This window comes from Comamonas sp. A7-5 (assembly GCF_039581385.1).
GTDB lineage: Bacteria > Pseudomonadota > Gammaproteobacteria > Burkholderiales > Burkholderiaceae_C > Comamonas > Comamonas thiooxydans.
The window spans coordinates 281,654-337,238 of record NZ_JBCPWO010000005.1 but is presented as its reverse complement, the minus strand read 5'-3'; the positions used below and the strand labels follow the sequence as shown (position 1 = coordinate 337,238).

53 protein-coding genes (2 of these 53 cut by a window edge) are annotated in these 55,585 nt (G+C 63.4%); 34 read left to right on the top strand and 19 right to left on the bottom strand.

Going from position 1 to position 55,585, the window contains the following annotated elements:
* The 7 genes in view from AAIL67_RS11860 to AAIL67_RS11830 are tightly spaced (at most 26 nt apart) and all read right to left on the bottom strand, a layout consistent with a single transcriptional unit that may run on beyond the window.
* A protein-coding gene (locus AAIL67_RS11860) for an alkylhydroperoxidase domain protein (protein ID WP_034404540.1) crosses the window boundary here: on the bottom strand, positions 1-576 show its 5' portion. Its footprint begins 15 nt before the window's first position; only the first 576 of its 591 coding nucleotides appear in the window; it begins with the start codon at positions 574-576; the stop codon falls past the left edge of the window.
* Positions 573-1,268 (bottom strand): CMD domain protein, encoded by a 696-nt coding sequence (locus tag AAIL67_RS11855; protein WP_343484105.1) that lies wholly within the window; start codon positions 1,266-1,268, stop codon positions 573-575. The genes AAIL67_RS11860 and AAIL67_RS11855 overlap by 4 nt, the downstream gene beginning before the upstream one ends.
* Positions 1,265-2,383, bottom strand: a complete 1,119-nt coding sequence (locus AAIL67_RS11850) for a putative FMN-dependent luciferase-like monooxygenase (protein WP_034355012.1) — start codon at positions 2,381-2,383, stop codon at positions 1,265-1,267. The genes AAIL67_RS11855 and AAIL67_RS11850 overlap by 4 nt, the downstream gene beginning before the upstream one ends.
* Positions 2,364-4,049, bottom strand: a complete 1,686-nt coding sequence (locus tag AAIL67_RS11845) for an ABC transporter ATP-binding protein (RefSeq protein WP_343484104.1) — start codon at positions 4,047-4,049, stop codon at positions 2,364-2,366. Before AAIL67_RS11845 ends, AAIL67_RS11850 begins: the two co-directional genes overlap by 20 nt.
* Positions 4,046-4,978 (bottom strand): ABC transporter permease, encoded by a 933-nt coding sequence (locus AAIL67_RS11840; protein WP_343484103.1) that lies wholly within the window; start codon positions 4,976-4,978, stop codon positions 4,046-4,048. The genes AAIL67_RS11845 and AAIL67_RS11840 overlap by 4 nt, the downstream gene beginning before the upstream one ends.
* Positions 4,975-5,922 carry an ABC transporter permease gene (locus AAIL67_RS11835; protein WP_343484102.1) on the bottom strand — a complete coding sequence of 316 codons (948 nt, stop codon included), beginning with the start codon at positions 5,920-5,922 and terminating at the stop codon, positions 4,975-4,977. The genes AAIL67_RS11840 and AAIL67_RS11835 overlap by 4 nt, the downstream gene beginning before the upstream one ends.
* Before the next feature lie 26 nt (positions 5,923-5,948).
* Positions 5,949-7,661: a TIGR04028 family ABC transporter substrate-binding protein gene (locus AAIL67_RS11830; RefSeq protein WP_343484101.1), complete on the bottom strand. Its 1,713-nt coding sequence runs from the start codon at positions 7,659-7,661 to the stop codon at positions 5,949-5,951.
* A 221-nt stretch (positions 7,662-7,882) separates the two neighbouring features.
* Between AAIL67_RS11830 and AAIL67_RS11825 the strand changes: the two genes are divergently transcribed.
* From AAIL67_RS11825 to AAIL67_RS11815, 3 genes are all read left to right on the top strand, one after another.
* Complete coding sequence (locus AAIL67_RS11825; protein WP_198528600.1) at positions 7,883-8,467, top strand: OsmC family protein; 585 nt, start codon at positions 7,883-7,885, stop codon at positions 8,465-8,467.
* Between the two features lie 23 nt (positions 8,468-8,490).
* Entirely contained in the window at positions 8,491-9,312 is an 822-nt protein-coding gene (locus AAIL67_RS11820; protein WP_343484100.1) for a VOC family protein, read from the top strand.
* Between the two features lie 118 nt (positions 9,313-9,430).
* Entirely contained in the window at positions 9,431-10,681 is a 1,251-nt protein-coding gene (locus tag AAIL67_RS11815) for an Hsp70 family protein (protein ID WP_224649107.1), read from the top strand.
* A gap of 84 nt (positions 10,682-10,765) precedes the next feature.
* On the opposite strand, the gene rsmI is transcribed toward AAIL67_RS11815, so the two are convergent.
* Entirely contained in the window at positions 10,766-11,689 is a 924-nt protein-coding gene (gene rsmI, locus AAIL67_RS11810) for a 16S rRNA (cytidine(1402)-2'-O)-methyltransferase (RefSeq protein WP_034395826.1), read from the bottom strand.
* A 189-nt stretch (positions 11,690-11,878) separates the two neighbouring features.
* Here rsmI and AAIL67_RS11805 point away from each other — a divergent pair, with 189 nt between their 5' ends.
* The 15 genes from AAIL67_RS11805 to AAIL67_RS11735 all read left to right on the top strand — a co-directional run bounded on the left by AAIL67_RS11805 (position 11,879) and on the right by AAIL67_RS11735 (position 24,364).
* Complete coding sequence (locus AAIL67_RS11805) at positions 11,879-13,099, top strand: integrase arm-type DNA-binding domain-containing protein (RefSeq protein WP_343484099.1); 1,221 nt, start codon at positions 11,879-11,881, stop codon at positions 13,097-13,099.
* Between the two features lie 380 nt (positions 13,100-13,479).
* Positions 13,480-14,535 (top strand): hypothetical protein, encoded by a 1,056-nt coding sequence (locus AAIL67_RS11800; RefSeq protein WP_343484098.1) that lies wholly within the window; start codon positions 13,480-13,482, stop codon positions 14,533-14,535.
* Positions 14,536-14,651: 116 nt separating this feature from the next.
* Positions 14,652-14,846: an AlpA family phage regulatory protein gene (locus AAIL67_RS11795; RefSeq protein ID WP_343484097.1), complete on the top strand. Its 195-nt coding sequence runs from the start codon at positions 14,652-14,654 to the stop codon at positions 14,844-14,846.
* 3 nt (positions 14,847-14,849) lie between these two features.
* Positions 14,850-15,320, top strand: a complete 471-nt coding sequence (locus AAIL67_RS11790; RefSeq protein WP_343484096.1) for a hypothetical protein — start codon at positions 14,850-14,852, stop codon at positions 15,318-15,320.
* A 302-nt stretch (positions 15,321-15,622) separates the two neighbouring features.
* Positions 15,623-15,832: a hypothetical protein gene (locus AAIL67_RS11785; RefSeq protein ID WP_343484095.1), complete on the top strand. Its 210-nt coding sequence runs from the start codon at positions 15,623-15,625 to the stop codon at positions 15,830-15,832.
* 5 nt (positions 15,833-15,837) lie between these two features.
* Positions 15,838-16,095, top strand: a complete 258-nt coding sequence (locus AAIL67_RS11780) for a hypothetical protein (protein ID WP_343484094.1) — start codon at positions 15,838-15,840, stop codon at positions 16,093-16,095.
* 3 nt (positions 16,096-16,098) lie between these two features.
* On the top strand, positions 16,099-16,359 hold the full coding sequence (locus AAIL67_RS11775; RefSeq protein ID WP_343484093.1) for a hypothetical protein: 261 nt from the start codon (positions 16,099-16,101) through the stop codon (positions 16,357-16,359).
* Positions 16,356-17,273 carry a toprim domain-containing protein gene (locus AAIL67_RS11770; RefSeq protein ID WP_343484092.1) on the top strand — a complete coding sequence of 306 codons (918 nt, stop codon included), beginning with the start codon at positions 16,356-16,358 and terminating at the stop codon, positions 17,271-17,273. Before AAIL67_RS11775 ends, AAIL67_RS11770 begins: the two co-directional genes overlap by 4 nt.
* On the top strand, positions 17,260-17,538 hold the full coding sequence (locus tag AAIL67_RS11765) for a hypothetical protein (protein ID WP_343484091.1): 279 nt from the start codon (positions 17,260-17,262) through the stop codon (positions 17,536-17,538). Before AAIL67_RS11770 ends, AAIL67_RS11765 begins: the two co-directional genes overlap by 14 nt.
* Entirely contained in the window at positions 17,528-19,375 is a 1,848-nt protein-coding gene (locus AAIL67_RS11760) for a DUF927 domain-containing protein (protein WP_343484090.1), read from the top strand. Before AAIL67_RS11765 ends, AAIL67_RS11760 begins: the two co-directional genes overlap by 11 nt.
* Complete coding sequence (locus AAIL67_RS11755; RefSeq protein ID WP_343484089.1) at positions 19,372-19,722, top strand: single-stranded DNA-binding protein; 351 nt, start codon at positions 19,372-19,374, stop codon at positions 19,720-19,722. The genes AAIL67_RS11760 and AAIL67_RS11755 overlap by 4 nt, the downstream gene beginning before the upstream one ends.
* Positions 19,706-19,978: a hypothetical protein gene (locus AAIL67_RS11750; RefSeq protein ID WP_343484088.1), complete on the top strand. Its 273-nt coding sequence runs from the start codon at positions 19,706-19,708 to the stop codon at positions 19,976-19,978. Before AAIL67_RS11755 ends, AAIL67_RS11750 begins: the two co-directional genes overlap by 17 nt.
* Before the next feature lie 375 nt (positions 19,979-20,353).
* Positions 20,354-20,689: a hypothetical protein gene (locus tag AAIL67_RS11745; RefSeq protein ID WP_343484087.1), complete on the top strand. Its 336-nt coding sequence runs from the start codon at positions 20,354-20,356 to the stop codon at positions 20,687-20,689.
* Between the two features lie 10 nt (positions 20,690-20,699).
* The gene (locus AAIL67_RS11740; protein ID WP_343484086.1) at positions 20,700-22,013 is read left to right on the top strand and encodes a hypothetical protein; all 1,314 of its coding nucleotides are present in this window, start codon (positions 20,700-20,702) and stop codon (positions 22,011-22,013) included.
* 71 nt (positions 22,014-22,084) lie between these two features.
* Positions 22,085-24,364 (top strand): glycoside hydrolase family 104 protein, encoded by a 2,280-nt coding sequence (locus AAIL67_RS11735; RefSeq protein WP_343484085.1) that lies wholly within the window; start codon positions 22,085-22,087, stop codon positions 24,362-24,364.
* On the opposite strand, the gene AAIL67_RS11730 is transcribed toward AAIL67_RS11735, so the two are convergent.
* Entirely contained in the window at positions 24,344-24,595 is a 252-nt protein-coding gene (locus AAIL67_RS11730; protein ID WP_343484084.1) for a hypothetical protein, read from the bottom strand. The two genes, AAIL67_RS11735 and AAIL67_RS11730, sit on opposite strands and share 21 nt — an antisense overlap.
* 100 nt (positions 24,596-24,695) lie before the next feature.
* Here AAIL67_RS11730 and AAIL67_RS11725 point away from each other — a divergent pair, with 100 nt between their 5' ends.
* From AAIL67_RS11725 to AAIL67_RS11695, 7 genes are all read left to right on the top strand, one after another.
* A complete protein-coding gene (locus AAIL67_RS11725) occupies positions 24,696-24,980 on the top strand; it encodes a hypothetical protein (RefSeq protein ID WP_343484083.1) in 285 nt (94 codons plus the stop codon).
* Positions 24,980-25,318, top strand: coding sequence for a hypothetical protein (locus AAIL67_RS11720; RefSeq protein ID WP_343484082.1), 339 nt, complete (start codon positions 24,980-24,982; stop codon positions 25,316-25,318). The genes AAIL67_RS11725 and AAIL67_RS11720 overlap by 1 nt, the downstream gene beginning before the upstream one ends.
* 263 nt (positions 25,319-25,581) lie before the next feature.
* On the top strand, positions 25,582-26,568 hold the full coding sequence (locus tag AAIL67_RS11715; RefSeq protein WP_343484081.1) for a hypothetical protein: 987 nt from the start codon (positions 25,582-25,584) through the stop codon (positions 26,566-26,568).
* Between the two features lie 473 nt (positions 26,569-27,041).
* A complete protein-coding gene (locus tag AAIL67_RS11710; protein WP_343484080.1) occupies positions 27,042-27,188 on the top strand; it encodes a hypothetical protein in 147 nt (48 codons plus the stop codon).
* A gap of 426 nt (positions 27,189-27,614) precedes the next feature.
* The gene (locus AAIL67_RS11705; protein ID WP_343484079.1) at positions 27,615-28,016 is read left to right on the top strand and encodes a YraN family protein; all 402 of its coding nucleotides are present in this window, start codon (positions 27,615-27,617) and stop codon (positions 28,014-28,016) included.
* Between the two features lie 89 nt (positions 28,017-28,105).
* Positions 28,106-28,714: an SIS domain-containing protein gene (locus AAIL67_RS11700; protein WP_003068456.1), complete on the top strand. Its 609-nt coding sequence runs from the start codon at positions 28,106-28,108 to the stop codon at positions 28,712-28,714.
* The gene (locus AAIL67_RS11695; RefSeq protein WP_003068458.1) at positions 28,711-29,364 is read left to right on the top strand and encodes a BON domain-containing protein; all 654 of its coding nucleotides are present in this window, start codon (positions 28,711-28,713) and stop codon (positions 29,362-29,364) included. The genes AAIL67_RS11700 and AAIL67_RS11695 overlap by 4 nt, the downstream gene beginning before the upstream one ends.
* Positions 29,365-29,424: 60 nt before the next feature.
* Here the strand turns inward: AAIL67_RS11695 and AAIL67_RS11690 are convergent, their stop codons facing one another.
* The 3 genes from AAIL67_RS11690 to AAIL67_RS11680 all read right to left on the bottom strand — a co-directional run bounded on the left by AAIL67_RS11690 (position 29,425) and on the right by AAIL67_RS11680 (position 32,785).
* Positions 29,425-30,336: an NAD(P)-dependent oxidoreductase gene (locus AAIL67_RS11690; protein WP_034354990.1), complete on the bottom strand. Its 912-nt coding sequence runs from the start codon at positions 30,334-30,336 to the stop codon at positions 29,425-29,427.
* A gap of 144 nt (positions 30,337-30,480) precedes the next feature.
* Complete coding sequence (locus tag AAIL67_RS11685; protein ID WP_003068462.1) at positions 30,481-31,617, bottom strand: PilT/PilU family type 4a pilus ATPase; 1,137 nt, start codon at positions 31,615-31,617, stop codon at positions 30,481-30,483.
* 124 nt (positions 31,618-31,741) lie between these two features.
* Entirely contained in the window at positions 31,742-32,785 is a 1,044-nt protein-coding gene (locus AAIL67_RS11680) for a type IV pilus twitching motility protein PilT (RefSeq protein ID WP_003068464.1), read from the bottom strand.
* A gap of 37 nt (positions 32,786-32,822) precedes the next feature.
* Here AAIL67_RS11680 and AAIL67_RS11675 point away from each other — a divergent pair, with 37 nt between their 5' ends.
* Positions 32,823-33,545 (top strand): YggS family pyridoxal phosphate-dependent enzyme, encoded by a 723-nt coding sequence (locus AAIL67_RS11675; RefSeq protein WP_343484078.1) that lies wholly within the window; start codon positions 32,823-32,825, stop codon positions 33,543-33,545.
* Positions 33,546-33,689: 144 nt separating this feature from the next.
* Here AAIL67_RS11675 and AAIL67_RS11670 read toward each other — a convergent pair whose 3' ends face one another.
* Together AAIL67_RS11670 and AAIL67_RS11665 are read right to left on the bottom strand one after the other, a co-directional pair.
* Positions 33,690-34,937, bottom strand: a complete 1,248-nt coding sequence (locus AAIL67_RS11670; protein ID WP_343484077.1) for a branched-chain amino acid ABC transporter substrate-binding protein — start codon at positions 34,935-34,937, stop codon at positions 33,690-33,692.
* Positions 34,938-34,983: 46 nt separating this feature from the next.
* Positions 34,984-35,754 (bottom strand): TetR/AcrR family transcriptional regulator, encoded by a 771-nt coding sequence (locus AAIL67_RS11665; RefSeq protein WP_052057603.1) that lies wholly within the window; start codon positions 35,752-35,754, stop codon positions 34,984-34,986.
* A gap of 164 nt (positions 35,755-35,918) precedes the next feature.
* Here AAIL67_RS11665 and AAIL67_RS11660 point away from each other — a divergent pair, with 164 nt between their 5' ends.
* Complete coding sequence (locus AAIL67_RS11660) at positions 35,919-37,517, top strand: AMP-binding protein (RefSeq protein WP_343484076.1); 1,599 nt, start codon at positions 35,919-35,921, stop codon at positions 37,515-37,517.
* Between the two features lie 68 nt (positions 37,518-37,585).
* Positions 37,586-40,882 (top strand): carboxyl transferase domain-containing protein, encoded by a 3,297-nt coding sequence (locus AAIL67_RS11655; protein ID WP_343484075.1) that lies wholly within the window; start codon positions 37,586-37,588, stop codon positions 40,880-40,882.
* Between the two features lie 9 nt (positions 40,883-40,891).
* On the opposite strand, the gene AAIL67_RS11650 is transcribed toward AAIL67_RS11655, so the two are convergent.
* From AAIL67_RS11650 to AAIL67_RS11640, 3 genes are all read right to left on the bottom strand, one after another.
* Entirely contained in the window at positions 40,892-41,668 is a 777-nt protein-coding gene (locus AAIL67_RS11650) for a class II aldolase/adducin family protein (RefSeq protein WP_034395812.1), read from the bottom strand.
* Positions 41,669-41,729: 61 nt separating this feature from the next.
* Positions 41,730-43,088, bottom strand: coding sequence for an MFS transporter (locus AAIL67_RS11645; protein ID WP_063663941.1), 1,359 nt, complete (start codon positions 43,086-43,088; stop codon positions 41,730-41,732).
* A 219-nt stretch (positions 43,089-43,307) separates the two neighbouring features.
* Positions 43,308-45,857 carry a LuxR C-terminal-related transcriptional regulator gene (locus tag AAIL67_RS11640; RefSeq protein WP_197483951.1) on the bottom strand — a complete coding sequence of 850 codons (2,550 nt, stop codon included), beginning with the start codon at positions 45,855-45,857 and terminating at the stop codon, positions 43,308-43,310.
* Between the two features lie 264 nt (positions 45,858-46,121).
* On the opposite strand from AAIL67_RS11640, the gene AAIL67_RS11635 reads away from it, so the two are divergent.
* Together AAIL67_RS11635 and AAIL67_RS11630 are read left to right on the top strand one after the other, a co-directional pair.
* The gene (locus AAIL67_RS11635; protein WP_034354975.1) at positions 46,122-47,264 is read left to right on the top strand and encodes an aminotransferase class V-fold PLP-dependent enzyme; all 1,143 of its coding nucleotides are present in this window, start codon (positions 46,122-46,124) and stop codon (positions 47,262-47,264) included.
* Between the two features lie 89 nt (positions 47,265-47,353).
* Positions 47,354-47,764, top strand: a complete 411-nt coding sequence (locus AAIL67_RS11630; protein ID WP_063663613.1) for an FKBP-type peptidyl-prolyl cis-trans isomerase — start codon at positions 47,354-47,356, stop codon at positions 47,762-47,764.
* On the opposite strand, the gene norR is transcribed toward AAIL67_RS11630, so the two are convergent.
* Complete coding sequence (gene norR / locus AAIL67_RS11625) at positions 47,765-49,351, bottom strand: nitric oxide reductase transcriptional regulator NorR (protein WP_063663618.1); 1,587 nt, start codon at positions 49,349-49,351, stop codon at positions 47,765-47,767.
* Positions 49,352-49,510: 159 nt separating this feature from the next.
* Here norR and hmpA point away from each other — a divergent pair, with 159 nt between their 5' ends.
* A complete protein-coding gene (gene hmpA / locus AAIL67_RS11620) occupies positions 49,511-50,689 on the top strand; it encodes an NO-inducible flavohemoprotein (RefSeq protein WP_343484074.1) in 1,179 nt (392 codons plus the stop codon).
* A gap of 211 nt (positions 50,690-50,900) precedes the next feature.
* Here hmpA and AAIL67_RS11615 read toward each other — a convergent pair whose 3' ends face one another.
* Positions 50,901-51,146, bottom strand: coding sequence for a DUF3297 family protein (locus tag AAIL67_RS11615; RefSeq protein WP_063663621.1), 246 nt, complete (start codon positions 51,144-51,146; stop codon positions 50,901-50,903).
* Positions 51,147-51,298: 152 nt separating this feature from the next.
* On the opposite strand from AAIL67_RS11615, the gene AAIL67_RS11610 reads away from it, so the two are divergent.
* From AAIL67_RS11610 to AAIL67_RS11600, 3 genes are all read left to right on the top strand, one after another.
* Positions 51,299-52,624, top strand: coding sequence for a DUF445 domain-containing protein (locus tag AAIL67_RS11610; RefSeq protein ID WP_063663623.1), 1,326 nt, complete (start codon positions 51,299-51,301; stop codon positions 52,622-52,624).
* Positions 52,625-52,975: 351 nt separating this feature from the next.
* Positions 52,976-54,997 carry a ligand-gated channel protein gene (locus tag AAIL67_RS11605; protein ID WP_343484073.1) on the top strand — a complete coding sequence of 674 codons (2,022 nt, stop codon included), beginning with the start codon at positions 52,976-52,978 and terminating at the stop codon, positions 54,995-54,997.
* Positions 54,998-55,077: 80 nt separating this feature from the next.
* On the top strand, positions 55,078-55,585 hold the 5' portion of the coding sequence (locus AAIL67_RS11600; RefSeq protein WP_343484072.1) for a siderophore ABC transporter substrate-binding protein. 461 nt of this gene lie beyond the right edge of the window; only the first 508 of its 969 coding nucleotides appear in the window; the start codon lies at positions 55,078-55,080; its stop codon lies off the right edge, out of view.

The window sequence follows — 55,585 nt, the reverse complement described above, 5'->3', positions numbered from 1 at the left end:
CAGGGGCTCGCCCAGCGACAGCATGAGCCGGTTGGCCCAGTTGAAGAAGGCCGTGCCGTGAAGCGCATCGGAGATGGCTGCATCGTCGAGACCGGCGGCGCGCAGCGCATCGATATGACTGGACTCCAGTGCGGGCGGCGTCTGCGTCAAGGCCACGGCGGCGGCAACGATGGCATTCCAGCGCGGGCCCAGGTCGGTGCCCGGACCTTCATCGAGCAGGCGCTGCACATCGGCGGCGCGGTGCGAGAAATGCGTGGCAAAGCGCGCATGTACCGAAGCGCAGTAGATGCAGCCGTTGGTGCGTGAGGTTGCAGCTGCTGCCAGTTCGCGCTCGGCGCGCGGCAGGCCGGCGTCGGGGTTGTAGAAGATGTCCTTGTCGGTGCGCGTGCGTGCTCCCAGCGTGTCGGGGTCGCGCGCCAGCAGCCGGAAATAGGGTGAACGCGCGCGCGCCGCGTCCACCAGCCCCGCATGGTGGCGCTCGCTCAGCTCGCTCTCCTGCAGCGGAGCTATCCATGGTTGCCAGTCGAGCTGTTCCTGGGTGAAGACCTGGGGGGAGGTGTTGTGCGTGGTGGTCATGGCTGGGCTTGCAGGGCGAGGGTGGACGATGCCGTGGTGACTGCTGCTCGTGCGCCAAGCACGCGCAGCCCCGCCACGAGGCGGATCTGGAAGGACAGAAAAGAGGCGAGCTGGGACAGGATGACGATATCGGTCTCGCTCCAGCCGGCCTGCTGCAGCACCAGCAAGGCCTGGGCACTCGCATCGCGTGGGTGGTAGGCCAGCAGATGGGCATGGGCCAGCGCGGCGCTCATGCGCGGGCCCAGCAAAGCCGCATGGGCCGGGTCCACGGCGTAGCTGGGGCCGCTCTGGTCCTCGCGGCTCAAGGGGCCGGCCGGATAGATCCCGTAGGGGCCGTGCGGACCGCTGCCGGGCTGCAGGCTGGCAGCGCGCCCGCGCACCACTTCCGAGCTCACGGCACCGGCCAGATCGGCATCTTCGACCGCCAGGGCGCGTGTGTAGAAGGCCGTGCTGCGGGGCTCGCCATGCAGGCCTGCCGTGAAGGCGGCCAGCGTCAGGCGCTCGCGCAGCGAGACGGTTCCTGAGATGAGCTCTGCGGGGGTGAATAGGGCGGCAAAACTCTGCTGGGCCTGGGTGCGCGCCTCGCTGCGATGGCGGCGCACCTGATCCAGCGTGCTGCCGGCAGCGATATCGGCGAGATGGTCGATTACATCTTCGGGAAAGCGGGTCTGTGCGGTGTTGCTCATGGTCATGCAGCTTGAAGCAGTTCGGTCCGGACTAGGGGGTGGGAAGCGCCGGTGGGGGCCTCGTTGCGGCGCCAGCCCAGAGCTGGTGCCACGACGGCTGCCGTCAGCTCGATGGAGCGCAGAATGGCCTGGTGCGGCGGGTCGATGGAGTGAACCTGGAACACGATGTCGGTGGCTTGCGTCAGCGCCGTGTCGGCGCGCAGCGAGGCGATCACCTCCTCGGGTGTTCCCACATGCACGTCGTAGGCTTCAATGAGCTGCTGCAGCGGCGCCTGCGGATCGACGCGCGTTGCCCATTGCGTGGACGCGGATGAAGCCAGGGCCGCATGACGCTGGGCCGCGCGGCGCAGACCAGCCTCGGCCCATTGCAGTGCCTGGGCGCGCTGGTCGGAAACCAGCAGGGTGCGCGAAGCCAGGATGCGCGGTGCGCGTCCTGCGGGCAGGGCCGCGAGATAGGCTTCGATGATGGGGTTCTGTATCTCGGACAGCGTGGCGCGGGGGCGGCCTTCGGGTCGGGGCTGTGTGCGCGAGAGCATCAAGCCGTCCCCGTTGGCCCCGGCGCGTGCCCCGCCTTCGACCGAGAACGTGGCCTGCCAGACGCGCTCCAGCAACTGCGGGGCTGCGGGGTACAGGCGCACGCCGCCTGCCAGCTCGCGCCCGGCCCAGGCATCCCTCAGCACGGCGAAATTGCGCGCAAAGACCGCGCCGCGCTCGCTGCCTGTGACGCCGAAGGCCTCGAAGGACTCCGCCGTGCCGCCGGTGCCCAGGCCCACCTCGAGGCGGCCGTTCGAGAGCAGGTCCAGCACGGCCGCATCCTCGGCCACGCGTAGCGCGTTTTCCAGCGGCAGCGTGACCACGCCCGTGCCCAGGCGGATGCGCCGCGTGCGGGCCGCCACATGCGCAAGAAAGACAAAGGGCGAGGGCAGGCCGCCCTCGCTTTCGTGGAAATGATGCTGGGCGATCCAGGCCGAGTCGAAGCCCTGGGCTTCGGCATGGGCGATCTGCTCGGTGACTAGGCGGTAGCGTTCGCCGGCCGGTACCTCATCGAGCAGGCGGCTGAAGAAGCCCAGGCGCGGGGTCGGGCGCGCGCGAGCAAGAGTGTCAGGCGGGGTGGGGGACAAAATCAATGCTCCTTTTGCCGGGAATGGCGTCCATGAGTTCGCGCGTGTAGTCGCTGGTGGGGCGCAGGAACACGTCCTCGACGCTGCCCGCGTCCACCACCTTGCCTGCGCGCAGCACCGACACCGTGTCGGCGATCTGGCGCACCACGGCAAGGTCGTGCGAGATGAAGAGATAGCTCAGACCCAGGTCCTGCTGCAGCTGCGCGAGCAGGGCTAGGATCTGGGCCTGCACGGTCACGTCCAGGGCCGAGACGGCCTCGTCCAGCACCACCACCTCGGGTTGCAGCACCAGGGCGCGTGCAATCGCCACGCGCTGGCGCTGGCCGCCCGAGAGCGCATGCGGGCGCCGTTCGAGCACGGCGGCCGGCAGGCCCACGCGCTCGAGCATGTCAAGCACGCGCTGGCGGCGCTCCTGGGGCGGCAGCGGCTCGAAGTTGAGCAGCGGCTCCTCGATGATGTCGAAGACACGCTGGCGCGGGTCCAGTGAGCTGAACGGGTTCTGGTAGACCAGCTGGACCTTGCGCCGCAGCTGGCGCAGGGCCTCGCCGCGCAGGCCCGTGAGTTCGGTGCCGGCGATGCGGATGCGACCCGATGTAGGGCGTGCCAGGCCCACGATGTCGCGTATGGTCGTGGTCTTGCCCGAGCCTGACTCGCCGACGATGGCATGCGTGGAACCCCGGCGCAGGCGCAGCGACACACCGTCCACGGCGCGGAAAACGCCGCGCCCCTGGCCGGGGGCATGGAAGTCGTGGACCAGGTTCTCGACCTCGATGGCCCAGTCTTGGGCAGGGGCCGCCGCCGATGGCGCGGTGCGACGGGGGACGGGCGTAAGCGACGGAGCATCAGACAGCAAGCGGCGCGTATAGGCGCTTTGCGGATTGCGCAGAAGCTCCAGTGTCGGGCCTTGTTCCTGGATACGACCGCCCTGCATGACGATGAGGCGATGTGCGCGGTCGGCCGCCACGCCCAGGTCGTGGGTTACTAGCAGCACGGCGGTGCTGGTTTCGCGGCGCAGTTCGTCGATCAGATCCAGGATGCGCCGCTGCACCGTGACATCCAGCGCGCTGGTGGGCTCGTCGGCGATGATCAGCGCAGGCCGCAGCGCGATGGCGATGGCGATCAGCACGCGCTGGCGCATGCCGCCCGACAGCTCGTGCGGATACTGGCGCGCGCGCAGGGCGGGCTGGGACAGGCCCACGCGGGTCAGCAGGTCGATCACGCGCGCCTCGATGGCAGAGCGGTCGCGCAGGCCGTGAATGCGCAGGATTTCGCCGACCTGGTCGCCCACGGTGCGCACGGGGTTGAGCGAGGTGGTCGGATCCTGGGGCACCAGGCTGATCACGCGGCCGCGAATGTTGTTCCAGCGCGCAGCACTCCAGTCCGAGACCTCGGTGCCCTGCAGCCGGATGCTGCCTTGCTCGCGGCGCCCGTTGTCGGCGAGCAGCCCGATCACGGCCTGGGCCGTGGTGGTCTTGCCAGAGCCCGATTCACCGACCACGGCCACGACCTCGCCGGGGGCCACGGAAAACGACAGGCCGTGGACCACGCGCTGTTCCCGGCCGCTGTGGTCGCGGTAGGCGATGACCAGGTCCTGGACTTCGAGCAGCGGGGCGGCGGCTGCGGCAGGGATTGCAGTGGCGGGGCGGTCTTGCAGCAGGGTGCTCATGCCGGCCTCCGCGCGAAGGAGGCGCCGATGCGGTTGGCGGCCAGAACCACGGCCACCACGACCAGGCCCGGCGCCGTGGTCAGCCACCAGGCGGTGGCGATGTAGTTGCGCCCTTCGGCGATCAGCAGACCCCATTCGGGCGTCGGCGGCGGTGCGCCGTAGCCCAGAAAGCCCAGTGTGGAAATCGACAGGATGGCCGAGCCGAACTGCAGCGCGGCCAGGGCCACCACCGAGGTCAGCGAATTGGGCAGCACATGGCGCCACAGCACGGCCGCAAAGCGTCCGCCGCTGCCGAAGGCAGCCTCCACATAGTCCGAGCGGCGCACGCGTACCACCTCGGCGCGCACCAGGCGCGCGAAGCCGGCCACGGATGCCACCCCCACGGCGATGGCTGCATTGATGGTGCCAAAGCCCAGCAAGATGATGATGGTCAGCGACAGAAGCAGCGAGGGCACGGCCAGAAGCACGTCGACGAGGCGCATCAGCGCGTCATCGACGCGGCCGCCCGCTGCACCGGCCAGCAGGCCGATCAGCGTGCCCGCCACCAGGCCCACGGCCACGGCCAGGAAAGCGCCCGACAAGGAGTGCACGGAGCCATGCACTACGCGGGCCCAGAGATCACGCCCCAGCGCATCCGTGCCCAGCCAGTGCGCGAGGCCGGGCTCCAGCAGTTGCTGGCCGGCCTGGCCGACGACGGGGTTCTGATGGGCAAACCAGCCCGGAACCAGGGCCCACAGCGCGGCCGTGGCAATCACCAGCCAGGCCAGGGCCAGCGTGGGCGGCAGGCGCCTGAACCTTTGCAGATCGATCAGGACGGGGCGCAGGCTTTTTGCGGCCGGTGCCGGCGGGGGCGCCAGCCTGGGCGCTGCGGTGGAGGCGACGCCGGATGCCTGGGGCTTGGGAATGGCGGTCGAGACGGCGGTATTCATGCCCGGTTCTCCACAGAATGACGCAAACGAGGATCGAGCAGCGGGTAGAGCAGGTCCACGGCGAGGTTGATGAGCACGAAGGCGGCTGCCGAGACTACGACCACGGCCTGGAGCACGGCCGTGTCCTGGTTGCCCACGGCCTGCTGGGTCAGCGTTCCCAGGCCGTTGAGGCCGAACACGGCCTCGGTGACCACGGCGCCGGCCAGCAGCTCGCCGAACAGCACGCCGGCAATCGTCAAGGTCGGCAGCAAGGCATTGCGCGCCACATGGTGCAGCAGTACCCAGGCGCGAGAAGCGCCCTTGGCGCGCGCCACGGCCACGAAGGGCTGGGCCAGCGCGGTGTCGATATTGCGCAGCAGGATCTGGGCCAGTGGCGCCGAAATGGGGACGGCCAGCGTGAGAGTGGGAAGGACCAGGCCTTTCCAGGGGCCGGGATTGATGACGGGAATCCATCCCAGACGGAAGGACAGGACCTGGATCAGCATGATGCCCAGCCAGAAAACGGGCACGGAGACGAAGACCGAGGGCAGGGCTTGCAGGGCATTGCGCAGCCAGGCTAGCGGCGCGAGGCTGGCCGCGGCCGCCAGAGCGATGGCCAGCAGCGCCGCCGTGGAAAAGCCCAGGGCCGCCAGGCGCAGCGTGGGCGGCAGACTGGTGGCCAGGCCCTGGCTCACGGGCACGCCGGCCTGCAGCGAGTAGCCGAAATGGCCCGTGAGGAACTGAGCCAGCGTGTGCAGGTATTGCTGCCAGACGGGCTGGTCGGCGCCATAGGCGGCGCGGATGTCGGCGATTTCCTGCGGGCCCAGGCCCAGCTCGGGGTTCAGGAACTTGATCAGCACGGCATCGCCCGGCAGCAGCTGCAGCAGGATGAAAGAGGCCGTGAAAGCCGCCCACAGCACCAGGGCGGCCTGTGCGATGCGGCCAAGCAGATAGCGGCGTGGCATGGGTGCGCCTCCTTGGTCGCTCGCGCTCAGCGCTTGGCCAGCCAGGTGCTGTAGAAGCTGGGACGGCCCACGGCCTCGAAGCCCACCTCACGCACCCAGGTCGCACCCGCGAAGGCCTGGGGCTCCTCGAAGATCGGGATCACATAGGCCTGATCGATCAGATAGTTCTGCACCTCGCCGGTCAGCGCGAGACGCCGGTTGGCATCGGTCTCGGCCGCGATGGCATCGAACAGGCGGTTGAGCTTGCCGTCCTCGAAGGACTTGACCTTCTGGCTCACACCGCCTTTTTGCAGCAGCACATTGCGGTTGCTCGGGTAGTAATTGCTCTTGATCACGTCGGGATCGGCGCGGCCCACCATGCCCGGCAGCACGCCGGTCTTGTCGGGGTCCAGTGTGTCCACCGTGCGGCTGCCCGAGTCTCCGGCCAGCACATTGAGCTTGATGCCCAGCCTGGCCCATTGCTGGGCCACGAGCTGCAGTGTTTCCTTGTTCTGTGGCTGAGGCAGAGATTCGTAGGTCGAGAGCACGAAGTCCTGACCGTTCTTCTGGCGCAGGCCGTTGGCGCCCAGGCTCCAGCCGGCCTCGTCGAGCAATTGACTGGCCCTGGCCTCGTCAAAGACCAGCTTGGCCGACAGGTCCACATAGCCGGCTGCCGTGGAGGCGATCACCGAACGTGCCTGCGGGTAGCGCGGCGAGAACAGGGTTTCGACGATCTCCTTGGTATTGGTGCCATGCAACAGGGCCTGGCGCACCTTGAGGTCGGCCACCAGGGCGTTGTCGGGACGGATGGCGATGCTGTTGTTCACGCCGCGCGTGGACGGCGCGTAGATGCTGAACTTCTGTTGCTCCACGCGCTTTTCGTCATAGGCCTGGACCTGGCGGATGAAGCCGGCCTGGCCGGCCAGCAGTGCGCCTATGCGCACGCTGTCCTCGGGTGTGACGATGAACTTGACTTCATCCAGGCGTGCGCGGCCCTGGTGGGCCAGCCTGGCGGGGCCCCAGGCGTAGTCCTGGCGTGCCTTGAGCACCAGCTCCTTGCCCAGGGTCTCGCTGGCCACCACGAAGGGGCCCGAACCTATGATGCGCGTGGCATCGCCAAGCTCCTCGAACGGACGATCCAGCGTGGCCGGCGAGACCAGGCCCGAGCCGATCACCGAAGTGCCCTGGAGAAAGCCCGGCGAGGGCTTTTTGAAGAAGAACTTCACGGTCAGCGGATCGACGACTTCGCTGCGCTCGTAATTGTTGATGACCTCGGAAACCGGTTGCTTGAGAGCCTTGTTGCCCAGGCCGTAGGTGTCGAAGTTGCGCGCCACGGCGGCCGCGTCCAGCGGCGATCCGTCCGAGAAGCTCACGCCGGAGCGCAGCTTGAAGCTGTACTCGGTGGCATCGGCGTTCACGGTCCAGGACTCGGCGATCCAGGGCTGGATTTCCAGCGTCTCGGGGTCCTGGTAGGTCAGCTTGTCCGTGATCTGGTTGAGCAAGCCGCCGTTGGGATAGAAGCCTCCGGCAGGCGGATAGAGATTGGTGTGTGCCTGCTGTTCGAGGTAGACCAGGGTGCCGCCCTGGACCGGTTCCGCCGAGGCACCGGCCTGGGCCGTGCCGGATTGTCTGGAGCAGCCGGCCAGCAGCATGCTGCCCGTCAGTACCGCCACTGCGGCCCATAGGGCGCGGCGTCGGGCCGGCTTGTTCACCGGCTGTTTTGTCGATGGATCCGTCTGCGAAGGGAAAAACACGTTCATACCTCGTCGCCGCATGGCGTTGAAAACTCAGGTTCCGGACGCATCGCCGCAGCGACCGACCGGATTCATGGTTCTCATGCTATCGACGCCAAATATTCGTGTTCATATATTGAGTAGCATCGTTATGCGAAAAGCAACTAAGCGGTGAGGGGCCGCATATTTGCAAAGCGCATAAGCGCAGACGAATTCCTTTGTTGGCCCGGCGCGCCGCTCTCACAACAATGGCCTGGCATTCCTCTATCGAAAGCCCGCTCATGAGCCATCTCAACGAATATCTTTCCGAAAAACGCGCGGCCGTGCTGGCGCGCAGCGCCGCCATCGAGGCGGGCACGGCCCAGGCCGCCAGGCTCAAGGCCAGCGTGCGTGCCGAGGGGCGCAGCGGCGTGCGTCGTCTGCGCATCCGCGAACACCAGGTCATCAGCGACAGCCCGCCCGACTTCGCGGGCTACAACCTCGGCCCGAGCTCGCCCGAGCTGCAACTGGGCGTGCTGGGCACCTGCGTGACCCATATCTTTCTGATCCAGGCGGCCGAGCGCCAGGTGCCGCTGGAGAGCCTCGAAGTCGAGGTCACGGGCGTCATCGACCCGCGCGGCGGCAAGCCCGGCCATGAGGCGACGCCGATCTGGCCGCACGATATCGGCTATACCGTGCATATCGATTCGCCAGCCAGCCGCGCCGAGATCGATGCGCTGTTCGAGGCCGTGGAGAGAACCTGCCCCATCCTCAACCTGCTGCGCCACCCCCAGTCCATCCGCGCCGAGGTGCGCCATACCGACTCCAGCGCGCCCGAGCGCCTGGCGGCCTGAGAACCTTTTGGAAAGACTTTTGCATGAGCCTGCCACTCGACCATATCGTCATCGCGGTCCAGGATCTGGAACGCACGATTGCCGACTACCAGTCCCTGGGTTTCAACGTGCTGCGCGGCGGCGAGCACCCGGGCCGCTCCACGCACAATGCCTTGGTGGTCTTTGCCGACGGCGCCTATTTCGAACTCATTGCCTGGCGTGCGCCCGCGCCCGAGGAACGCTGGTGGCAGCAGTTGCAGCAGCACGACGAGGGCCTGGTCGACTTCGCGCTGCTGCCCTCCGAGACCGGCGCCGTGGTGGCGGCGGCCCAGGCGCGCGGCCTGGACTATGAAGCGCCTTATGAGGGCGGACGTCTGCGTCCCGATGGAGAGCAACTGCGCTGGCGCAATGCACGCGCCCACAGCCAGGATCTGCCGTTTCTGTGCGGCGACCTGACGCCGCGTGCCTTGCGCGTGCCCGAAGGCCAGGCCCGGGTGCATCCCAATGGCGTGACCGGCGTGGCGCGCCTGGAGGTAGCGGTGAAGGACCTGCAGGCCAGCCTGGCGCGCTGGCGGGCATTGCTCGGCGAAGGCGTGGATGTCAGCGCGCTGCGGGTCTCGGCCGACGGCAGCACGCAGCAGGTATCGCTGGGTCTGGGCACCACCGAGCTGGTGTTGGCGGCACCCGTACAGGCTGCAGGCCTCCTGGCCCAAAGACTGGCCACTCGCGGCGAAGGACCTTATGCGGTCGTGCTGTCGGTGCCGCAGCAGGCGGTAGCAGGGGAACTGGACGAAGTTGCCACCCACGGGGTGCGCATTGAACTGGCACTGCATTCCGGCAGCGAGCTGGAAACCGCCGCCGCCTAGGCCCAATAACAGGGGCGCTAGAATAGCGCCCCCGCTGACACCCATGCCCACTTCGGTGGGCGTTTTCGTTGCGACCGCGGCAGCCTTTGCGGGCCGACGCGGTGCAGCGCCGCCTTTCATGACCACAGCTCTCACGCCTGCCACTCTGGGCATCGATTTCGGAACCTCCAACTCTGCTGCTGCCTATCGCCTGCCTGGCAAGACCGCAACTTTGCTGCCTCTGGAAGGGGCTGCCACCGGCATGCCCACGGCGCTGTTCTTCAATACCGAAGAGCACAGCACGCATTTCGGCCGCGATGCCATGCAGCAGTATCTGGCAGGCGAGGAAGGGCGCCTGATGCGCTCGCTCAAAAGCCTGCTGGGCAGCAGCCTGTTGCTGGAAAAGACCGCGGTGCACGAGCAGCTCGTCAGCTACCAGGACATCATCGCGATCTTTCTCAAGCGCGTGGCCGATCAGGCACGCCAGGCGCTGGACGGTCGTCTGCCCGAGCGTGTGGTGCTGGGGCGTCCCGTGCATTTTGTCGACGAGCACCCGCAGCGAGACCGTCAGGCTCAGGATGCCCTGGCCGCTGCGGCGCGCGCCGCTGGCCTGGGCGAAGTCAGCTTTCAGCTGGAGCCGATTGCGGCGGCGCTGGATTACGAGCAGCGCCTGAGCGAGGAGCAACTGGTGCTGGTGGTCGATATCGGCGGTGGCACCTCGGACTTCACGGTGGTGCGTCTGGGCCCGCAACAGGCCGGGCATGCCGACCGCACCCAGGACATTCTGGCCACCACCGGCGTGCATATCGGAGGCACGGATTTCGACCATCGCCTCAATGTGGCCCAGGTCATGCCGTTGCTGGGCTACAAGCACATCGGCCCCAGCGGGCGCGAGGTGCCCAGCAGCGTGTTCTTCGATCTCTCCACCTGGCATCTGATCCAGTGGCTATACACGGCCAAGGCCCTGGCTGCGGCGCGCGGCCTCAAGAGCGATTACAGCGATCCGCAGCTGCACCAGCGCCTGATGAAGGTGCTGGATTGGCGCGAAGGCCATAGGCTGGCCGATGCGGTGGAGCAGGCCAAGATTGCAGCTTCGCAAAGCCATGCGGCCTCGGCCATAGCGCTGGACTGGCTGGAGCAAGACCTGCCGGCGGCCATCTCCCCGGAGGTTCTGCAGGAGCAGTTGCAGGCCTTGCTGCTGCAGGTCGTCGAATGTGCGCAGGACTGTGTGCGCCAGGCCGGCGTGGCAGCGCCAGACGCCATCTATCTCACCGGCGGCTCGTCGGCCCTGCGTACCCTGCGCGATGCGCTGCGCGTCGCTTTCCCCGATGTGCCGCAGGTCGAAGGCGACCTGTTTGGTGGCGTGGCAACCGGTCTGGCCTACGCTTGAGTCGCAACCAGGCTTCCCCAAACGGGGGCTGCGGGGCAGCCCTTGCCAGGCGTCTCTGGTTTGTACCGAGCCCGGTTGACCTACCTATTCCTCTTCGGCGGCCCGCTTGAGTTCCAGCGCCCGGTCGTAGAGCGTGTTGCGGCTGGCCCCAGTGATTTCTGCGGCCAGTTTCACGGCCGTCTTGGTCGGCAACTCGGCCAGCAGCAGCTTGAGCACGCGCTCGGCCTCGCCCGATTCCTGCTGCACTGCCACGGGGTGCAGCACGATGGCGAACTCGCCCTTGATGCGCTGCGGCGAGGCCTGCAGCCAGGCTGCCAGCTCGTGGGCCGGCATGCTGGCGATGTCTTCAAACTGCTTGGTGATCTCGCGCGCCAGCGTGACGCGACGCTCGCCCAGCAGGGCCAGAGCCTGGGCCAGCTCGATGATGCGGTGCGGTGCTTCCAGCAGCACGGTGCAACGCGGCTGGTCGGCCAGCTTCTGCACGGCGGCCAGTCGTTCGGCATTCTTGGTGGGCAGGAAGCCGGCAAACACAAAACCGCTTTCGCCCTGTGCCGGAGTGACGGCGCCGGCCACGCTGATGGCCGATGTCACGCTGCTGGCGCCTGGCAGCGGAATGCTGCGCAGACCCTCGGTCTGCAGCGCCGCGCACAGGCGCGCGCCCGGGTCGCTGACGCCGGGAGTGCCGGCATCGCTGACATAGGCGATGCGCTGGCCTTGCTGCAGGCGTTCGATCACCTGCTGGGCGGCTTCTGCCTCGTTGTGCTGGTGCACGGCCAGCAACTGGTTGCCGGGTCGGTCCAGCCCGTAGCTGCGCAGCAGGCCCTGGGTGTGGCGCGTGTCTTCGCAGGCGATGCAGTCCACGATCTGCAGTACATGCAGCGAGCGCAGGCTGATATCGGCCAGATTGCCAATCGGCGTCGCCACCACATACAGGGCTCCCTGCGGATAATGCTGGGAAGCGGCCGCGTCATGTGCGGCAGTCAGTGCAGAGGCGAAAGAGGTAGTCAATGGATTTCCTTGGAAAGGGATGTTGTAGTTGTCCCGGATTGTTCCGAAAAGTACTTTTTAGGTCTTCTTCTCTCTGTGAATGAGACCGGATAACGTCTTGGGTTATCTCTGATGGTCCATGGACATACCAACAATTTGTTGGTATTTTTGTTGGCATCTGGAAATTCCAGCATTTGAGATACCAACAAAATGCCCTTGACCGACACCTTTGTGCGAACGGCAAAAGCCGACCCCAGTAAGCCCACAGGCGTAAAGCACTCTGATGGCTATGGACTGTACCTGCACGTCAAAGAGGTCGGGAAGTACTGGCGTATGGCCTACAGGTTCGCTGGGAAGCAGAAGACCCTGGCCATTGGCACCTATCCCGCAGTAACTCTGGCCCAGGCCAGAAAGCGCAGAGATGAAGCACGGGCAGAGTTGGCCGAAGGGATAGACCCCAGTCAGGCCAAGCGTGAAGCCAAGGCGGCAGAGGTCGCTAAGGCGCACAGCACTTTCGAGAAGCTGGCCATGCTGTGGTTGGATAAGACAGCCAACGAGCGCAAGCCCAGGACGCAGACCAAGCTGTCGGACTGGATGCACAAAGATATTCTGCCCTTCATTGGGCATATGCCCATAGAGGCTATCAGACCACGCGATGTGCTAGCTGTGGTGCGGAAGATGGAAGCCCGTGGCGCTATCGACAGCGCCCGTAGGCTGGGGCAGATATGCGGGCAGGTGTTTCGTTTCGCCGTGGCGGCGGGCCTAGCAGAGCGCGACGTTACCGTAGACCTCAAAGGTGCCTATGCCAAGGCAGAGAGAGGGCACCACGGGGCCATCACCGAGCCGGTGAAGTTGGGCGCACTGCTACGTGACTTGGATGTGTACGTGGGGCACCCGTACTGCACAACTGCCATGCGACTGGCCCCGCATGTTTTTCTGCGCCCTGGCGAGCTGCGTGCGGGGGAGTGGGCAGAAATTGACCTTGATAAGGCAGAGTGGCGTATCTCCGCAGAGCGCATGAAGATGGCAAATGACCACATCGTTCCGTTGTCCACCCAGGCCGTCTCAATGTTGCGCGAGCTGCAGAAGATAACGGGAGGAGGCCGCTACATCTTCCCCAGCATTCGCAGCAAGAACATGCCTATGTCTGCCAACACCATCAATGCCGCATTGAGGGCCATGGGCTACGACTACGACACCCAGACTGCCCACGGTTTCCGAGCCACGGCCAGAACAATCATGGATGAGGTGTTGGGCGAGCGCGTGGACCTGATAGAGCACCAACTTGCCCATACGGTGAAAGATGCCAACGGTCGGGCCTACAACCGCACGGCCCACCTGCCAGCGCGCCGGGAGATGATGCAGCGATGGAGCGATTACCTGGACCAGCTCAAGCGCGGCGCTGAGATATTCCACTTCAAGCAGGCATGAGCTCCACTCGGCTTGTATGGAAGGCCAAGGCAAGGCATGTCGGCCATGCCGCGTGGATACTCTGCGCCCGCGTCAAGGCGTGAGAGTCTGGAGCAAACTGGGGTGCAGTTCGACAGCGCCAGCAAGCTTGGTGCATTGCGAGTGGTTGAGGTGAAAGATGAATCGCACGCGACTTCTATTTTTGAGTGCTACAGGTGTTACGCGTGCTACAGCAATGATTTATAAGGGCTAAAGGCGTAGCATTGATAGTCTTTATGGTGCTACAGATGCTACACATCTTCGTCACAAATTAGTTTCTGCACCAGCTAGGCCCGCGAACCGAAAAGCGGGACACCCTGCCCGCCTGCTGGTGCACCTCTATCCAGGGATGCATCACGGGTATGCGCCAGACCACTATCAGCCGCAAGGCCATATTTATCCCCCATTCTGTAGATGTAATGTCCTTGGATGAACTGGCCAGCAGGCTGGCAAGCGCCATCCACGCTCCAGATGGAGGAACTCAGCCGGAGGGGGTGACCTCAGACGCTGAGTGTGACGCAGTCTGGTATGTACATCAAAAGGCCGCGGACATATTCCGCAAGGGGCTGATGCAAGCATGTGAAATCGGTCAACTGGTGGCGCGTGACCCCGTCGCCCACATGCAGTGCCATCCAGGCACCAAGGGCGCAATGTTGTTGGTGGATGACGCTATGCACTACCTGGCTGAGTCTGGTGCAAGTGTGCGTATCACCCGAACCCCCGAAACAATTGCATTCGTCGGACTCCATCCTGATGCGCTGGTGCCACTAGATGACATCCCGCTTCTTGTGGCAACTGCTATGCATGACCCTGAGACGGATAGCGAGTGGCACGGTTTGCAGCGTGTAGTGACGGAGAAAAGTATTTATGACGCCACATCGCTGGGGATGCTCGCCATGTGTGATGCACGAACGCGACAGCCATTGTCTGTGCGAACTTCTAGCGCTTGCGTGACGGCCAGTGATTTATGCAAGTTCTTTGAAGGCGCTCGTAAAAAAGAAGACGCCCCTGCACCAGTCACGCGGCCTGAGCCAGTGACCTGGAACGGCTATACCTATCAGCCACCCCCACCATTGACCGAAGATGAAGTCGAAACTGCGAGGGTAGAGGTTGAAGCAATGCAGGCGGCAGAAGAACGACGACAAGCACGCGAGCAAGAGGCTGAACGAGAGCACGCACAGCGCAATTGGTGGAGTGTTTCCTCCGGCTACATCGTGTCTGTGATGCATGAACACCAGTGCACGACTGCAAAGAACCTGTTCTACAAGCTGGAAGAGTTGGCTGGAGAATCATCACCGTTCAAGCGCGGTAAGGGGGCCAATCTAGGCGCGCTGGTTGTCAAGGAGTTGGCCCAAACTGTCTCCCTCAAAACATTTCAGAACCGCTGGAAAGAAATCAAAGAAGCAGCCCTTGGCTGACTCTGAACGCGTTCCCTGAGTTCCCGCAGTTCCTACAGTTCCCGGTGAGGTCACCAGGGAACGCAGGGAATGAACAGTTCACTCCATCGCATCACGCAAGATGAAAGGAGTGAACAATGCGACACGCAGGACAAACACAATCAGCCCGCCCCAAAGATGGGGCTGCCATGTTGGGAGTAGGTGTCTCCACCTTCTGGCGTTGGGCTAAAGAGCGCCCTGGCTTTCCCAAACCTCGCAAGCTGTCCAGCCGCTGTACTGTCTTTGACGTGGCTGAGTTGATGGCCTGGCGTGATGCGCAGGTAAAGGGGTAAGGCATGCAGAAAAAAGAAAGCGCCCAGCCCCACAAAAATGCAGAACTGAGCGCCGGTTGCAAGCGCATTCTCACATACCCCAGCCAAAAAAGCAGCGCCTGCGCAGAAGTTTTGGCCCACTTGCTGGCCGGAGAGGTTCTGACGGCTGCCGATACCTTAGACGATGCCAGCACCATGCGTGCTGCTGCCCACGTGCATTACCTCAGCAACCGTTACGGCTGGCCTATTGCTGCCGAGACTCGCGCAACCGGCTGTGCTGATGGCCGCATGGCGCTGGTTGCCGCGTACCGCTTACCTGCTGATTGCATCCATGAAGCCCGCGCTGCTGGCGCTGGTGAATGGTGTGCTGAGGTTCACAAGGCTCGCAAAGCTCTTCGCGCTAAAGCCCCTGAGGCCTATCGCCTTGCAGCTGCAATTAACGGCACCCGAGGTTACGCCGAACCTAGTGTTGGGAATCAAAAGGGGGTCGCGTAATGCATACCCCCTTCCATTCGCTCTGCGCTTCATGGCAGAATCGCGCTAAGCCGAAAGGCCCGGTGCGTAGAAACACCTTCGATTCAGCGTTTGCAACCCCCAACGATAAGCGGGGTTTTGTCATGCCCAAATTCTTGGGACTGGTGCGTCTGTGTGCACCCGTCCAATGGTTACGGGGCGTGGTTGGGGCTATCCGTAAGGACGCCCGCACGGCTGAATCCGTGTTTCTAACCTCCACGCTCCACCCGCTTTGCGTAGAAACAGAGCGCGTGGTTCCTTTGACTCATTCAGGAGCCAAGACCATGTCCACTACCACGGCCATCCGCGCCGCTGCATCCACGCCCGCCATGGGCATTGCTGACCCTATCCAATTGCATGCCGACGCGCATAACGCGCTGTCCATGGCCGTGTTCTACCTGCGCCAGCCGGCAGCCAATGTCCCTGGCGCGCGCCGCAAAGCCATTCAAGCTCTGACCGCCTTGCGCGGCCTATCGCTGGCGCTGGAGGGCTGAGCCATATGACTACCACCAGCATCACCTTTCAAATTGACGCTGACAAGCTGCCAGGCATCAACGACAGTTATCTGGCGCAGCTGTGGCATATCGCCCAGGCCAACCCTGCCGAATTTGGCGACGTGACGGCCTGCGACTTTGCTGAGCGCGTAGGCCGCGAGATTGTGCGTCGCTGGCTGGCTGCCACTCCTCCTGAACTGTGGCACCACCAAGGCCGCCACGCTGCATCGCGCACCTCCTCTTCCACTCACATCGAGGGCTGAATCATGAATGCACGACACAACGCTGCTATTGAGGCAGTGCAGGCGAAGCTTTGCCCGATTGACGCGATTGACGCGATTGACAGCGCACAAGCGGCCTTACTCAAGGCGCAGGCGCTTATTGCAATGACATTTGGCGAGTCTGGAGAGGCGTTCCGGACGATGAATGATGACTACCAAGAGCGCTTCCTATGGGCCATTAACGACCTTGTGAATGAGGCCACCAGCAGAGTGACAGCGATAGCGGAGCGGGGGATATCTGGATGACTGCCGGCCACTTTGCTCAAGCCATCGAAGCCGCCGGCTTGGTGCCGCCAGATGCCATACACGCTGATGGCCAACTCCACCGCTTCAGCGCCACAGGCAAGCGCAGCGATTCAGCTGGCTGGTATGTGCTGCATGACGATGGCCTGCCCGCGGGCGTGTTTGGCTGCTGGCGCACCGGTCTGACCGAGACATGGTGCAGCAAGGCTGAAAGTACTTTGACCCAAGCAGAGCGCGACACCATGCGCCTGCGAGTGCAGGGGGCCAAGCGACAAAGGGATGTAACGTTACAGCAGCGTTACCGTGAAACGCAGGTAACAGCCGCAGCGCGGTGGGAGGCCGCCGCAGCCGCGGCCCAGCACCCATACCTGGCTGCCAAAGGCATCCAGTCTTTCGGCCTGCGAGCTGAGGGCACCATGCTGCTGGTGCCAGTGCGCGACACCAGCGGCACGGTGCACAGCTTGCGGACCATTACCGCCGCAGGTGAAAAGCGCTTCATGGCCGGAGGGCGTGTGCATGGCTGCTATCACAGCGTGGGCCGTCCTGCTGGGGCCATTGTGGTGTGCGAGGGCATGGCCACAGCGCACAGCGTCCACGCCGCCACCGGCCTGGCCGTGGCCGCTGCATTCAGCGCCAGCAACCTGACACCTGTTGCTCAGGCTCTGCGCCGCAAGTTCCCTGTCTTGTCCATCATCCTGGCGGCCGACGATGACCACGCTACCGAAGGCAATCCTGGGCTGACTTCCGCCCATGCCGCTGCATTGGCCGTCGGCGGGCTGGTTTCTATACCTAGTTTCCCGGCTGGCCGGCCTCGCAAGGCCACCGACTTTAACGACCTGAGTTCACTGGCTGGTGCTGGCGCTGTGCGCGAGTGCTTTGCCGAAGTCATAGAGGACTTGCCATATGCGCATTCGTGAGCGCGACCTGGTCGCCGTGGCCACCGCAGCCATTGCTTGGAACCGCGCCCGTCTGGTGCGCATAGCCACTGCCAAGCGTGTGCTGCCCTGGCCCCATCCACAGCACTGGCTAACAGACGACGCCCTGCGGCACAGCCGTAAGGCCGAAGCCAAAGCACTGGCTGCATTGCGCAAAGCCTGCGCCAGTGCTGACCCCGCAGCCATCACCATTGACGCCGAGCTGCGGTATGAGGGAAATCCGGAGGGCCTGCCCTATGACGTTTGAAACCCCGGGCACCATTGATGCCATGGACGTTGGCCCAGTAGTAGATGCACCCAGCGCCAGCGCATACAACCCTATCCCCGGCGAGCAGGAGCGCCCGCGCTACGTAGTGCTGGACGATGAGTACACCGCCAGCGACGGCAGCAAGTACCGCGCTGGGGTCTGGCACTTCGGTCTCAAGCCCAGCAAGGGCGACAACCCGCCCACGCTGGTGCAGCAGTGGATTTGCAGCCCTCTGCATGTAGACGCTGTGACACACGACAGTGCAGGGGCTAACTTTGGCCGCCTGCTGCGCTTTCGCAATACGCTGGGCAAGTGGAAGACCTGGGCCATGCCGATGGAGATGCTGCGCGGCGACACCAGCGACCTGCGCGGCGTGCTGCTCTCCATGGGGGTGCACCTCGACCCCAGCAACGCCGGCCGCAACACGCTGGCCACCTATCTGCAAAGCCAGGTGCCCGCCCGCAAGATGGAAGCGGTCATGCAAACCGGCTGGGCTGGCGGGCAGTTCAAAGCCTTTGCCCTGCCGGATACCGTCATTGGCCCCCAAGCTGGGAAAGTTACGTTTCAAGCACAGTCCCTGCATTCTGATGAGTACAGCCAACGCGGCACGCTGGAAGGCTGGCGCCGAAGCATTGCGGCCCCGGCCGTGGGCAATCCTGTTCTGGTGTTGGGCTTGTGCACCGCCTTTGCTGGCCCAGTGCTGGCGCTGGTGGGCGCAGAGTCGGGCGGTGTGCACTTGATTGGCGACAGCTCCACTGGCAAGACTACGGCCCTGCAGGGTGCCTGCAGCGTGATGGGAGGCGACAGCTACCGCCGCAGCTGGAGAGCCACGGCCAACGGCCTGGAGGCCAGCGCCAGCCTATTCAACGACAGCATGCTGGCCTTGGACGAAATCAGCGAGTGCGACCCGCGCGACGTGGGCGAGGTGGTCTACATGCTGGGTAACGGACGAGGCAAGCAGCGCGCAGGGCGAACAGGTGGTGCACGGGCTGTGACACGCTGGCGCACCTCTGTGCTTTCGACCGGAGAGCGCAGCATAGCCACCAGCATGGCCGATGCAGGCCAGCGGGTGAAAGCCGGCCAGGCCGTGCGCCTGCTGGACATTCCTGTGCAGCGTATCCACGGTGCGTGGGACAACCTGCACGGCCACCCCAACGGCCCAGCATTCTCCGATGCCATCAAGCGCGCCAGCCGCCAGCAGTACGGCACTGCAGGTCGGGCATTCCTGGAGAAGCTCAGTCGCGACACCACGGACATGGTGCAGAACCTAGAGGCCATTAAGGCGCAACTGCTGGCCGGCGTAGACAGCGGTGATGGGCAGCCGGCACGCGCCGCCGCGCGCCTGGCAGTACTGGCGCTCGCCGGCGAACTGGCCACCGCCTATGGCATCACTGGTTGGGATGAGGGCGAGGCCACCAGCGCTGCAGAGGTGGGCTTTGCGGCCTGGCTAGCGCAGCGCGGCGAGGTGTCCGGCAATGCAGAGCAAGACCAGGTGGTGCAGGCTGTGCTGGGCTTTGTGGAGCGCCACGGGGACAGCCGGTTTTCTGATGCTGCAGGGCCTTACGACGACCGCACCCAGTCGGTGGTTCGCGACCGTGCGGGCTGGTGGGAAGGGGCTGGGGAAGGGGTGCAGTTCCTCTTCACCAAAGATGGCATGCGTGAGGCCCTGAAAGGCTTTGACTTCTCCCGCGCGCTTAAGGTGCTCCAGCATGCGGGCGTCCTGAGCCCTGGCGCCGATGGAAAGAGCACCCGACAGAAACGCATTCACAGCCGCAATGTCAGGGTGTACGTGGTGCAGCCTGAAATGGCCTATTCCGCACAGGATGGCACCGCATGATTGATGGACTTATTTCCGGGAAACTGCACGGCCAGCCGGAGCAACGCACGAGCCGCAATGAAAAGCCGTTTGCCATCGCAAAGGTGCGCGCGGCAAGCGCCAGCGGGGATGTGCTCTTTGCCAACTGCATTGCCTTCGCACCGGATGCCGTTGCAGCACTGCTGGCGCTGGGCGATGGGGACAGCATTGCCCTTGCTGGTGAGCTCACTCCAAAGGCATGGGCCGACCGCAACGGAGAAGCTCGGGCTGGCCTTGATGTTGTGGTGCATGCGGTGGTGACCTCATACCACGTACAGCGCAAGCGCAGGGCCATGCAACAGGGGCAGAACGATGAGCCGCAAGACTGAGGCCGCACAAACGCTGCCTATGCAAATGCCTGCACCGGGCTTATCGCTGGTGCACCAGGCAGCAAGGGCAAGCACTGCCAAGCAAGCGGCACAGACCACGCTACTGCAGCAGAGCACAGCAGGGGCTGCGCGCGACGCGCTGGTGGTGGAAAAGCGGCGACTGGAGGGCATTGCCCGCGCACTAGGACTAAGCCGCAAGACCACCGCCGAGCTTGTCAGCGCCTATTTCACCAACACACCGGTGGTAAAGCCTTGATGCCTTTTTCAGCGCATTGCACAATCCTGTGAACGCATACAGTTATTGATACGAATCTTGCCTGGGCCTGAGTGACTCGGTCCAGTGGCAAACAAACTGCAAACTGCGAAATGTCCTGAGTGATTCGGACTGGTTTGGACAGTGTTTCAGCGTGCGGCCTTTAGGCCTGCGCTGCCACGTCTTAGGGGGCACGGCTACGCCTCAGACCATTCTCGAGGACTACTCATGGCAGTTACTTGCCCATCCAACACTTTCCACGTTCCTGCCGGCGCTGTCGCGCCCGCTGGTTTCTCTTGGCACGCAGACTGTCTGCTGCCTGGCACTGATGGCGCTATTGCCATACCCAATGGTGCAGAGGGCGAACGCTTAGCGCGATTGCGTACCCACTTGTTGGCGCTGCTGGCCGTGTGTGTGGCCACCGAAGCCCAAGACCCACAATCCGAGGCCGCCGAACTGGCCCGCCTGCAGATGCGCGACATTCGCTCTGCCCTGCTACTTATAGACCAGCACACCCGCTTCGACGTGCTGGCTGCACATGTGGATTGCGCCATAGAGCAAGGGGAAAGCATCATTCTGATGGCCAGTTGGAATGGCATGCAGACGGGCGATGAGGCTTCCGAGCTGATGAACACCGCCTTTGAGATTGCAGGGCTACGCCAGATTCGCGCCCACCTCGTGACCTTCTGTGCTATTGAGTTGCAGGACATTTAAGGGAGGCAACATGAACCAGCAATTTCCCGGCTCCACAACCCCAGCCGACTGGCTTTCAGTCCTCAATCAAACCAAACAGCAGCAGGAGCCGAGCGGCTTCATGGGCCTGCTGAGTTCCCCGGCTGCTCAAGGCTTGCTGGGCGCTGGCTTCGGTGCTCTGGCCAGCCGCGGCACCACCGCACAGGCAATTGGTCGCGGCGGTCTACTGGGCCTTTCTGCCTATGGCCAGGCACAAGAGCAGCAGCGAAACCGGCTTATGGAGGATGTCCAGCGCCAGCTCTCCATGCAGAAAGAGCAAGAGCGGCAGAACGCTTTTTCCAGCATCAAGCCGCGTGAGGGTGGCGGATACGACGCAGACATTCAAGCACTGCTGCGAACTGGTGCAGTCAAGCCCGTTGACTTGCCCCACATTTCAGGCTTCAACGCCCCTCAGATTCAGGAATACCAGAACGTGCGGAACCCCGATGGCAGCGTCACCCGGACAGCCTTCACCAAGGATGGCCGCACCATCAACACAGGGGCGCAGCCGTTCAGCGACTTCAAGACGCTGGACTTTGGCGGCAATCAAGCCTCTTTTGATACCGTGACCGGCCAAGTACGCGACCTTGGTCGCAAGACGCCAACATATTCCGACGTCAGCGGCGCGACCAATGCTCAGACCAATGCCGACCGCTTGCAGTGGGACATGAGCAAGCCTAGCGACTCCAGTAAGCCGCCTCAGGGCTTCCGTTGGCGCTCAGATGGCGGACTCGAGGCTATCCCAGGAGGACCCGCCGATGAAAAAGCCACCATCGCCGGCAAGAAGGAAGATATGCGTACCAAGGGCGCGATTGCTCAAGCGGACCGCATGATTTCATCCGTAGATGAGGCTGACAAGCAATTGAACAGTTGGTTCACCACTGGCCTTAGTGGCTCTGCTGCAGCCAAGATACCGGGTAGCAGCGCCAGCGACCTTCGCGCCACGCTGGGCACCATCAAAGCCAACCTCGGCTTTGCGGAACTGCAAGCTATGCGCGAAGCTTCGCCAACTGGCGGAGCACTGGGCAGCGTGGCTGTACAGGAGCTGCAGGCCCTGCAATCCACTGTGGCCAACCTCGACACCAGCCAAAGCGAAACTCAGTTGAGGGCCAATCTGCAAAAAATTAAGACTCACTACACCAACATGCGCGAAGTGCTGCAAGGAAGGATGCCCAAAGGCTACGACCCGGGCGGACAGTCTTGGGGAACTGTTGCTCGCGAGTATGAGCAGCAAGGCATGCCGCGTGAAGTGATTCGCCAAGTGTTAACCAGCCAGGGCCAAGACCCGGCCACATGGGGGTACTGAGCATGAACCAGCAAAACTCCATCAACACGGTCGAGCAGCTCAGCCAGGCACTGGGCAATACAAATGCGCAGATGTACCTGCGCATGCTGCAGCAGGCAGAGGGTACCTACCGAGGGGCGGACAGCACTCCTTACTCCACGGCCTTCGGTGGCGGCCAGTTGCCTGACCTGCGGCAGCACCCTCGAACACTGCACAGTTTCACGCAGACCGACGGAAAGCCAAACAAGACCAGCGCTGCCGGTGCCTATCAGTTTCTGGGCTCCACCTGGGACGATGTGGCTGGCAAGTTGGGACTGCAGGACTTTGGCCCTAGGTCTCAGGACCTGGCCGCACTGGAGCTGATGCGCCGTAACGGCTCCCTGCCGGATGTGCTGGCGGGCAACTTCGGGGCGGCCGTGAAAAAAGATGGAAGAACTTGGGCCAGCCTGCCCAGTAGCCCCTACGCCCAGCCCAAGCGCAGTCAAGGCTTTGTGGAGCGCGCATTGGATACCATCATTCCGTCTGCTGGCGCTGCTGAACTGCCGCAGCAGTCCGGCCCTGATGCCCGCAGAGCATTCGAGCAAGCCATGCAGCAGTACCGAACGCAGTACGGCGGCCAAGGCCGTAACGTCAGCGCGGCGGCTGCCACACCTGCACAGCAGCAGCCCCCAACTCACGCGCAGCCTGGACAGCAATCTAATCCTTCGGGAGCAGACCCTCGCGCCGCATTTGAAGCCGCGATGCGCGACTACAAGGCCAAAACACCAGTACCAGCAGCGCCACAGGAGCGCAGCGCCATGGACGCTATTGGGCGCCAGGTAGGGCTGGCGGGACGCTATGCCTTGGAAGGCACAGGGCAATTGGCTGATATCTTTACTACGCCAGTACGCGACTTCATAACAGACCCTCTTGTGCGACTTGTGAGCGGCCCTGAGAAAACCAGCATGGGCGACTTGGTAAAAGGCACGCGCCCAGCACCTCGGCACAGTAAGAGCACAAGCCAGATTGCATCGAGCGTGGCCGACTGGATGGGGCTGCCAAAGCCTGAGGGAGAGCTAGAAAACGTTGTTGGCACCGCCACTCGTGCCGTGGCTGGCGCTGGCGGTGCAGCAGGAGCTGCTGGTGCATTGGCGACAAAGGCGGCTAACGCCACCACGCAAGCGGTGCTCAATTGGATGGGGTCTCGGCCCCTAGCTCAGTTGGCCAGCGCTGCCACCGGTGGAGCTTCTTCGGAGATAGCCAGGCAAAACGGCGCTGGCATTGGTGGGCAGATGGTGGCTGGCGTGCTTGGGGCCATGGCTCCCGGGGCAGTCTCGGCAACGAGACAGGCGGTGCAGCAGGCGACCCGCGGCCCAGTCATGCCAGAGATGCACCGCCAGGCAGTAAAGGACGCAATCGAGGCGGGCTACAAGCTGCCACCGAGCCAGGCAAAGCCATCGACGGTAAATCGTGTGCTTGATGGCGCTTTGGACCGAGCAAAGCTCAATGCAGAGCTGACGCTAAGCAACCAGCAGGCCTCCAACAATTTGGCTCGCCGTGCGGTTGGATTGCCCGAGGGGGCGGAGCTATCCCGCCAGTCTCTGGCCAACCTGCGCCAGCAGGCAGGGCAGAGTTACGAGGCGCTCCGTAATTTGGGTCCCATCACCCCAGATAAGGCATTTAGAACTGAGCTCAGAGACATCGGCAAGCAATACGCCAACACCAAGAACAGCTTCCCTGGATTGGTCCCGGATAACGGGGTGGCCAAGATTGTGAAGGGCGCTAACGTCAAGACGATGGATAGCAGCTCTGCCGTCGATGCCATCAAGACCCTGCGTGAGAGGGCTGGTGACCTGTTTGCGGCCGGCAATCAGACCGCCGGCCGAGCAGCGCGAAAAACTGCGACAGCTATTGAAAACCAGCTCGAGCGTCATCTGCAAGGGACAGGAAACGAAGCAGCTGTGCAGGCATTCAGGGATGCGCGCCAGCAAATTGCCCGGGTGCACGAACTGGAGCGGGTATTGACGCCTTCTGGGAACATCGATGCCAAAGCGTTGGGCGCGGCTCTCAAAAGAGGCAAGCCGCTAACTGGCGACATGCTGTCCATTGCTCAAGCTGGCCGAACCTTCCCCACGGTGATGCGCACACCTGAAGTGGTTGGAAGCGTGCCAAGCCTTGGTTTCTTTGATGCTGTGGTGCCTGCAACTCTAGGGGCGACAACCGGCAATGTCGGAGCCATGGGGCTCATCTTGGCAAGGCCGGCCATGCGCGGGCTTCTGTCGAGCAACAGAGTGCAGCAAAGCCTGCTTTCGCCAGTCACACCGGTCGTACCCGGTATTGGGTTTCAACCCGGCCTGCTGTCAGCCCCTGTATCAGCTGCTGGCGCTAGATGATGAGGTGAGGTGGTCAAGGTAGGCTTTGGCCGCCTTGTACCGCCTGGCATACGGAGCGCGAACCACCAGCGCCAACGCTGCACCGACCGCAACGCCAATGAGTGCATTCTGGGACAGCATGAAAGCAAAGCCTGCCCAGCCCACCCCAAGAATGCCTGCGAGGTTGTCTGCCACCTTTTTGACTTGGTAGAGCTTGTCTACCTCGTATTCGGTCGGCGTCGTTTCCTGCATGGTCGGTCCTGTGTAACTGGTTGAGCAAGGATAACACCCGCCTTGTTTTCACAGCAGACTGGCAAATGCGGCCGATTTTCACAAAATGAAAGGGCCATAAGTGGCAAAAAAAAGCGATACCGACGCTGTGGCAGTCGTTGATGGGGTTGAGGTTCTAGGGCCAGCTACCCCCAGGCTGCGCATACCGCTGCGCAGCGCGGACGATGTGCGCCGCGAGCTGGCCAGGCTATACCGGCAGATGAAGTCCAAGGAGATTTCCGCTGCGGACGGGACCAAGCTGGCCTATGTGTTGAACCTATTGAGACAAGCCATTGAAACCGGGGAACTGGAGACGCGGATTGCCGCGCTGGAGAGCCAGGCCCAGACCCTCAAAGGAGGTAAGTGATGAAATCGACCGCAAACCGCCGCCTGGACGCTGTAGCAGACAAGCTGGGGCACGATGTAGACAACCGTGTGGAAGCCATCTTTATTTCAGCTTTGGGGCCGGATGAAGCGAAGGCTGATGGCTACACCGAGCGTAACTGCCTTGGCTTGCTGTCCATGCGAAAGGCAGAGCCCGTCCGTATCGTGCGCAAACCTGGTGAGAATGTCGCTGCGATGGATGCCCGGGCCGCGAGCTACCCGAAGGACAACCCGCTATCAGTGGCAATGTGGTCCCGGGTGTACAAAGGTGACGCAAGCGACCTTGCTAAGTTTGAGGTGGCGCGGGAGGTTCAGGGCTGAGCCGCTAATCGTATAGCAAGAACAAAGGGGTGCATCACTTTGGACACTCCTTTTAGCTTCCCACTGGCGGGAGCTGGTGGGTATTTAAAAGCAGGTTCTAGATATACCGCTGTGCAGTTCAAATAAACTCAGGCAAAAAATAAGCCCGTCAGTGTTGGAGCACTGCGGGCTTGCATCCACGGCAACGGTCTAAGCTGCGTGTTTTTCGATTGTAATCCACTGCGATGGATGGCGAAACTCTGCGCGGCCTTGAGGGGCAGAGAGTGAAGTCAAACAAAGATGGCTTTTTCCGTATTTCTTCGGAAAATATTGGAAAGTTGCATAAGCAAGGGGCAGACGCCTTGACGCTGTGCGCCTATTTGGTAATCGCGTGCGGCACTGGGCGAGATAACACAACTTCGACCTGGAGTGCTGAAGCAGTAAGAAAGTATGTGGGGTGTCGCCCTGGTACCGCCAAATTAGCAATTGAGAAGTTAATTGAGATGGGTTGTATCGCTCTGCACCAAGAGCGAACTAAGCCTGGTCGCCCTGTCTATGTTCTTTTAAATTCTTCCGCGTCCACTACCCAAGAAATTTGGCTGCCTAACGCATTGGTTCGAGGGGTCACAGACGAGGCTCCTTATCCGTTGGCCACACTTCGCGAAGGTGGCGACCCTCTGAGAGTCCGGCTATTGCTTGATATGTATGCCGCACATGAATTGCTTGATAGTGGCGGCGTTGACGCCGAACTTATTCAGGCTAGATTTAATGATGTAGAAGCATTGGGCCAAAAAAATGGCGCTACCGCTTTCCGCTTCAGTGATGGCAAATACAGTGCGGATAAAGCGCTGTCTGAGCCGCACGGAGAGCATGTTGGGGGGAGTGTGCCGGCCGCATTTTGGGAACGGTTTAGAACGCTTCGCTCCCTTGGTTTTATTGAGGAGGTTTTCGTATTACTAGATGGGCCGGGTGGTGAGCCGCTCTACTGCTACGGACCTACAGAGGACGAACGTGCCAGCTATCAAAAGCTGCGAGCGCATGCGCTCGGCTTCTTCCGCTCTAGAGCTGATGACTTACCCAAAGGGGAGGTTCTGCCTGTTCCTCAGCACATCAAAAACCCAGTTCTACAGGGTGTTTTGAGGATGAAATTCCGCCCGCACACAAAAGTCACCTCTGCTTGGTGGGCGCAATCCCAGCAGGCAAATGCGGCGTATTTGCGGCGTTTTGGTCTTCTGGACGTCATAACAACGGACGATGACTTCCTTCTCTAAACCAAGTGGGAAGACATCAAGGTATTTCAAATGAATTCAACGTGGTTCAAAGGTATTCAAAGTTGGTCAAGGAGAGGTAGGAAGGTTTGGAGGGAAGGAGAACCTACTTTTCACCCCTTGGTTCGCCATGCACCAGCTGTCACGCGTTGCAGCAACGACCTAGTAACGTTACATGAGGACTCTCACGCGTAGCCGTCAGCTCTTGCACGCCTCTTCCACGCGTCACAGTCCCCCCGCACTTGAAAAACAATCACCGGAAATCAAAACCAAGGCCCTTGCATGGGGCATCGAAGGGTCTTGAATGAGGGCGGAAGGTCCTGCAGCCGTACCTGACGCTCCCCGAAATCGCGGCAGTCCTCTATGCCAAGGAAGGGAGTCCTCAAACTGGGGGCACCTTTTCACGAGTGCGTGACTTGTACCGCCGCCATGCCGATGAGTTCCGGTTCGGGGCACCAGATGGGTAAGCAGAGCACATGGACGCGGGTTCAATTCCCGCCAACCGCCGTTGCCGCCCATGTTTTCTTCACGACAACATGCCGGACAACGGTCAAACACCGGCCAAGCCCAGCAACGGCGCGGCCTGGTGCATGGTTCCCGCCATGTGGCTTGAAGGGGAGTGACCTAAGGCAGAACCACCCCGAAGCACCAAGCACGAGGGGGATGATTTTCGGAGGTGGAGCAATTGGGTGGCGCTTACCCGTTGGCTGCCATGTGTAGCACCTGTAGCACCTGTGTAGCACGAGCCAATCAGCCGCAAACCCGTATGGAATAAGGCTGTATCACCTGTAGCACGCGTAGCACCAGAAAAGAGCGAAGGAGCAGAAGGAAATTCCGCAGACGACCTGCGCCAGCCTTCTTGCTCTTTCTTGTACGTGGCCACTATTCCGTTTCCCCTGCTGTGATGGCGTGGATGGCTCTGGCAGGTCCTGCTCCATGTTGCCGCAATGGGGCAAAGTGAAGACACTCCAAAATTTGTTGGTACTTTTGTTGGTACTTTTTGGGTGGGGAATGCAAGAGTCCTTATTTCACAAGAGGTTCAAGCTGATATGACGTTCCTTGGAAAGCGGCCCAAGCCGGCGCAAAGCACAACCGCACGCGGGCAACAGGCCGAGGATGCCGCGTTGGCCCATTTGCAGACGCGGGGCCTGAAGCTTGTCGAGCGCAATTATCGGACGCCGGGCCGTGGTGGCGGCGAAATCGACCTGATCCTGCGTGACCGCGACGGGTCTTTGGTGTTCGTCGAAGTCCGCAGCCGCAACACCGAGCGCTTCGGCGGTGCCGGCGGCAGCATCGGCCGCCTCAAGCAGCAGCGCATCGTGCTGGCCGCCAGATACTATCTGATGAGGCTTGCGGCAGCGCCGCCATGCCGCTTTGATGTGGTGCTGGTCGACAGCTCCGGGAACCCGATGCGCATCGAGTGGCTCCAAGCGGCATTCGAGGCGCTTTAGTCGCCGCGTCATAGTTGTGCGCAACACTGATGCGCAAATAACGGTTTGCTACCAAAGAGATAACAGGTGGCGGGTATCATCGGGCCTCCATGCTAGAGCAACGAATTCAACAGCATTTCATCGACAGTGCCGACCTGAAGTACCAGGCCGCCCAGGCGCTGAGCCAACCTATTGCTTCCGCCGTACAGGCCATGCTGGCCTGTGTGACGGGCGGCGGCAAGGTGCTGGCCTGCGGTACGGGCGTTTCGGCCAGCGATGCCCAGTTATTTGCCTCCCTGTGCGTGACAGGGTTCGAGCGCGATCGTCCCGAGCTGGCGGCCGTGGCCCTGACTTCCGATGGCGGCCTGCTGGGCAGCGTGGGAGCTACGGGCTCGGGCGGCAATGCCAGCCAGTATCTGGCGCGTCAGGTGCGGGCGCTGGGGCAGCCCGGCGATCTGCTGCTGCTCATGTCGGTGACCGGCAACGACACGGCTGTGCTGGAGGCTCTTGAAGCCGCCCACGAACGCGACATGATGGCTGTGGTGCTGACAGGCCGCACCGGCGGCAATCTGGCCACCGCCGTGCGCGAGACCGATGTACTGATCTGCGTGCCCCACGACCGTGCGGCGCGCGTGCGCGAAACCCATACCTTGATCCTGCACTGTCTGGCCGATGGTGTGGACTCTCAACTGCTTGGTGACCAGGAGATGCCTTTATGAAGTTGAAGTGGACCCGTGTTGCATGTGCGGCCCTGACTGTTGCCGCTCTGGGCGGTGCCTTGAGCGGTTGCGTGGCTCTGGTGGGCGGCGGTGCTGCCGTGGCGGGCATGTCGGCAGTGGACAGGCGTACCACCGGCACACAGGTTGAGGACCAGGGCATAGAGCTGCGTGCCGGCAATCGCATCAGCGAGGTGATGGGCGACAAGGCTCGCGTCAGCGCCACCAGCTACAACCGTGTGGTGTTGCTGACCGGCCAGGCAGGCAATGCGACGGACAAGGCGACCATCGAGAAGCTGGTGCGCGAACAATCCACCGTGCGTCAGGTCTATAACGAGATCGAGGTCGCGCCTTTCACGGCCACTCTGGGTCAGCGCTCCCAGGATTCTCTGATCACGACCAAGGTCAAGGCCAGTCTGGTCAACGCCAAGGACATTTCATCCTCGGCCATCAAGGTCGTGACCGAGAACAACGTGGTCTATCTGATGGGCATAGTCACGCCGCGTGAATCCAAGCGGGCTGCCGAGATCGCTCGTGGCGTCAACGATGTGAGCAAGGTTGTGCGCCTGTTTGAGGTCATCTCCGAAGATGAGCTGGCTGCAGCAACATCCAAGGCCGCCCCTGTGGTCGAGGATCGCTCCAGCATGAACTGAGGTGAGCGACGGTCACAAAAAAGCCGGACTCGAGTCCGGCTTTTTTCATGGCGCAGCGGCTCAGCGCAGGCGCTGGATCAGGCTGGAGGTATCCCAGCGATTGCCACCCATGGCCTGTACATCGGCATAGAACTGGTCCACCAGCGCGGTGACGGGCAGGCGTGCGCCATTGCGCTGGGCCTCGGCCAGCACCAGCCCCAGATCCTTGCGCATCCAGTCCACGGCAAAGCCGAAGTCGAACTTTCCCACGGCCATGGTCTTGCCGCGATTGTCCATTTGCCAGCTCTGGGCGGCTCCCTTGCCGATCACATCGAGGACTTTCTCAACGTCCAGGTCGGCACGAAGGCCAAAGGCAATGGCTTCGGACAGGCCCTGCACCACACTGGCCACGCAGATCTGATTGACCATCTTGGTCAGCTGACCGTTGCCGCAGGCGCCCATATAGGTGAAGGCGCGCGAGAAGGCATCGGCCACCGGGGCCACCTGGTCGAACACATCCTGATCGCCGCCGCACATGACGGTGAGCTGGCCGTTGACCGCCCCGGCCTGACCGCCCGATACAGGGGCATCGATAAAGTGCAGGCCGCGTTTGCGTGCTTCTGCATACAACTCGCGTGCCACCTGGGCCGAGGCCGTGGTGTGATCGACAAAGATGGCGCCAGGCTCCATGCCTGCAAAGGCGCCGTCGTCGCCCAGCACAATGGAGCGCAGGTCGTCATCGTTGCCCACGCAGGAGAAGACCATGCGTGCGCCCTTGACGGCTTCGCGAGGCGTGGCCGCATGGCTGCCGCCGGGGAATTCCTCGGTCCAGGCTTCGGCCTTGGCAGCCGTGCGGTTGTAGACCGTGACCTGATGGCCAGCCGCAGCCAGGTGCCCGGCCATGGGATAGCCCATGACACCCAGGCCCAGAAAGGCCACGGGAGTGGAAGCGCAAGCAGCGTAGCTGCGGGAGGCGATGGTGGCTGTGCTCATGAAATCCTCTAAGACTTGGTGCGAAACAGTTCGATCATGGTAGCGCTGGAGTGCATGGCCGTGGCTGACAGCAGGGGCCTGGGCGGCCCGCCACGCAGCAAAACCCGCGCTCCTCCTGTGGGAAGAGATGCCAGCGCCTTGGGCTTAGACGATGGTCAGATGCTCGGTGCCGGCCGCCAGGTCCAGAGTCCGGGCACGCTGGCTGTTGAGCTTGATCTGCAGACGCAGGTCGTTGACCGAGTCTGCATTGCGCAGCGCGTCTTCATAGGTGATGAGATTGGACTCGAACAGGTCGAACAGCGCCTGGTCAAAGGTCTGCATGCCGATGTTGCGGCTTTTCTTCATGATCTCCTTGATCTCGACGACTTCGCCCTTGAAGATCAGGTCGGCGATCAGCGGCGAGTTGAGCATCACCTCGATGGCGGCGACACGGCCCTTGCTGTCCTGCTTGGGGATCAGTCGCTGGGAAATGATGGCCCGCAGATTCAGCGACACGTCCATCAGCAGTTGCGGACGGCGCTCTTCGGGGAAGAAGTTGACGATACGGTCCAGCGCCTGGTTGGCACTGTTGGCGTGCAGCGTGGCAAGACACAGGTGCCCGGTTTCAGAGAACGCAATCGCGTGCTCCATGGTTTCGCGGTCACGGATTTCGCCCATCAGAATCACATCGGGCGCCTGGCGCAGCGTGTTCTTGAGCGCGGCTTCCCAGCTTTCAGTGTCCAGTCCCACCTCGCGTTGCGTGACCACGCAGTTCTTGTGCGGATGCACGAACTCCACGGGATCTTCCACGGTGATGATGTGGCCGAAGGAGTTTTCATTGCGCCAGTCCACCATGGCGGCCAGCGTGGTGGACTTGCCCGAGCCTGTCGCGCCGACCAGGATGCACAGGCCGCGCTTGGTCATGGTCACTTCCTTGAGCACCTGCGGCACGCCCAGGCCGTCAATCGTGGGCAGGGTGCTGGGAATGGTACGCAGCACCATGCCGACCTTGCCCTGCTGCATGAAGGCGTTGACACGGAAGCGCCCCACACCGGCAGGCGAGATGGCGAAGTTGCACTCCTTGGTGTGTTCGAAGTCTGCCACCTGCCTGTCGTTCATGATGGAACGTGCCAGGGCCAGCGTATGCAACTGGTTCAGCGGCTGGGGCGAGACCTTGGTGACTTTGCCGTCAATCTTGATGGCGGGCGGAAACTCTGCAGTGATGAACAGGTCGCTGCCGTTGCGGCTGACCATGAGCTTGAGCAGATCGTTGATGAATTTACTGGCCTGATCGCGTTCCATGATCGTTCCTTGAGGCAGCGTCAAAATTGGCAGAGCCCAAGTGAGAGACGCCGAGCAAGAGCCGCCTCGCGGCGAGGGCGTCGTCCCCCTGGGGGGAAGCGGCAAAGCCGCTCAGGGGGAGGCATCATCCAGGAAAATTCTCGGGAATCTTCGCCTTGCTGCGCGCTTCGGCAGGACTGATGAGGTTGCGGCGCACCAGATCGGTCAGGTTCTGGTCCAGAGTCTGCATGCCCATGTTCTGGCTGGTCTGAATGGTGGAGTACATCTGTGCCACCTTGGCTTCTCGGATCAGGTTTCGGATGGCGGGCGTGCCCAGCATGATCTCGTGTGCGGCCACACGGCCCTGGCCGTCCTTGGTCTTGCACAGCGTCTGCGAGATCACGGCCTGCAGCGACTCGGACAGCATGGCGCGCACCATTTCCTTTTCCTCGGCCGGGAAGACGTCGATGATACGGTCGATGGTCTTGGCGGCCGACGAGGTGTGCAGCGTGCCGAACACGAGGTGACCGGTTTCGGCCGCCGTCATGGCCAGACGGATGGTTTCCAGGTCCCGCATTTCGCCGACCAGGATCGCGTCCGGGTCTTCACGCAGCGCGGACTTCAGCGCTGCCGCAAACGACAGCGTCATGGGGCCGACTTCGCGCTGATTGATCAGGCATTTCTTGGACTCGTGCACGAATTCGATGGGGTCTTCCACCGTCAGGATGTGGCCGTACTCGGTCTCGTTGAGATAGTTGACCATGGCGGCCAGCGTGGTGGACTTGCCCGAGCCCGTGGGGCCGGTCACCAGCACCAGACCGCGCGGCTTCAGGGCCAGGTCGGCGAAGATCTTGGGGGCGTTGAGTTGCTCCAGTGTCAGGATCTTGCTGGGAATGGTACGGAACACGGCCGCCGCGCCGCGGTTCTGGTTGAAGGCATTGACACGAAACCGGGCCAGGCCTTCAATCTCGAACGAAAAGTCCACTTCCAGAAACTCTTCGTACTGCTTGCGCTGGGCATCGCTCATGATGTCGTAGACCATGGCGTGCACGGTCTTGTGGTCCAGCGGATCGATGTTGATGCGGCGCACATCGCCGTGGACGCGAATCATGGGGGGCAGGCCTGCCGACAAATGCAAGTCCGAAGCCTTGTTCTTGACACTGAATGCCAGCAATTGCGTGATATCCACGGAGATCCCTCTCTGGTTTGATACTCTGGCGCCAATTATGACGACGATTGAAAACAATCTGGGGCAGATTCATGCCCGCATGGCAGCCGCTTGCGCCAGTGCAAGCCGGCCCGTGACATCGGTGCAACTGCTGGCCGTTTCCAAGACCTTTGGCGCGGATGTGGTGCGCGAGGCGGTGCTGGCCGGCCAGCGCAGCTTTGGCGAGAACTATATCCAGGAGGCCGTGGAGAAAATTGCCGCGGTGCGCGCCATGCAGCTGGCGGGCGGCGAGGCGCTGCAGTGGCATTGCATAGGCCCCATTCAGAGCAACAAGACGCGGCTGGTGGCCGAGAATTTCGACTGGGCCCAGACCGTGGACCGGCTCAAGATCGCCGAGCGTCTTTCGGCCCAGCGTCCGCAGGGCATGGCACGGCTCAATGTCTGCATCCAGGTCAATGTGGATGGCGGCACCACCAAGTCCGGCGTCATGGCCGAGCAAGCCCTGGAGCTGGCCCAAGCCATGGTGAAACTGCCCAATCTGCAGCTGCGCGGCATCATGAGCATTCCTGATGATGCCCCTGATTTCGAGGCGCAATGCGCAGTCCACAAAAAGGCCAGAGCTGTTTTTGAGTCCATCAAGGCCAGCGGTCTCGCGGGGCTGGAGTATTTCGACACGCTGTCCATGGGCATGACCGGCGATCTGGAAGCCGCCGTGGCAGCAGGCAGCACCATGGTGCGCGTGGGCAGCGGAGTGTTTGGGAAGCGGAGCTACACCCCCTGAGCGGCTGCGCCGCTTCCCCCTCTCTCTACGCGCTGCGCGCTATGGGAGGGGGACGACAGCTTCGCGGCGGGGCGGCCCTTGCTTGCTGTCTCTGGCTTGGTGCGCGCCGGTTTCAAGCTTCAGTTGCTGGTTGCAGTCTTTTGCTCAAGGCCGCTTCATCTGGCACTCCGTGGGTAGATCAAGCTGCTGGGCGGAATAGACGGCATCGGTTCTGAAGCCGTAGTTCGTGCCTTCCCAGCCGGTCTTGACCAGCTTGCCGTCCACGGGGGCGATGGTGTTGACGACCTGGGGCAGCAGCAGCTGGTGGTCCTTGCCGCGCATCTTGACGGGGCCGAAGACGGTGTCCATGGACATGTCCTCCATGGCCTTGGCAATTTTCACGGGCTCGGTGGACTGGGCCTTGGCCATGGCCGCAGCCAGCATGCGCGGCACAAGATCCATGCGCGGGGCCAGAAAGTCCTGGTTCATCCTGGCCTTGTACTCCTTGGCCCGGACATCGGCCTGAGCACGGTCGGCCATGCCGGGATGCCATTCCGCGACCCAGGTCACCTGGCCTATCTTTGCCTGGGAAATCGAGGTCACGGTGCCCGGAAAGCCGCCAGCGCTGTGGTTGAAGTAGCGCAGGTTGTAGCCCGAGTCGCCGGCGGACTTGAGCAGCAGAGCCAGGTCCTGGCCCCAGTTGCCGGTGATGACGGAATCGGTGCCGACTTCCTTGATCTTGGCCACATAGGGTGCAAAGTCCTTGATGCGGCCCATGGGGTGCAGGGTCTCGCCGACAAACTGGATATCCGGGCTTGCCTTGCCGACCATGCTGCGCCCGAAGCTGGCCCATTGCTTGCCATGGGCATAGTCCTGGTTGAGCAGAAAGACTTTGCGGATCTCGGGCTGGGTCTTGATGTAGTTGGCAATGGCCTGCATGCGCATGGCAGTGTTGGCATCGAACATGAAATGCCAGAAGCTGCAGGACTTGCCGGTCAGCTCGGGATCGATGGAGCTGTGGTTGAGTATCAGCACCTCCTTGCCCGGGTTGCGCTGGTTGTAGCGCGATGCCGCCTGCACCAGGGCCGTGACCACCGATGAGCCCGAGCCCCCCGTCACCACCACGCGTGCGCCCTGATCAATGGCGGCCTGCAGCGCGCTCTGGCTCTCCTGGGCCGAGAGCTTGCTGTCGAACTGCAGCAGCTGGAACTTGGCGCCGTTGTAGAGGCCGCCCTTGGCATTCACGTCATCGACAGCGTAGAGCACATGGTTGCGCATGACTTCCCCCACATTGGCAAACGGGCCGGAGAGCGGGTCGATGAATGCAATCTTGAACGGCTCTGCCGTCTGGGCGGATACGGTGCCGGCACACAGGCTGGCAGCCAGCGCAAGGGCTGAGAAGCGAACTGACATGGTTTTGTCTCCAGGAGTTGGAATGGCGCCTTGGCCTTTGAGGCTCTCAGCTGGCGCTGTTGGTGGTGGATGAAGCGCTCTTGCGGCGCCTGGGGGGCGAAGGGTTCTGCGCTGCTGGCGCCGGTGCGGCTCTGGCCGCGCGTTTGCGCGCAGGGGCCGCAGCAGTGCGCAGGCCCAGTACGCGCGAGGCCAGATCGGTGAGCTCGACCACCATCTCGGCCGGGCCCAGCTTGCCGTCAGGCTGATACCAGTTGTAGAGAAAGCCGGGCAGACTGCAGGCCGCCTGGGCGGTAATGCGGGTGTCGCGGAAATCGAAATGCCCGCTGGCGCGGCCTTCGTCGAGCAGGGCGCAGAACTGCTTGTAGAACTGTTGGGCCACATTGCGCGAAGCCTTGAGATAGGCGGGGCTGAAGGCCTGCGGCTCGCGGTAGGGGAAGAAGCCCGCAGGGTAGTGCGCAATGGTGGCGGCAATCAGACGCTGCAGGCCGTCAATGGCTTTTTCATGCGCGGGGCGCGGGTCGTCGGCTGCAAAGTCCAGCACCGTGAAGCAGGCCTCGGTCGGTGCCCAGCACAGGGTTTCGAAGATCTCCTGCTTGTTGCGGAAGTAGTAGTAGACAAAGGGCTTGGTCACGCCCAGCGCCTGCACGATCTGCTCGATGGTGGTGTTGGCATAGCCATAGCGGTCGAACAGGGCTTCGGCGGCCTTGAGAATGCGCTCGCGCTTCTCGTCGGAGCCGGCGGTGGGCAGGCGCTGGCGGCCGCGCGGCGCCACGGGCGCAGCCGGCTTTTTTTCGGTCTTTCTGGACGTGGCGGGCATGAGGGTTTGCGTGTGTCGCATTCGTTATACCAATGGGTAGCATTGTTCTACCGGCAGGTATACATTGACAAGACGCCGAGCAGCAGATTGCCCTAAGGCAATCCCTGAGAACGCTCGCAAGTGGCGCCGCTGTTCGGTCTATACGAGACACCCAGGAGACAACCATGGCTGAATCCGAAATCCTCATCCCCCTGCATGAGGCCTTGCGCCGCAATGCGCGCCAGCATCCCGAGCGTGATGCCTATATCTGGTACGGACAGCACATCAGCTGGCGCCAGGTGGATGAGGCCAGCGATGCCGTGGCCGCCCATCTGCAGCAACTGGGCGTGAAGCCGGGCGAGCCCGTCGCCCTGTTCATGAACAACTGCCCGCAGTACATCGTTGCCCACTACGCGGTGCAGAAGATCGGCGCCATCGTCTGCCCCTGCGGGCCGCTGAACAAGGAGCATGAACTCGAATATCAGCTCAATGATCTGCAGGCCAGGGTCATTATCGCGGCCGATGTGCTGCTGCCCGTGGTCGACAAGGTGCGCGGCAGCACGGCGCTGCGGCATGTGCTGGCCGTGCGCTACGGCGACTGGCTGCCCGCCAGAGCCACGCTGCCCCTGCCTGCCGAACTGCAGGCCCCCGTGCAGCCGCTGCCCGGCAACGTGACGTCCTTCTGGGATCTCATGCACAGCGGCGCCAGGCCTTCACATGTCGAGGTGGACATGGACGAGGTGGCGCTGATGACTTATACCTCGGGCACCACCGGCCTGCCCAAGGGCGCCATGCTGAGCTTCGGCGCGGCCGCATACAAGACGGCCGGCGCGTCCCGGGTGACCGGGGTCAGCGCCGAGGACGTATTGCTGGCCGTGGCACCGCTCTATCACATCGCCGGCATGTCCATGGGGGTGAACATGCCCGTGCATTCGGGGGCGACCTGCGTGCTGCTGCATCGCTTCGATCCACTGGCCGTGGCGCAGGCGCTGGAGCGCTATCGCGTCAGCTGGTGGTACAGCATCGCGCCCATGAATGTGGCGCTGATGCAGGTGCCCGGCGTGGAGAAGATGGACTTCAGCGCGCTGCGCCGCAACACCGTCACCAGCTTCGGCATCACCTACACCGAGGACTTGGCCCGGCAGTGGCGCCGGTTCGCGCCCAATGCCATCTCCAGCGAGGCGGCCTACGGTCTGTCAGAAACCCACACCATGGATACCTTTATGCCCGGCGATGCCATTCGTTGGGGCACGCATGGCAAGCCCGCGCCGGGCAACGAGATCCGGGTGATAGACCCGGAGACCGGCGCGCCGCTGGCCGCAGGCGAGGTGGGCGAGATCATCATTCGCGGCCCGGGCAACTTCAAGGGCTACTGGAACAAGCCCGAGGCCACGGCCAAGACGCTCAAGAACGGCTGGGTGCATACCGGCGACATGGGCAGGTTCGATGCCGACGGCTATCTGACCTTCATCGGCCGCTTCAAGGAAATGATCAAGGTCTCGGGCTACAGCGTGTTCCCCGAGGAGGTGGAGACGATTCTGATCAAGCATCCGGCCATCGCCCAGGCGGCCGTGATCGGTGTTGCCGACGCTCAGAAAGGCGAGGTCGTGCGCGCCTTCATCGTGCGCAAGCCCGGGCAGAGCCTGGAGGCGGAAGGCCTGCTGGCCTGGAGCAAGGAAAACATGGCCAGCTACAAGGCGCCGCGCGAGGTGCGCTTCATCGATGCGCTACCGGCCACGGGCGCAGGAAAGGTGCTGCGCCGTTTGCTGCGAGATATTCCCTGATTTTTTGCATCAAGAGTGGTTGTGACCATTGATTGGTGAGCGCTAAAAGCTATTAAAACGAGAGTCCTATGTTCAAGAAAGTCCTGATCGCCAACCGCGGTGAAATCGCGCTGCGCATCATCCGAGCGCTGCAGGAGCTGGGCATTGCCAGCCTAGCGGTGTACGCCGCCGATGATGCGGCGGCCCCGCATGTGCAGGCTGCTGACGAAGCGCAGGCACTGGGCGCCAGCGGCCCGGCTGCCTATCTCGATGGCGCGCAGCTGCTGCGGATCGCGCAGCAGCACGACTGCGATGCGCTGCACCCGGGCTATGGCTTTCTCAGCGAGAACGCAGACTTTGCGCGCGCCTGTGCGGCAGCAGGGCTGCGCTTTATCGGCCCGACGCCCGAGCAGCTGGCGCTGCTTGGCGACAAGGCCAGAGCCCGCGCGCTGGCACAGCAATGCGGTGTGCCCCTGATGCCTGGCAGCACCGAGGCCGTGACGCTGGAGCAGGCCCAGCAGTTCTTCGCGCGGCAGCAGGCCGACGGTGCCAGCGGCATCATGATCAAGGCCATTGGCGGCGGTGGCGGGCGCGGCATGCGTGCGGTCACCGAGGCCGGAGAAGTGGCGGCCGCCTACCAGCGCTGTCGCAGCGAGGCGCAAGCGGCGTTCGGCGTGGACGGCGTCTATGTCGAGCGGCTGATGAGCGGCGCGCGCCATATCGAGATCCAGCTGCTGGGTGACGGCAGCGAATGGCCGATGGCGCTGGGGGAGCGCGAATGCACGCTGCAGCGGCGCTTCCAGAAGCTGGTGGAGATTGCGCCCAGCCCCAGCCTGACGCCGCCGCTGCGCGAGCGCATCACCGAGGACGCGCTGCGCATGGCGGCCAGACTGCGCTATGAAAGCCTGGGCACGTTCGAGTTCCTGGTCGATCTGCAATCCCAGTCCCTGCCCTATGTGTTCATCGAGGCCAACCCGCGCCTGCAGGTGGAGCACACGATTACCGAAGAAGTCTTTGGCGTCGATCTGGTGCAGGCCCAGATCCGCATTGCGGCGGGCGAGCATTTTGCCGACCTGGGCCTGAATGTGAATGCACCGCCCCGGCCGCGCGGCTATGCCATGCAGTGGCGCATCAATGCCGAAACCCTCGATGCCCAGGGCAACTCCCGCCCCGGCAGCGGCCGCATTGCCGAGCTGCACTGGCCGCAAGGCCCCGGCATACGCCTGGACGGTCATGCGCAGCAGGGTGCCAGCCCGTCGCCGCATTACGACACCTTGCTGGCCAAGCTCGTCGTGCACAGCCACGCGCCGCGTTTCGAGGATGTGCTGCGCCGCTCCCGGCGTGCGCTGGCCGACTGCCGCATTGCGGGCCTTGCCACCAATCTGCCGCTGCTGCAGGCCCTGGCCCAGCGGCCCGAGATGCTGGAGCAGACCGTGCACACGCGCTGGCTCGAAGAGGTCCTGCCGCAGCTGGTGGAAGCTGCAGAAAAGATAGCTTCAAGCGCAAGTCATTCAATGAATTCAGATATTTTTAAGTCTGAAAGCAATGTATTGCAAGAGCAGCAAGCTCCTGAAAATGCAGTGCTGGCTCCCATGCCGGCCAGGGTCGTGCAGTGGTCTGTTGCGGTGGGTGAGACGGTGGCCAAGGGCGCCGAGCTGGGCATTCTCGAAGCCATGAAGATGCAGCATGTGTTGTTCGCGCAGGCTGCGGGCCGGGTCCAGGCGCTGCTGGCGGAGGCCGGCAGCTATGTGGCGCAGGACCAGGCCTTGCTGGTGCTCGCGCCCGTTCAAGGCGATGCAGCGCATGCCGAGGTGGTGCCGCAGCGGCAGGACCCGGGCCACATCCGGGCCGATCTGCAGCGCGTCAGGGATCGCCATGGCTTCACGCTCGATGCGGCGCGGCCCGATGCCATGGCCAGGCGCCATGCCCAGGGCAGCCGCAGCGCGCGCGAGAACATTGCCGATCTCTGCGATGAAGGCAGCTTCATCGAGTACGGCGCGCTGGCGATTGCCGCGCAGACACGCAGGCGCAGCCTCGACGATCTGGTGGCCAACACGCCGGCCGACGGCATGGTCACGGGCATGGGCTCCATCAATGCCGCGCAGTTCGGCGCGGAGCGGTCGCGCGCCGTGGTCATGTCCTATGACGCCACGGTGCTGGCCGGCACCCAGGGGGCGCGTAATCACGCCAAGACCGACCGCATGCTGGGCATCGCGCTGCAGCAGAAACTGCCCGTGGTGCTGTTTGCCGAAGGCGGCGGCGGCAGGCCCGGCGATACCGACACACCCGTGGTCGCGGGCCTGCATGTGCATACCTTCGCGGCCTATGCGGCGCTCTCGGGCCAGGTGCCCGTGGTGGGTATCACCCATGGCCGCTGCTTTGCGGGCAATGCGGCGCTGCTGGGTTGCAGCGATGTGATCATCGCCACGCGCAGCAGCAATATCGGCATGGGCGGACCGGCCATGATCGAGGGCGGCGGCCTGGGTGTCTTCCGTCCCGAGGAAGTCGGCCCCGCCAGCGTGCAGCATGCGAATGGCGTGATCGATATCCTGGTCGACGACGAGGCCCAGGCCGTGGCCGCGGCCAGGCACTATCTGTCCTTCTTCCAGGGGCGGGTCGAGCAATGGTCCGAGCCCGATCAGCGTCTGCTGCGCCAGGTCGTGCCCGAGAACCGCCTGCGTGCCTACGATACGCGCGCAGCCATGGCCGGGTTGGTGGACGAGGGCAGCCTGTTGATGCTGAGAACCGGCTTCGGCGCCGGTATCCACACGGCGCTGGCGCGCATCGAGGGGCGGCCCGTGGGATTGATGGCCAACAACCCGGGCCATCTGGGCGGCGCCATCGATGCCGATGCGGCCGACAAGGCGGCGCGTTTCATGCAGTTGTGCAATGCCCACGGCATCGCCATCGTCAGCCTGGTCGATACGCCCGGCTTCATGGTCGGGCCGGAGATCGAGAAAACCGCCCAGGTGCGCCATGTCAGCCGGCTGTTCGTCATGGCGGCCAAGCTGCGCGTCCCATACTTCAGCGTGGTGCTGCGCAAGGGCTATGGCCTGGGCGCCATGGGCATGACGGCGGGCAGCTTTCATGCGCCCATCTTCAATGTGGCTTGGCCCACGGGCGAGTTCGGCGCCATGGGCCTGGAAGGGGCTGTGCGGCTGGGCTTTCGCAAGGAGCTCGAAGCCCTGCCCGAGGGCGCGCAGCGCGAGGAGCTGTTTGAGAAGCTGCTGGCCCAGCAATACACGCATGGCGAGGCCATGCACATGGCGGCCACGCTGGAAGTCGATGCCGTCATCGACCCCTCGGAGACCCGCGCCTGGCTGGTGCGCGGCCTGGCCGGTGCGCGACTGCGCGATGAGCCGGCCCGGTTTGTCGATACCTGGTAGGGCGGAGGGCTAGCGTTCGTAACCGGGGCTGCGCCTGTCCAGCCTGCGTAGCAGCCCCGGCCAGTTCAGCGCGCCGGAGCCCATGCCCTTGGTGACTTGCTGCGCCTGCTGCGCCGAGGTGGCGATGATGGCCGGGTCAATCATGGTCAGTCTGCCGCCGCCGGACTGCGCGCGTACTTGGATCATGCACACCGACTCGAAGGTATACATGGCCATGAAGGCGTCGGCGACGCTCTGGCCCACGGTCAGCAGGCCGTGGTTGCGCAGCATGAAGAAATTGTTGCTGCCCAGGTCGCGCACCAGGCGAGGCTTTTCATCGTCGCGCAGCGCTACGCCCTCATAGTCGTGGTAGCCGAGCGAGCTGAGCACGAAGATGGACTGCTGGGAGATGGGCAGCACGCCATCCGCCTGCGCCGACACGGCCACGCCGTTGACGCTGTGGGTGTGCAGCACGCACCCCGCGTCCTCGCGCGCCGCATGGACGGCGCTGTGGATGGTGAAGCCTGCCGGATTGATGGGGAAGGGCGAGTCCATCACCACATTGCCCGCAAGATCGACTTTCACCAGCGAGGATGCGGTGATCTCGTCGAACATCATGCCGTAGGGGTTGATGAGAAAGTGGTGCTCCGGCCCAGGAATCTTGGCGGTAATGTGGGTGTAGACCATATCGTCCCAGCCCATCAGCGCGACTAGGCGGTAGGCAGCCGCCAGATCAATGCGCGTGCGCCATTCCTCGGCGCTGATCTTGCCCTGGAGGCTGGGGATGTCCTGTATCGATGTCTTCATGAAGTGGACTCCTTGTTGGGGGATAGAAGATAGAGGCTTGCGTGCAGGTATCCGGGGCGACTCAGGCCACCTGCGGCACGGCATGCCTTGGGGATGGGCGCACGCTCAAGAGCAGCAGCAGACCCGCTGAGACATACAGTGCGATCACCAGATACATGCTGTAGGTGTTGTTGCCGGTCTGCTTGATGAGCAGGGCGTTCGCATAGGGGCTGAAGGCGCCGCCCAGGTTGCCCAGGCAGTTGATGAGGGCGATGCCGATGGCGGCTACCTTGGCGGGCAGATACTCGCTGACCATGGCGAAGAACAGCGGCGTGGCCGAGGCCAGGCCGATGACCCCAAGCGATAGAGCGAGCAGCGAGCCCGGCAGATTGCCCTGCAGCAGGGTCGTCGCGTACAGGCAAACCGCGGCTAGGCCTGTGCAGGCGGCAAAGTGCAGACGGCGCTCACGATGGCGGTCCGAGTGGCGGCCAATCAGAATCATTCCCACCACGCCGCAGGCATTGGGGATGGCGGCCAGCAGGCCGACGGTCAGCACGTCCTTGACGCCCCAACTCTGGATCAGCGTCGGCGTCCAGAACACCATGGTGTAGCTGGCCCCAAGCAGGCAGAAATACGTCAGCGCGAGTAGCCACGTCTTCGGATCGCGTAGCAACTGGCCGTGGGTGGCGTTGGCGGCCTTGTCGGTGGCGGAGCTCTGCTCTTGGGCGAAGCTCTCGTTGATCACATCCTTTTCGGCGTGGGTCAGCCATTTGGCCGAGCCGGGCTTGTCCTGCAGCCAGAAAAAAGCCACCACGCCCAGCACTGCTGCGGGCAGGCCTTGCACCAGGAACAGCCATTGCCAGCCGTGCCAGCCGTTGACCCCATTCAGGTATTTGAGGGTGGCACCGCTCAACGGCCCGGCCAGAACGCCGATGATCGTCGTGGCTGCCATGAAGGTCGCGATCACTTGCCCTCGGCGCGTTGACGGATACCAGTAGGTGAAATACAGAATCATGCCGGGGAAGAAACCGGCCTCGAAGGCCCCGAGCAGAAAGCGTGCAATGTAGAACTGTGTCGGCGTCTGCACGAACATCATGCCTGCGGCGATCAGGCCCCAGCACACCATGATGCGTAGCAGCGTCTTGCGCACGCCGATCCGCTCCAGCAGCATGTTGCTGGGCACTTCAAACAAAAAGTAGCCGATGAAGAAAATTCCTGCGCCCAGGCCGTAGACAGCCACATCCCAGGGTAGGGTCTCCTTCATCTGTAATTGGGCGTAGCCGACGTTGACGCGATCGAGGTAGGCCACCATGTAGGCAATCAGCAGCAGCGGCAGGATGCGCCAGCTGACCTTGGAAAAGACGGCGTTGGTCACTGCCGTCGATGCATAACCGGGCTGCCGAGCGCCTGATGTGGGGAATCCTTGCGGTGGATTGCTCATGCTGCCTGCCTCCATCATTCGTTGTGTGGCAGGCAGTCTAGGAACAGGGGGCAAGATGCGTCACCACCTGTTTGGGTGGTATTAGGGTTTGTCGCCAGGTCTTGCAGTCGCCCAGGCGTCTCGCGCTACGGCCCTGGGCGCGTTGTCGGAAGGTGTGAATGAACCCCGAGTGTCCAAGATGAGCGATCAAAACGGACATGTGGGTTCGTGAACAGTGTCTCAGTCCAGCAGGTGCAGACGCCGGGCCTGGGCGATGGCCTGCGTGCGGTTGTGTGCATCGAGCTTCATGTACAGCCGTTTCAGGTACCACTTGACCGTGTTTTCAGTCAGTTGCAGCCGTTGGGCGATTTCCTGGTTGCGTCCGCCAAGTGCCAGTGCCTGGAGCAGTTCGCGCTCGCGCTGGCTGAAGGTGTCGATGTGTCGCGGCTTCTTCTGCGCATCAGCCGTGCTGCGTCCTGCCGCCAGCACCTGGTGGAGATATTCGCGCGGTGCAGGCAGTGGCGCGGCGCTGGTCAACCAGGCGCCGATGCGGTCGAGCACGGGCGGCCCCTCGTCGGCAAAGCTGCGCACAAAGCCTTGTCGGCTACCCGTGTCCAGTGCTGAGGCCAATGCAGCGTCGGCATCGCTGCATTGGCCCAGCGCGTCCAGCGCGCAGGCATGCAAAATGCCGAGCTTGAGCGCGCGCCAGCCGCGCTGCATGAACTGCGCCTGGGCCAGCCGCTGCGCAATGGCTGGCAGTGCCTGGCGCGCCTGGCCGCTGCGCACTAGTAGGCGCAGCCAGGTCAGGTCGCCAGCCTCGGCATCGGTGGCGAAGTGAAAGCGGCCTGCATCGGGCCGTTCTGCGGGCATCAGCTTCTGCGCCAGGTCATGCTGGCCCGATAGCGTGGCCATGCGCACCTTCTCCCAGCGGCAAGCCATCACCAGCCGGTGAAAATTCCGTTGCAGGGCGCGTGCCAGCGTCCTGTCCAGAATGGCTTGCGCGGCCTCGTGGTTGCCGCGCGCAAAGTCCAGCCGTGCCGCAGCCAGATAGCTGCCTATCGCCAGATCAGTGGCCTGGGAGTCGTCCGCATGTGGCGTATGCAGGGCCAGCAACGCTTGCAGCGCATCAAGCTGGTCGGTTTCGTAGAGCAATTCGCAGCGCAGCCCCAGGCCGGGGGCTGCATACTCGCTGCGTTCATCCATGCTCTGGCCGCTGTAGCAAGCCAGAGCCTTCCGCAGTTCGCCGCGTGAACTCCAGATGGCCGCACGCAACCCCTGTGCAGCTGACAGGCCGAACAAGTGCAAGGCCTTGCGGTTGTGGAGGTCGGCCTGATCCAGCAGCGCCAGCGCCGTATCGAAGTTCATGCGCGCAAGCTCGGCATAGGCTTGCACATTGAGCATGCTGCCTCGCGCATAGTCACCTTCGGTCCATGAAAGATTGCGCTGGATGACGCGAAGCACCTGCTCCATATCGCCCGAGGCAATGGAGATCAGCGCCTCCAGCGCCAGATAGTCCTCCCGCATCGGGCGGTCGAACGCCTGCTGGGCGGACAGCGCGCGCAACTGCTGAAAGCGCGCCTGAGCTTCCTCGACCTGATGCAAATAGGCATGCGCGCGGGCAGAGGCCCAGACAATGCCTGGATGGCTGTCCGCGATATGCGCGGGCAGGCGGGCAATCGCTTGCTGGACTGTCGCCAGGTGTCCGCTGAGCACCAGCGGGCGAGCTGCGCGGTTCACCAGCGCGGCAGCGAAATCCGGGTTGCCGCAATCGAGACCGTGTCCCACGGCTTCGGTCAGCAGGCCTCTGGCTTCCAGCCAGGCTGCTGCCTTGCAGTGCAGCAGCGCGGCGCGACCGGGGTGAAGGGCGTCCAGGCGCTTGCGCAAGAAATCCTGCAGCAGCGAGTGGCAGATCCAGGCGCCGCTCTGCCCCGGCCCCTGGCTCAGCGGCGTGATGAATTGCAGGCTCCGCGCCATCTCCTCCAGCAGCGGCGCGCTGTCGCTGCGTCCGCATAGCGCATCGCACAGAGAGGGCAGCAGATAGCGCAGCACGCAGGTGTCGAGCAGAAAGGCTCGCCATTGCGGTGGCTGTTGCTCGAAGACCTCGTTGGCCAAGTATTCGGCCAGATCGGAGCGGTTGTCCTGCAGCATGTCCAGGAAGCGCGGGTCGTTTTCGCTACGATGCAGCGCGAGCGCCCCCAGGCGCAGTGCAGCAGGCCAGCCCTCGCAGCGTTGGGCGATCAGCTCCAGCCATGGCTGGGGTGGCGGGGGGCGGCCGACATTGCCCACCTGCAGCAAGGCCCGGGTTTCGTCGTCATCGAAGCGCAACTGACGTGCGCCCCACTCCAGCAGACCCGCGCCGACCTTCATGCGCGCGAGCGCAATGGGGGAATGGGGGCGGGCGCTGGCGACGATACGCAGATTGTCCGGCGCAAAGCGCAGCAGCTGATGCAGCAACCGTACCGAGGCGCTTGTCTGCACCGATTCCAGCTCGTCAAGGAAAAGCACCCGCTGCCCGGGCAGCAGGGCCACGGCCTGCAGCCACGCACCCAGATCGGAAAAGCGTGCGATGCCGCTGGCGCTGCGGCTGCCCCAGTTGCGGTCTATGCAGGCCTGCAAATGGGTCAGCAGGTGCAAGGGGTCTTCATCGCTGGGATCCAGCGTCAGCCAGTGGCAAAAAGTGGCAGGTAGGTTGCTCAGGCGCTTGAAGAGCAGGCTCATCAGCGTCGTTTTTCCGTAACCGGCCGGGGCGCGGAGCATCAGAACCCGCCAGTCCGGCGTTTGTTTCAGCATTCCCAGCAGCTTGCTGCGCGGCACGCAGGCGTGGCCAAGCCTGGGCGGTTGCAGCTTCCCTTCAAGGGCTGCATAAGCGCAGGCGTCGGCAGATGGTGTTGGAGGCGCAGGCATTCGGGTGTTTCAGCAGTCGCAGTCGGCGGCGTGAGCGTGAGCTTGGCACAAGAGCGGCGCAGCGGGTGTAGCCAACGTGCCTGGCGGGCCAGAGGCTGTACCGCTGCGTGATAAGCTGCCCAGCTGTTTTTCTATGCGGAGATAACCCCCATGCCCGGACTTCTGCCCGATATCGATCCCGATGGCCTGCTCGAATTCTCGGTGGTCTACACCGATAGAGCGCTCAACCACATGTCCAAGAAGTTCGTGGGTGTGATGCAGGACATCCTGGGCATGCTCAAGGACGTCTATCACGCCAACACGGCCGTGCTGATTCCCGGCAGCGGCACCTTCGGCATGGAAGCCGTGGCGCGCCAGTTCGCCAATCGCGAGCGGGTGCTGATCGTGCGCAATGGCTGGTTCAGCTATCGCTGGACGCAGATCTTCGATGCCGATGCGGGCCTGGGCGGCGGCTCCGTGGTCTGCAAGGCGCGCAAGCAGGGCGAGGGCAGCCAGGACCCCTGGGCGCCATGCCCGGCAGCCGATGTGGCCGAGACCATTCGCGTGGAGCGTCCCAAGGTGGTGTTTGCCCCGCATGTGGAAACGGCCAGCGGCATCATGCTGCCCGACGAATACCTGCGCACCGTCGCTGATGCCGCGCACGAGGTCGGCGCGCTGTTCGTGCTGGACTGCGTGGCCTCCGGCGCCATGTGGGTCGATATGGAAAAAACCGGCGTGGACGTGCTGATCTCGGCGCCGCAAAAGGGCTGGAGCAGCTCGCCTTGCTGCGCCATGGTCATGCTCTCGGCGCGCGCCCGCGAGGCCATAGAGCACACGCAGAGCTCCAGCTTCTCCTGCGACCTGAAGAAGTGGATGCAGATTGCCGAGGGCTACGAAAAAGGCCAGCACGCCTATCACACCACCATGCCCACGGACGCGCTACTGCGCTTGCGCGACGTGATGCTGGAGACGCGCAAATACGGCTTTGCCAAGGTGCGCGAAGAACAGATGGAACTGGGTCGCAAGGTGCGCGAGCTGCTGCAATCGCGCGGCTTCCCCAGCGTCGCGGCCGAGGGCTACAAGGCGCCTGGCGTGGTCGTGAGCTACACCACTGACGCGGAAATCCAGAGCGGCCGTGCCTTCCTCAAGGTGGGCTTGCAGACCGCCTCGGGCGTTCCGCTGCAATGCGATGAAGGCCCGGACTTCAAAACCTTCCGCATCGGCCTGTTCGGCCTGGACAAATGGCATGACTCGGATCGCTCAGTGGCGCATCTGTCCAAGGCACTGGACGATATCGGCATTGCCCGGACCTGAGAAGATGCGGCCGACGGCATTGCTGCTATGACATCTTTTCGACCCGACTTCGTAATAAAGTCGGGTTTTGTTTATTCAGCGCATCCGATATGAAAAAAGCAGTCTCCGTGATCGGGTTTGTATGGGCCATGGGGGCTGGCGCAGTGGTTCATGCTGCGCCAGTCACTACCGCCAGCGGGCTGATCTATGAAAGCCAGGTCGAAGGCAGCGGGCCCAGTCCCAAGGCGACGGACACCGTCAAGGTGCACTACCGCGGCTACTTTCCCGATACCGGCAAGGAGTTCGACAGCTCCTATGCACGCAAGCAGCCCATCGAGTTCCCGCTCACTGGCGTGATTCCCTGCTGGACCGAGGGCGTGCAAAAGATGAAAGTGGGCGGCAAGGCCAAGCTGACATGCCCTCCCGGCATAGCCTATGGCAGCCGTGGTGCAGGCCGTGCCGTTCCCCCCAATGCCACGCTGAACTTCGATGTGGAGCTGCTGGGCATCCAGGGCCGCTGATCAAGGCCTGTCGATCTCAAGCCGCTTGGCCAGGCGCTGCAGATTGGCTCGATCGAGCTGCAGCTCGCGCGCTGCGGCGGCCCAGCTGCCCCGGTGGCGGGCCAGGCTGGAGCTGACCAGCTGGCGCTCATAGGCGCTGACGGCGGCGCGCAGGCCGGCCTCGGGCGCAGCCGCCGGCGTGGCCGGGTCCATGGGTGCTGTGACCTGTGCGGCGGCAGGCGCCTCGGCCCGCTCCCAGAGATCGGCAAGTCCCAGGGTCACGATGCGCAGCCTGGTTCCCGCGCGGCTGGCGCTGCCGTCATTGCGGCTCAGGGCCCTGAGCACGGCGCGGCTGATGCAGTGCTCGAGCTCGCGCACATTGCCGGGCCAGCTGCGATTGAGCAAGGCCGCCTGTGCGGCCGCATCCAGGCGCAGGCCGCCCAGCCTGAGCCTGGAGCGGTTCTCCTCGAGGAAATAGCCCGCCAGCTGCAGCACGTCGCTGTCGCGCTCTCGCAGCGGCGGCACGGCGAGCGGATAGACATTGAGGCGGTGATAGAAGTCCGCGCGCATGCGCCCGGCGTGGACTTCCGCAGCCAGGTCACGGTTGGTGGCGGCGATCACGCGCACATCCACATGGTGCTCCCGGTCCGAGCCCAGGCGCTGCAGCTGGCCGCTTTGCAGCACACGCAGCAGCTTGGCCTGCACGGGCAGCGACAGTTCGCCGACCTCGTCCAGGAACAGCGTGCCCTGATGCGCCTGCTCGAACTTGCCGCTGCGCTCGCTCAGTGCTCCCGTGAAGGCCCCGCGCACATGGCCGAACAGCTCGCTCTCGACCAGGTTGTCGGGCAGGGCCGCGCAGTTGATGCTGATCATGGGCTTGTCGGCACGGCCCGACTGCGCATGCACGGCCTGGGCCACCAGCTCCTTGCCGGTGCCGGTTTCGCCGGTGACGAGCACGCAAAGATCGCTGGCTGCGACCAGGGCAATGTCTTTCTGCAGCTGGCGCATGACGGGGCTTGCGCCCTGCAGTCCGCGCTCCTGTGGCGCGGCGGGACTGGCAGAGCCGGTGGCGCCGCGCGCGAGCTGGGAAAGCTGGTGCACGCGCTCGGCCGTGGCCACGGTGGCTGCGGCCAGATTGCTGAAGGCCTGCAGCATGGCCAGCGCCGCGGGGTCGGCGAACCGGCCCGGCTCCAGTGCGTCCAGCGTCAGCAGTCCCCAGGGCAGGCCGCCCAGCTGCAGCACGCAGCCCATGCAGTCATGCACATGCAGCTCGCTGATGGCCTGGCCTTTGTGCGCCACCAGCCCGTCATAGGGATCGGGCAGGGGACTGTCGGGTTCAAAGCGCATGGCCTGGCCGGCCGCCAGCAACTGGGCAAAGCGCGGATGCTCGCCCAGGCGAAAGCGCCGGCCCAGCGTGTCCGGCATCAGGCCGTCGATCGCCATGGGGCGCAGCCATTCGCCTTCGAGCTTCAGCAGGGCTACGGCATCGGCGGGCAACAGATTGCGCAGTGCGGCCAGCAGACGGCGCAGACGTTCGCGCTCGGACAGGTCCTGGGCTAGATCGGCGATCAGCGGGCTGACGGCGTTGAGAATGTGAGATGTTGTCATAACGACATCGGGTGGTGTCAATGAGACAGCAATTGATGGATGTCATATTGACGCATGTTTTTGCAAGCCATTGTTCTGCAATGGTCTTGTTGCTGGCACGCCGTTTGCATTTATCCGCTCAAGCCTTGCAGCTGGCAAGGCAGCAACCAGGAGATTTGCATGCTTACCGAACGTCAACGCGAGATCGTCAAGGCCACCGTACCGCTGCTGGAAACCGGCGGCGAGGCCCTGATCACGCATTTCTACCAGACCATGCTGGGTGAGTATCCCGAGGTGCGCCCGCTGTTCAACCAGGCGCACCAGCAAAGCGGTGCTCAGCCGCGAGCATTGGCACATAGCGTGCTGATGTATGCCAAGAACATCGACCGACTGGAAAACCTGGGCAATCTGCCTGCGCAAATCATCAACAAGCATGTGGCGCTGCAGGTACAGGCCGAGCATTACCCCATCGTCGGTGCCTGCCTGCTGCGCGCCATTCGCGAGGTGCTGGGGGCAGAGATCGCCACGGATGAGGTGATCGCCGCCTGGGCCGCCGCCTATCAGCAGCTGGCCGATATCCTGATCGGTGCGGAGCGCGCGGTGTACGAGCAGACTGCGGCAGCCGAAGGCGGCTGGCGTGGTGCGCGTGCCTTCAAGCTAGTGCGCAAAGAGGCCGAAAGCGCCGAGATCACGTCCTTCTATCTGGAACCCGTGGACGGCGGCGCGGTGATTGCCCATCAGCCAGGCCAGTACATCGGCCTGCGCGTGGTAGTCGACGGCCTGGAGCAGCGCCGCAACTACTCGCTGTCGGCGCCTGCCAACGGCAAGAGCTATCGCATCAGCGTCAAGCGCGAGGCCGGCGGCAAGGTCTCCAACCATTTGCACGACCAGCTGCACGTGGGCGATACGCTGGAGCTGTTCCCGCCTGCCGGCCATTTCACCTTGCAGGCCAATGCCAAGCCCCTGGTGCTGATCAGCGGCGGTGTGGGCATCACGCCCACGCTGCCCATGCTACAGGCCGCGCTGCCCACGGGGCGCGAGATCACCTTCATCCACTGCGCGCGTGATCGCGGCGTACATGCCTTCCGCGAGAAGATCGATGCGCTGGCTAACAGCCACGAGCAGCTCACACGCCGCTATTGCTACGACCAGGCGGACGCGGGCGACGAGGTCGATGCCCAGGGCCTGCTGAGCACCGACCGACTGGCCCAGTGGCTGCCTGAGTCACGCGATGCCGATGTCTACTTCCTGGGCCCGCGCGGCTTCATGCGCAGCGTCAAGCAGTCGCTGCGCGAGCTGGGCGTGCCCGACGCCCAGGTGCACTACGAGTTCTTCGGCCCGGCAGAAGCCTTGGCTTGATTGAGTGAATGCTCATTAAAAAAGAGCTGTTAGCGCTTGTTATTAATAGGTTTCAGTGCTGAAAGCATGTGAAATCCTTGTAAATAAACCACAAACAGCTCTTTTTATTGGGGCGCGACCCGAGTCGGAGTCGGCAGGCCAGTGCCCTGCCACCCCGCCGCGAGGCCATGGAAGGCGGGGCCGCCCAGGCGCACAAGCGCGCCTCAGGGGGTCAACGGTAATACGCTTCGACCGTGCCCTTGAGCTTGATCAGCAGGGGCTTGCCCTTGCGGTCCAGGGTCTTGCCGGCGGGCACCTTGACCCAGCCTTCGCTGACGCAGTATTCCTCGACGTCAAAGCGATCCTTGCCGTTGAAGCGGATGCCGATATCGTGCTCGAACACGGCGGCCACATGGTGGGGGCTGCGAGGGTCAACGGACAGATGGTCGGGCAGTTCGGGGCGGGTGGCGTCGGTCATGATTTTTCGAGAGTCAGGGAATACAGGAGCGCTATTTTCGGTGCAATTGCAAAAGCCTGCCTCCTGTTGTCGCAATGGCGCAGCGCAGGCCATGCGCGGCCATCGGGGCAGGAGGCATAGGCGAGCCGGCCTGACTCGCCTATGCTTGCGCCATGCTCACCGAAGAACAACGCCTGTCCCTGCAGCGCGCCAAGCGGCTGCCGCTGATTTTGCTGCTGCTGGTGACGGCCGGCTTCATCGCCACGGCGCTGGCGGGCTCGCGCTGGGGGCTGGAGGGCCAGGCCGTGCCGCTGTGGCTGGTATGTCTGCGGGCCATCTGCGAGGCCGCCATGGTGGGGGCGCTGGCCGACTGGTTTGCGGTCTCGGCGCTGTTTCGCCACATTCCGCTGCCGCTGGTGGGGCGGCACACGGCCATCATCCCGCGCAACAAGGATCGCATAGGGAACAACCTGGCCACTTTCGTGCGCGACAAGTTTCTCGACGCGCCCTCGCTGGTGGCGCTGATCGAGCGCAACAACCCCGCCCAGGCGCTGGCGGACTGGCTGACGACTCCCGCCAACAGCCAGCTGCTGGGCAGGCAGGTGGCGCGACTGGCGCTGGCCGCGCTGGAGATGGTGCAGGACAAGCAGGTAGAGAAGTTTCTGACCCAGTCGCTCAAGGCCGTGATGCAGCATGTGGATCTGTCGCGCGCGGCGGCATCGCTGCTGTCGGGGCTGACGGCGGGTGGGCGCCACCAGGAGGTGCTCGACGATGTGCTGGCGCGCATCAGCCGCGTGCTGCGCCAGGAGCAGACCCATGTGCTGATCGCGCAGACCATCGTGGTCTGGCTCAAGCGAGAGCACCCGATCAAGGAAAAAATGCTGCCCACGGACTGGCTCAGCGACAAGGGCGCCAGCGTGATTGCCAGCGCTCTGGACAGCCTGCTGCAGGACGTGGCCCAGAACCCCGGCCACCGTTTGCGCCAGGCCTTCGACAACTCGATACAGCGCCTGATCGACGGTCTGCAGAACGACCCCGTCTACGCCGAGCGTGTGGAAAAGCTGCGCAACTATCTGCTGCATGACGAGAAGCTGGCCGTCTACCTGCGCGAGCTATGGGCCGGCTGGCGCGCCCGGCTGGAGCGCGATCTGGCCGACGAGAATTCGGCCATGGCGCGCCGCGCCGCCGTGATGGGGCGCTGGCTGGGCCAGGCGCTGGCGCATGACGAGGCACTGCGCAGCTCCATGAACGAGCGCCTCAAGCGCTGGGCGACGACGCTGGCGCCCGATGTCTCGCAGTTCATCGCCAGACATATTGCCGACACGGTGCAGCGCTGGGATGCCGAGCAACTGGCCACGCTGATCGAGGCGCATATCGGCAAGGATCTTCAGTACATACGCATCAACGGCACGCTGGTGGGCGGCGCCATCGGCTTGCTGCTGTTTCTCATCTCGCATGCTGCAGCCTTGTGGCGCAGCCTGCTGGCCTGGCTGGGATAAAGCTCTATGAGCCGCATGCCGGTGCCAGTTGGCGCTGGTTAGCGTCCTTGTCAAAGTACTTAACAGTAAAAATTCTTTGGAAGGCCTGTTGGTTGCGGTTACAATGAGAATTATTCGCAACAAGAAGACCTTGCTGCAATCTTTGACTCAGCCAGGCATGCACATTGAATGACCGCATGCCGCCATGCCCAGCTGCATGGTTTAGCCAGGACGATCTCATGCGCAGATCGTGATTGCCTTCTTCATCACTCCAACAGCGCGAATGCTTCGCTGACCTGCACCTGCTGTTCGTGGCTTTGGCCATGAGGCGCAGCCGTGCCTGGTCGATGTGCATCTTCTTCCAAACTCATCATGCAAATTCATGCAGCCGCTGCTGCAGGCCTGGCCATGGCCTGCGCGTCTTCGTCTTTCCGTCCTCTGTTCACCACCCGCCGGTCGCTGCGCCCCATGCTGGGCATGGCGCTGGCTGCAGCAGGCCTGCTGACCCACGGGCTGACGGCGGCACAGGAGAAATCTCTGGAGACCGTGGTGGTCACGGCCTCGGGCTTCGAGCAGGAGATCAAGGATGCGCCGGCATCGATTTCCGTCATCACCCGCGAAGAGCTGGAAAAAGGCAGCTACAACAATCTGCATGATGCGCTGCGCGACGTGCCAGGCGTGAATCTGGTGCCTTCGGACAACAACTCCAACGACATCAGCCTGCGCGGCATGGGCGTGAACTACACCCTGATCCTGGTGGACGGCAAGCGCACCAATACCCGCGAAACCCAGGCCAACGGCTCCACGGGTACCGACCAGAGCTGGGTGCCACCGCTGGAGGCGATAGAGCGCATCGAAGTGGTGCGCGGTCCCATGTCCTCGCTCTACGGCTCGGATGCCATGGGCGGCGTGATCAACATCATCACGCGCAAGGTGGCCAAAGAGTGGATGGGCTCCATCCGCACCGAAGCCACGCTGCAGGAGCGCTCGTCCTCGGGCAATATCTACCAGAGCAATTTCTATCTGTCCGGCCCCATACAGACCGATCTGCTGGGCCTGAGCATCTACGGCAACTACAACAAGCGCGGCGAGGACAACATCCTCAACGGCTACAACGACTACGACAATCGCGCGCTCAACGTCAAGCTGGCGCTGACGCCCAACAAGGACCACGACATCATTGCCGAGCTGGGCACGGGCAAGCAGCACTACACCTCGACGCCGGGCAAGACGCTGGCGGCCACGGCTGCACTCAGCGACCGCAAGTTCGAGCGCGACAACTTCTCGCTGCAGCACAAGGGACGCTGGGGCTGGGCATCCTCGGACACCTATCTGCAGCAGGAGAAGACGCGCAATCTGTCGCGCGACATGACCATCAAGAACACGGTGTTCAACAGCAGCTGGGTGGCGCCGCTGGGGGCCAGCCATCTGCTGACCACGGGCGTGAGCTACAACGAGCAGGACCTGAACGACACCACCACCAACACCTTGCCCAATGCCAGCCGCACCAGCATCAACCGCAGCCAGTGGGCCGTGTTTGCCGAGGACGAATGGCGTCTTCTCAAGGACTTCGCACTGACCGGCGGCCTGCGCTACGACCATGACAGCCAGGCCGGCGGCCAGGTCAGCCCGCGCCTGTATGGCGTGTGGAATCTTGCCCCGCAGTGGACGGTCAAGGGCGGCGTCTCCACGGGCTTTCGTGCGCCGTCGCTGCGTCAGACCGTGGGTGACTGGGGCCAGAGCAGCCGTGGCGGCAATATCTACGGCAACCCCGATCTGAAGCCCGAAACCTCGCTGACCAAGGAAATCGGCGTGCTCTACGACAGCGGCGCCGGCACCACGGCAGGGCTGACGGTGTTCGACAACGAGTTCGAGGACAAGATCACCCGCGTGGCCTGCCCCAGCTGCGGCCCGCTCAACAGCTCGGGCCGCGTGCCCACCACGAACATCAATGTGGATAACGCCATCACGCGTGGCCTGGAGGCTTCGCTGGGAACTCAGCTGAGCAAGACGCTGCGCCTGAAGACCAACTACACCTTCACCAAGTCCGAGCAAAAGAGCGGCGAGTTTGCCGGCCAGCCGCTGAACCAGCTGCCACGCCATCTGTTCAATGTCTCGCTGGACTGGAGCCCCACGGCCCAGCTCAACGGCTGGCTCAAGGCTTCCTATCGCGGCAAGGAAAGCGCCCCCACGGGCGGAGCATCCTCGGGCAGCTTCACCCAGAAGAGCTACACCATGCTGGATCTGGGCGGCTCCTACAAGCTCAACAAGACCGTCACGCTGTACGCTGGCATCTACAACCTGCTGGACAAGCAGGTCATCTATGACGGCGTGAATTACGACACCGTGCTCGACGGCCGCCGCTACTGGCTGGGCATGAACGTCAAGTTCTGATCCTGTTCATCGCAGTCCGTTGCCGCAATGCCCGGCAAGGGCTGCCGACTTTTCTTCTGTTTTGCTTTTCAAGGTTCTTCATGCAACAACTGATCAGTCGTCGCGCCGCCGCTGTGGCACTGCTGGCGATGGCCGGCTCCGCCTGGGCGCAAACGCCGCAGTCCCTGCCATCTGCGGCCCAACCCGCCCGCATCCAGGTCCAGCATGCCAGAGGCGTGACCGAGCTGCCTTTGGCGCCGCAGCGCGTGGTGGTCTACGACCTGGCTTCGCTGGACACCATGCAGGCGCTCAAGCTGCCGGTGACGGGAGTGCCCAAGGTTCATTTCCCCGCCTATCTGACGGGCTACGCCGATGCCCGCTACCAGGTGGCGGGCTCGCTGTTCGAGCCCGACTACGAGGCGCTGAGCCGCATCCGCCCCGATCTGATCGTGGTGGCCGGCCGCTCGGCCAGCAAGTACGAAGCGCTGAGCCGTATCGCACCGACACTGGACCTGAGCACTTCGGGCAAGGACTTGCTCGGCGATATGCAGCGCAATGTGACCGCGCTGTCCAGCCTGTGGGACAAGCAGGCGCAGGGCGCGCAGCTCA

What these genes read in the sequence shown, in the direction of transcription:
- AAIL67_RS11705 (WP_343484079.1), top strand. Translation starts at nt 27,615, where the DNA reads ATGACGTTCCTTGGAAAGCGGCCCAAGCCGGCGCAAAGCACAACCGCA.
- AAIL67_RS11645 (WP_063663941.1), bottom strand. Translation starts at nt 43,088, where the DNA reads ATGAGCAATCCACCGCAAGGATTCCCCACATCAGGCGCTCGGCAGCCC.
- AAIL67_RS11830 (WP_343484101.1), bottom strand. Translation starts at nt 7,661, where the DNA reads ATGAACGTGTTTTTCCCTTCGCAGACGGATCCATCGACAAAACAGCCG.
- hmpA (WP_343484074.1), top strand. Translation starts at nt 49,511, where the DNA reads ATGCTTACCGAACGTCAACGCGAGATCGTCAAGGCCACCGTACCGCTG.
- AAIL67_RS11815 (WP_224649107.1), top strand. Translation starts at nt 9,431, where the DNA reads ATGACCACAGCTCTCACGCCTGCCACTCTGGGCATCGATTTCGGAACC.
- AAIL67_RS11640 (WP_197483951.1), bottom strand. Translation starts at nt 45,857, where the DNA reads ATGCTGAAACAAACGCCGGACTGGCGGGTTCTGATGCTCCGCGCCCCG.
- AAIL67_RS11650 (WP_034395812.1), bottom strand. Translation starts at nt 41,668, where the DNA reads ATGAAGACATCGATACAGGACATCCCCAGCCTCCAGGGCAAGATCAGC.
- AAIL67_RS11735 (WP_343484085.1), top strand. Translation starts at nt 22,085, where the DNA reads ATGTACCTGCGCATGCTGCAGCAGGCAGAGGGTACCTACCGAGGGGCG.
- AAIL67_RS11660 (WP_343484076.1), top strand. Translation starts at nt 35,919, where the DNA reads ATGGCTGAATCCGAAATCCTCATCCCCCTGCATGAGGCCTTGCGCCGC.
- AAIL67_RS11790 (WP_343484096.1), top strand. Translation starts at nt 14,850, where the DNA reads ATGCAGAAAAAAGAAAGCGCCCAGCCCCACAAAAATGCAGAACTGAGC.
- AAIL67_RS11805 (WP_343484099.1), top strand. Translation starts at nt 11,879, where the DNA reads ATGCCCTTGACCGACACCTTTGTGCGAACGGCAAAAGCCGACCCCAGT.
- AAIL67_RS11730 (WP_343484084.1), bottom strand. Translation starts at nt 24,595, where the DNA reads ATGCAGGAAACGACGCCGACCGAATACGAGGTAGACAAGCTCTACCAA.
- AAIL67_RS11670 (WP_343484077.1), bottom strand. Translation starts at nt 34,937, where the DNA reads ATGTCAGTTCGCTTCTCAGCCCTTGCGCTGGCTGCCAGCCTGTGTGCC.
- AAIL67_RS11675 (WP_343484078.1), top strand. Translation starts at nt 32,823, where the DNA reads ATGACGACGATTGAAAACAATCTGGGGCAGATTCATGCCCGCATGGCA.
- AAIL67_RS11695 (WP_003068458.1), top strand. Translation starts at nt 28,711, where the DNA reads ATGAAGTTGAAGTGGACCCGTGTTGCATGTGCGGCCCTGACTGTTGCC.
- AAIL67_RS11740 (WP_343484086.1), top strand. Translation starts at nt 20,700, where the DNA reads ATGAACCAGCAATTTCCCGGCTCCACAACCCCAGCCGACTGGCTTTCA.
- AAIL67_RS11720 (WP_343484082.1), top strand. Translation starts at nt 24,980, where the DNA reads ATGAAATCGACCGCAAACCGCCGCCTGGACGCTGTAGCAGACAAGCTG.
- AAIL67_RS11775 (WP_343484093.1), top strand. Translation starts at nt 16,099, where the DNA reads ATGAATGCACGACACAACGCTGCTATTGAGGCAGTGCAGGCGAAGCTT.
- AAIL67_RS11800 (WP_343484098.1), top strand. Translation starts at nt 13,480, where the DNA reads ATGCGCCAGACCACTATCAGCCGCAAGGCCATATTTATCCCCCATTCT.
- AAIL67_RS11615 (WP_063663621.1), bottom strand. Translation starts at nt 51,146, where the DNA reads ATGACCGACGCCACCCGCCCCGAACTGCCCGACCATCTGTCCGTTGAC.
- AAIL67_RS11760 (WP_343484090.1), top strand. Translation starts at nt 17,528, where the DNA reads ATGACGTTTGAAACCCCGGGCACCATTGATGCCATGGACGTTGGCCCA.
- AAIL67_RS11825 (WP_198528600.1), top strand. Translation starts at nt 7,883, where the DNA reads ATGGCCTGGCATTCCTCTATCGAAAGCCCGCTCATGAGCCATCTCAAC.
- AAIL67_RS11635 (WP_034354975.1), top strand. Translation starts at nt 46,122, where the DNA reads ATGCCCGGACTTCTGCCCGATATCGATCCCGATGGCCTGCTCGAATTC.
- AAIL67_RS11835 (WP_343484102.1), bottom strand. Translation starts at nt 5,922, where the DNA reads ATGCCACGCCGCTATCTGCTTGGCCGCATCGCACAGGCCGCCCTGGTG.
- AAIL67_RS11710 (WP_343484080.1), top strand. Translation starts at nt 27,042, where the DNA reads ATGGACGCGGGTTCAATTCCCGCCAACCGCCGTTGCCGCCCATGTTTT.
- AAIL67_RS11845 (WP_343484104.1), bottom strand. Translation starts at nt 4,049, where the DNA reads ATGAGCACCCTGCTGCAAGACCGCCCCGCCACTGCAATCCCTGCCGCA.
- AAIL67_RS11685 (WP_003068462.1), bottom strand. Translation starts at nt 31,617, where the DNA reads ATGGAACGCGATCAGGCCAGTAAATTCATCAACGATCTGCTCAAGCTC.
- AAIL67_RS11655 (WP_343484075.1), top strand. Translation starts at nt 37,586, where the DNA reads ATGTTCAAGAAAGTCCTGATCGCCAACCGCGGTGAAATCGCGCTGCGC.
- AAIL67_RS11700 (WP_003068456.1), top strand. Translation starts at nt 28,106, where the DNA reads ATGCTAGAGCAACGAATTCAACAGCATTTCATCGACAGTGCCGACCTG.
- norR (WP_063663618.1), bottom strand. Translation starts at nt 49,351, where the DNA reads ATGACAACATCTCACATTCTCAACGCCGTCAGCCCGCTGATCGCCGAT.
- AAIL67_RS11855 (WP_343484105.1), bottom strand. Translation starts at nt 1,268, where the DNA reads ATGACCATGAGCAACACCGCACAGACCCGCTTTCCCGAAGATGTAATC.
- AAIL67_RS11780 (WP_343484094.1), top strand. Translation starts at nt 15,838, where the DNA reads ATGACTACCACCAGCATCACCTTTCAAATTGACGCTGACAAGCTGCCA.
- AAIL67_RS11770 (WP_343484092.1), top strand. Translation starts at nt 16,356, where the DNA reads ATGACTGCCGGCCACTTTGCTCAAGCCATCGAAGCCGCCGGCTTGGTG.
- AAIL67_RS11795 (WP_343484097.1), top strand. Translation starts at nt 14,652, where the DNA reads ATGCGACACGCAGGACAAACACAATCAGCCCGCCCCAAAGATGGGGCT.
- AAIL67_RS11765 (WP_343484091.1), top strand. Translation starts at nt 17,260, where the DNA reads ATGCGCATTCGTGAGCGCGACCTGGTCGCCGTGGCCACCGCAGCCATT.
- AAIL67_RS11690 (WP_034354990.1), bottom strand. Translation starts at nt 30,336, where the DNA reads ATGAGCACAGCCACCATCGCCTCCCGCAGCTACGCTGCTTGCGCTTCC.
- AAIL67_RS11840 (WP_343484103.1), bottom strand. Translation starts at nt 4,978, where the DNA reads ATGAATACCGCCGTCTCGACCGCCATTCCCAAGCCCCAGGCATCCGGC.
- AAIL67_RS11755 (WP_343484089.1), top strand. Translation starts at nt 19,372, where the DNA reads ATGATTGATGGACTTATTTCCGGGAAACTGCACGGCCAGCCGGAGCAA.
- AAIL67_RS11750 (WP_343484088.1), top strand. Translation starts at nt 19,706, where the DNA reads ATGAGCCGCAAGACTGAGGCCGCACAAACGCTGCCTATGCAAATGCCT.
- AAIL67_RS11610 (WP_063663623.1), top strand. Translation starts at nt 51,299, where the DNA reads ATGCTCACCGAAGAACAACGCCTGTCCCTGCAGCGCGCCAAGCGGCTG.
- AAIL67_RS11630 (WP_063663613.1), top strand. Translation starts at nt 47,354, where the DNA reads ATGAAAAAAGCAGTCTCCGTGATCGGGTTTGTATGGGCCATGGGGGCT.
- AAIL67_RS11820 (WP_343484100.1), top strand. Translation starts at nt 8,491, where the DNA reads ATGAGCCTGCCACTCGACCATATCGTCATCGCGGTCCAGGATCTGGAA.
- AAIL67_RS11785 (WP_343484095.1), top strand. Translation starts at nt 15,623, where the DNA reads ATGTCCACTACCACGGCCATCCGCGCCGCTGCATCCACGCCCGCCATG.
- AAIL67_RS11665 (WP_052057603.1), bottom strand. Translation starts at nt 35,754, where the DNA reads ATGCCCGCCACGTCCAGAAAGACCGAAAAAAAGCCGGCTGCGCCCGTG.
- AAIL67_RS11605 (WP_343484073.1), top strand. Translation starts at nt 52,976, where the DNA reads ATGCAAATTCATGCAGCCGCTGCTGCAGGCCTGGCCATGGCCTGCGCG.